The organism is Klebsiella sp. OBRC7 (assembly GCF_000293135.1).
Taxonomy (GTDB): domain Bacteria; phylum Pseudomonadota; class Gammaproteobacteria; order Enterobacterales; family Enterobacteriaceae; genus Klebsiella; species Klebsiella michiganensis.
On the sequence record NZ_ALNJ01000093.1, the window covers coordinates 1 to 56,356 of the forward strand.

General features: G+C 60.1%; 52 protein-coding genes and 1 pseudogene (1 of these 53 cut by a window edge). 11 read left to right on the forward strand and 42 right to left on the reverse strand.

All coding sequences use genetic code 11. The annotated features are described in order from the left end of the window. Positions 1-125: 125 nt before the first annotated feature. The 3 genes from HMPREF1144_RS19345 to HMPREF1144_RS33365 all read right to left on the reverse strand — a co-directional run bounded on the left by HMPREF1144_RS19345 (position 126) and on the right by HMPREF1144_RS33365 (position 2,738). A complete protein-coding gene (locus HMPREF1144_RS19345) occupies positions 126-1,097 on the reverse strand; it encodes an IS110 family transposase (protein ID WP_009651684.1) in 972 nt (323 codons plus the stop codon). A gap of 235 nt (positions 1,098-1,332) precedes the next feature. Continuing rightward, entirely contained in the window at positions 1,333-2,484 is a 1,152-nt protein-coding gene (locus HMPREF1144_RS19350) for a M20 aminoacylase family protein (protein ID WP_009653762.1), read from the reverse strand. A gap of 80 nt (positions 2,485-2,564) precedes the next feature. Further along, complete coding sequence (locus tag HMPREF1144_RS33365) at positions 2,565-2,738, reverse strand: hypothetical protein (protein WP_009653723.1); 174 nt, start codon at positions 2,736-2,738, stop codon at positions 2,565-2,567. A gap of 28 nt (positions 2,739-2,766) precedes the next feature. Between HMPREF1144_RS33365 and HMPREF1144_RS19355 the strand changes: the two genes are divergently transcribed. After that, a complete protein-coding gene (locus HMPREF1144_RS19355) occupies positions 2,767-3,972 on the forward strand; it encodes an MFS transporter (protein ID WP_009653726.1) in 1,206 nt (401 codons plus the stop codon). Positions 3,973-4,072: 100 nt separating this feature from the next. Here the strand turns inward: HMPREF1144_RS19355 and HMPREF1144_RS19360 are convergent, their stop codons facing one another. From HMPREF1144_RS19360 to HMPREF1144_RS19395, 8 genes are all read right to left on the reverse strand, one after another. Then, positions 4,073-4,795 (reverse strand): amino acid ABC transporter ATP-binding protein, encoded by a 723-nt coding sequence (locus HMPREF1144_RS19360; RefSeq protein WP_004851660.1) that lies wholly within the window; start codon positions 4,793-4,795, stop codon positions 4,073-4,075. Further along, positions 4,779-5,546 (reverse strand): amino acid ABC transporter permease, encoded by a 768-nt coding sequence (locus HMPREF1144_RS19365; RefSeq protein WP_004102832.1) that lies wholly within the window; start codon positions 5,544-5,546, stop codon positions 4,779-4,781. Before HMPREF1144_RS19365 ends, HMPREF1144_RS19360 begins: the two co-directional genes overlap by 17 nt. Positions 5,547-5,611: 65 nt before the next feature. After that, positions 5,612-6,379 (reverse strand): basic amino acid ABC transporter substrate-binding protein, encoded by a 768-nt coding sequence (locus HMPREF1144_RS19370; RefSeq protein ID WP_004851663.1) that lies wholly within the window; start codon positions 6,377-6,379, stop codon positions 5,612-5,614. Positions 6,380-6,474: 95 nt separating this feature from the next. Further along, positions 6,475-7,374 carry a MurR/RpiR family transcriptional regulator gene (locus tag HMPREF1144_RS19375; protein WP_009653759.1) on the reverse strand — a complete coding sequence of 300 codons (900 nt, stop codon included), beginning with the start codon at positions 7,372-7,374 and terminating at the stop codon, positions 6,475-6,477. Further along, entirely contained in the window at positions 7,371-8,318 is a 948-nt protein-coding gene (locus tag HMPREF1144_RS19380) for an ABC transporter substrate-binding protein (RefSeq protein WP_004851667.1), read from the reverse strand. Before HMPREF1144_RS19380 ends, HMPREF1144_RS19375 begins: the two co-directional genes overlap by 4 nt. Positions 8,319-8,334: 16 nt before the next feature. Next, entirely contained in the window at positions 8,335-9,387 is a 1,053-nt protein-coding gene (locus tag HMPREF1144_RS19385) for a FecCD family ABC transporter permease (protein WP_009653732.1), read from the reverse strand. Next, complete coding sequence (locus HMPREF1144_RS19390) at positions 9,384-10,409, reverse strand: FecCD family ABC transporter permease (protein ID WP_004851672.1); 1,026 nt, start codon at positions 10,407-10,409, stop codon at positions 9,384-9,386. The genes HMPREF1144_RS19385 and HMPREF1144_RS19390 overlap by 4 nt, the downstream gene beginning before the upstream one ends. Beyond that, entirely contained in the window at positions 10,406-11,227 is an 822-nt protein-coding gene (locus HMPREF1144_RS19395) for an ABC transporter ATP-binding protein (protein WP_009653743.1), read from the reverse strand. The genes HMPREF1144_RS19390 and HMPREF1144_RS19395 overlap by 4 nt, the downstream gene beginning before the upstream one ends. 506 nt (positions 11,228-11,733) lie before the next feature. Between HMPREF1144_RS19395 and HMPREF1144_RS19400 the strand changes: the two genes are divergently transcribed. Beyond that, complete coding sequence (locus tag HMPREF1144_RS19400) at positions 11,734-13,806, forward strand: TonB-dependent siderophore receptor (RefSeq protein WP_085954995.1); 2,073 nt, start codon at positions 11,734-11,736, stop codon at positions 13,804-13,806. Between the two features lie 138 nt (positions 13,807-13,944). On the opposite strand, the gene HMPREF1144_RS19405 is transcribed toward HMPREF1144_RS19400, so the two are convergent. From HMPREF1144_RS19405 to HMPREF1144_RS19435, 7 genes and pseudogenes are all read right to left on the reverse strand, one after another. Then, on the reverse strand, positions 13,945-14,733 hold the full coding sequence (locus tag HMPREF1144_RS19405; protein ID WP_009653735.1) for an ABC transporter ATP-binding protein: 789 nt from the start codon (positions 14,731-14,733) through the stop codon (positions 13,945-13,947). After that, positions 14,727-15,722 carry an ABC transporter permease gene (locus HMPREF1144_RS19410; RefSeq protein WP_004851679.1) on the reverse strand — a complete coding sequence of 332 codons (996 nt, stop codon included), beginning with the start codon at positions 15,720-15,722 and terminating at the stop codon, positions 14,727-14,729. Before HMPREF1144_RS19410 ends, HMPREF1144_RS19405 begins: the two co-directional genes overlap by 7 nt. After that, positions 15,703-16,731, reverse strand: coding sequence for an ABC transporter substrate-binding protein (locus tag HMPREF1144_RS19415; protein WP_004851681.1), 1,029 nt, complete (start codon positions 16,729-16,731; stop codon positions 15,703-15,705). Before HMPREF1144_RS19415 ends, HMPREF1144_RS19410 begins: the two co-directional genes overlap by 20 nt. Then, positions 16,728-17,702, reverse strand: a complete 975-nt coding sequence (locus HMPREF1144_RS19420) for an ABC transporter substrate-binding protein (RefSeq protein ID WP_009653769.1) — start codon at positions 17,700-17,702, stop codon at positions 16,728-16,730. The genes HMPREF1144_RS19415 and HMPREF1144_RS19420 overlap by 4 nt, the downstream gene beginning before the upstream one ends. Positions 17,703-17,713: 11 nt before the next feature. Further along, the gene (locus HMPREF1144_RS19425) at positions 17,714-18,802 is read right to left on the reverse strand and encodes an acyl-CoA dehydrogenase family protein (RefSeq protein ID WP_052544855.1); all 1,089 of its coding nucleotides are present in this window, start codon (positions 18,800-18,802) and stop codon (positions 17,714-17,716) included. Positions 18,803-18,836: 34 nt separating this feature from the next. Then, a pseudogene (locus tag HMPREF1144_RS19430) lies at positions 18,837-19,942 on the reverse strand (LLM class flavin-dependent oxidoreductase). A 145-nt stretch (positions 19,943-20,087) separates the two neighbouring features. After that, positions 20,088-20,981, reverse strand: a complete 894-nt coding sequence (locus tag HMPREF1144_RS19435) for a LysR family transcriptional regulator (protein WP_009653764.1) — start codon at positions 20,979-20,981, stop codon at positions 20,088-20,090. Positions 20,982-21,294: 313 nt separating this feature from the next. Between HMPREF1144_RS19435 and HMPREF1144_RS19440 the strand changes: the two genes are divergently transcribed. Together HMPREF1144_RS19440 and HMPREF1144_RS19445 are read left to right on the forward strand one after the other, a co-directional pair. Continuing rightward, entirely contained in the window at positions 21,295-21,891 is a 597-nt protein-coding gene (locus HMPREF1144_RS19440) for a cysteine dioxygenase (protein ID WP_009653734.1), read from the forward strand. Between the two features lies 1 nt (position 21,892). Further along, a complete protein-coding gene (locus HMPREF1144_RS19445) occupies positions 21,893-23,473 on the forward strand; it encodes a rhodanese homology domain-containing protein (RefSeq protein ID WP_009653752.1) in 1,581 nt (526 codons plus the stop codon). 80 nt (positions 23,474-23,553) lie between these two features. Here the strand turns inward: HMPREF1144_RS19445 and HMPREF1144_RS19450 are convergent, their stop codons facing one another. The 9 genes from HMPREF1144_RS19450 to HMPREF1144_RS19490 form a co-directional block, all read right to left on the reverse strand. Then, entirely contained in the window at positions 23,554-24,957 is a 1,404-nt protein-coding gene (locus tag HMPREF1144_RS19450) for a DUF1996 domain-containing protein (RefSeq protein ID WP_009653747.1), read from the reverse strand. A gap of 70 nt (positions 24,958-25,027) precedes the next feature. Further along, entirely contained in the window at positions 25,028-25,762 is a 735-nt protein-coding gene (locus tag HMPREF1144_RS19455) for a polyphenol oxidase family protein (protein ID WP_009653763.1), read from the reverse strand. 141 nt (positions 25,763-25,903) lie between these two features. Beyond that, the gene (mhpT, locus tag HMPREF1144_RS19460) at positions 25,904-27,100 is read right to left on the reverse strand and encodes a 3-(3-hydroxy-phenyl)propionate transporter MhpT (RefSeq protein WP_004851698.1); all 1,197 of its coding nucleotides are present in this window, start codon (positions 27,098-27,100) and stop codon (positions 25,904-25,906) included. A gap of 74 nt (positions 27,101-27,174) precedes the next feature. Next, positions 27,175-28,191, reverse strand: a complete 1,017-nt coding sequence (gene mhpE, locus HMPREF1144_RS19465) for a 4-hydroxy-2-oxovalerate aldolase (RefSeq protein WP_009653719.1) — start codon at positions 28,189-28,191, stop codon at positions 27,175-27,177. Next, on the reverse strand, positions 28,188-29,138 hold the full coding sequence (gene mhpF, locus HMPREF1144_RS19470; RefSeq protein ID WP_009653756.1) for an acetaldehyde dehydrogenase: 951 nt from the start codon (positions 29,136-29,138) through the stop codon (positions 28,188-28,190). Before mhpF ends, mhpE begins: the two co-directional genes overlap by 4 nt. Continuing rightward, positions 29,131-29,937, reverse strand: coding sequence for a 2-keto-4-pentenoate hydratase (mhpD, locus tag HMPREF1144_RS19475; RefSeq protein WP_004851704.1), 807 nt, complete (start codon positions 29,935-29,937; stop codon positions 29,131-29,133). Before mhpD ends, mhpF begins: the two co-directional genes overlap by 8 nt. A gap of 9 nt (positions 29,938-29,946) precedes the next feature. Then, positions 29,947-30,813, reverse strand: a complete 867-nt coding sequence (mhpC, locus tag HMPREF1144_RS19480; protein WP_042928089.1) for a 2-hydroxy-6-oxonona-2,4-dienedioate hydrolase — start codon at positions 30,811-30,813, stop codon at positions 29,947-29,949. A gap of 17 nt (positions 30,814-30,830) precedes the next feature. After that, positions 30,831-31,775, reverse strand: a complete 945-nt coding sequence (gene mhpB / locus HMPREF1144_RS19485; RefSeq protein WP_004851708.1) for a 2,3-dihydroxyphenylpropionate/2,3-dihydroxicinnamic acid 1,2-dioxygenase — start codon at positions 31,773-31,775, stop codon at positions 30,831-30,833. A gap of 1 nt (position 31,776) precedes the next feature. Further along, positions 31,777-33,441: a bifunctional 3-(3-hydroxy-phenyl)propionate/3-hydroxycinnamic acid hydroxylase gene (locus HMPREF1144_RS19490; RefSeq protein ID WP_042928091.1), complete on the reverse strand. Its 1,665-nt coding sequence runs from the start codon at positions 33,439-33,441 to the stop codon at positions 31,777-31,779. Between the two features lie 190 nt (positions 33,442-33,631). On the opposite strand from HMPREF1144_RS19490, the gene HMPREF1144_RS19495 reads away from it, so the two are divergent. The 4 genes from HMPREF1144_RS19495 (at position 33,632) to HMPREF1144_RS19510 (ending at position 37,340) form a co-directional block, all read left to right on the forward strand. Beyond that, positions 33,632-34,438: a DNA-binding transcriptional regulator gene (locus HMPREF1144_RS19495; protein WP_004851713.1), complete on the forward strand. Its 807-nt coding sequence runs from the start codon at positions 33,632-33,634 to the stop codon at positions 34,436-34,438. 97 nt (positions 34,439-34,535) lie between these two features. Further along, the gene (locus tag HMPREF1144_RS19500) at positions 34,536-35,594 is read left to right on the forward strand and encodes an ABC transporter substrate-binding protein (protein ID WP_009653771.1); all 1,059 of its coding nucleotides are present in this window, start codon (positions 34,536-34,538) and stop codon (positions 35,592-35,594) included. After that, complete coding sequence (locus tag HMPREF1144_RS19505) at positions 35,587-36,591, forward strand: FecCD family ABC transporter permease (protein ID WP_009653753.1); 1,005 nt, start codon at positions 35,587-35,589, stop codon at positions 36,589-36,591. Before HMPREF1144_RS19500 ends, HMPREF1144_RS19505 begins: the two co-directional genes overlap by 8 nt. Then, entirely contained in the window at positions 36,591-37,340 is a 750-nt protein-coding gene (locus HMPREF1144_RS19510) for an ABC transporter ATP-binding protein (RefSeq protein ID WP_009653731.1), read from the forward strand. The genes HMPREF1144_RS19505 and HMPREF1144_RS19510 overlap by 1 nt, the downstream gene beginning before the upstream one ends. Here the strand turns inward: HMPREF1144_RS19510 and HMPREF1144_RS19515 are convergent. The 4 genes from HMPREF1144_RS19515 to HMPREF1144_RS19530 all read right to left on the reverse strand — a co-directional run bounded on the left by HMPREF1144_RS19515 (position 37,324) and on the right by HMPREF1144_RS19530 (position 42,244). Then, entirely contained in the window at positions 37,324-38,064 is a 741-nt protein-coding gene (locus HMPREF1144_RS19515; RefSeq protein ID WP_009653717.1) for a substrate-binding domain-containing protein, read from the reverse strand. The genes HMPREF1144_RS19510 and HMPREF1144_RS19515 overlap by 17 nt on opposite strands. A gap of 59 nt (positions 38,065-38,123) precedes the next feature. Further along, positions 38,124-38,960: a shikimate dehydrogenase family protein gene (locus tag HMPREF1144_RS19520; protein WP_009653772.1), complete on the reverse strand. Its 837-nt coding sequence runs from the start codon at positions 38,958-38,960 to the stop codon at positions 38,124-38,126. A gap of 31 nt (positions 38,961-38,991) precedes the next feature. Continuing rightward, positions 38,992-40,311 (reverse strand): MFS transporter, encoded by a 1,320-nt coding sequence (locus HMPREF1144_RS19525; RefSeq protein ID WP_004851724.1) that lies wholly within the window; start codon positions 40,309-40,311, stop codon positions 38,992-38,994. Positions 40,312-40,387: 76 nt separating this feature from the next. Continuing rightward, positions 40,388-42,244 (reverse strand): bifunctional sugar phosphate isomerase/epimerase/4-hydroxyphenylpyruvate dioxygenase family protein, encoded by a 1,857-nt coding sequence (locus tag HMPREF1144_RS19530; protein WP_009653718.1) that lies wholly within the window; start codon positions 42,242-42,244, stop codon positions 40,388-40,390. Positions 42,245-42,370: 126 nt separating this feature from the next. On the opposite strand from HMPREF1144_RS19530, the gene HMPREF1144_RS19535 reads away from it, so the two are divergent. Then, entirely contained in the window at positions 42,371-43,009 is a 639-nt protein-coding gene (locus HMPREF1144_RS19535) for a TetR/AcrR family transcriptional regulator (RefSeq protein ID WP_004851727.1), read from the forward strand. Positions 43,010-43,035: 26 nt separating this feature from the next. Here HMPREF1144_RS19535 and fumD read toward each other — a convergent pair whose 3' ends face one another. Beyond that, complete coding sequence (fumD, locus tag HMPREF1144_RS19540; protein WP_004851729.1) at positions 43,036-43,248, reverse strand: fumarate hydratase FumD; 213 nt, start codon at positions 43,246-43,248, stop codon at positions 43,036-43,038. 509 nt (positions 43,249-43,757) lie between these two features. Here fumD and pykF point away from each other — a divergent pair. Together pykF and lpp are read left to right on the forward strand one after the other, a co-directional pair. After that, complete coding sequence (pykF, locus tag HMPREF1144_RS19545; protein ID WP_004119183.1) at positions 43,758-45,170, forward strand: pyruvate kinase PykF; 1,413 nt, start codon at positions 43,758-43,760, stop codon at positions 45,168-45,170. A gap of 311 nt (positions 45,171-45,481) precedes the next feature. Beyond that, on the forward strand, positions 45,482-45,718 hold the full coding sequence (lpp, locus tag HMPREF1144_RS19550; RefSeq protein ID WP_003029373.1) for a murein lipoprotein Lpp: 237 nt from the start codon (positions 45,482-45,484) through the stop codon (positions 45,716-45,718). Positions 45,719-45,782: 64 nt separating this feature from the next. On the opposite strand, the gene ldtE is transcribed toward lpp, so the two are convergent. The 10 genes from ldtE to HMPREF1144_RS19600 all read right to left on the reverse strand — a co-directional run. Then, a complete protein-coding gene (gene ldtE / locus HMPREF1144_RS19555) occupies positions 45,783-46,769 on the reverse strand; it encodes a L,D-transpeptidase LdtE (RefSeq protein ID WP_009653739.1) in 987 nt (328 codons plus the stop codon). Between the two features lie 101 nt (positions 46,770-46,870). Then, positions 46,871-47,287: a cysteine desulfuration protein SufE gene (gene sufE, locus HMPREF1144_RS19560; RefSeq protein ID WP_004851737.1), complete on the reverse strand. Its 417-nt coding sequence runs from the start codon at positions 47,285-47,287 to the stop codon at positions 46,871-46,873. 11 nt (positions 47,288-47,298) lie between these two features. Further along, entirely contained in the window at positions 47,299-48,519 is a 1,221-nt protein-coding gene (gene sufS / locus HMPREF1144_RS19565) for a cysteine desulfurase SufS (protein WP_009653727.1), read from the reverse strand. Next, the gene (sufD, locus tag HMPREF1144_RS19570; RefSeq protein WP_004851741.1) at positions 48,516-49,790 is read right to left on the reverse strand and encodes a Fe-S cluster assembly protein SufD; all 1,275 of its coding nucleotides are present in this window, start codon (positions 49,788-49,790) and stop codon (positions 48,516-48,518) included. Before sufD ends, sufS begins: the two co-directional genes overlap by 4 nt. Next, positions 49,765-50,511, reverse strand: coding sequence for a Fe-S cluster assembly ATPase SufC (gene sufC / locus HMPREF1144_RS19575; RefSeq protein WP_004851743.1), 747 nt, complete (start codon positions 50,509-50,511; stop codon positions 49,765-49,767). Before sufC ends, sufD begins: the two co-directional genes overlap by 26 nt. 16 nt (positions 50,512-50,527) lie before the next feature. Further along, entirely contained in the window at positions 50,528-52,015 is a 1,488-nt protein-coding gene (gene sufB / locus HMPREF1144_RS19580) for a Fe-S cluster assembly protein SufB (protein ID WP_009653714.1), read from the reverse strand. Between the two features lie 2 nt (positions 52,016-52,017). Further along, positions 52,018-52,395, reverse strand: coding sequence for a Fe-S cluster assembly scaffold SufA (sufA, locus tag HMPREF1144_RS19585; protein ID WP_004119171.1), 378 nt, complete (start codon positions 52,393-52,395; stop codon positions 52,018-52,020). A gap of 444 nt (positions 52,396-52,839) precedes the next feature. Further along, complete coding sequence (locus HMPREF1144_RS19590; RefSeq protein WP_009653715.1) at positions 52,840-53,352, reverse strand: fimbrial protein; 513 nt, start codon at positions 53,350-53,352, stop codon at positions 52,840-52,842. Positions 53,353-53,363: 11 nt separating this feature from the next. After that, on the reverse strand, positions 53,364-54,311 hold the full coding sequence (locus HMPREF1144_RS19595) for a fimbrial protein (RefSeq protein ID WP_009653729.1): 948 nt from the start codon (positions 54,309-54,311) through the stop codon (positions 53,364-53,366). A 2-nt stretch (positions 54,312-54,313) separates the two neighbouring features. Next, positions 54,314-56,356, reverse strand: the 3' portion of a protein-coding gene (locus tag HMPREF1144_RS19600; protein WP_042928093.1) for a fimbria/pilus outer membrane usher protein. The gene runs 495 nt beyond the window's last position; only the last 2,043 of its 2,538 coding nucleotides appear in the window; the start codon falls outside the window, past its right edge; it ends in the stop codon at positions 54,314-54,316.

The window sequence follows — 56,356 nt, forward strand, 5'->3', positions numbered from 1 at the left end:
GTAGATACTGTGAACGCCTGCAACTCTTTTAACTACTGTCACCTTTTCCGGCTCCCGGATGACAGGCACAACAACGACAGCGCCATCCGGTGCTGTCGTTTAATCCGGCACTCTTTCTTACGCTATCAACAACCATGCTGTGACGCATCGAACGCCTTTCCTGACTTCAGTACACCGTACGCCACCTGCGCCAGCTTTCGCATCATCGCCCCTATGATGACTTTTGCCCGCTTTCCGCTCTCTTCCAGCCTTTTCCTGAACGCTTTTCCCCACGCCGTATGGTACAGCGCCGATAATGCCGGCATGTATAACGCCTTGCGCAGTTGAACCGGCCCCGCTTTGCTCATCCGGCTCGCCCGCATCACGCTGCTGCCCGACTCATGCTGCACCGGCGTCAGTCCCGCATACGCCGCGAACTGCCGCGCTGTACCGAACTTCAGCTTCAGGCCCGTATACGCCAGCAGAACCGCCGCTGTTTTCTCCCCGATGCCCGGGATACTGTTCAGCAGCTTCCGCCGTCGTTTCATATCCGGGTCGTTATCCGTCAGGTCTTTTATCTGTTTTTCGATACGCGTCAGCTCCGCGCTCAGACATCCCAGCAGGATATCAATGCTGGCCAGTTGAACCTCCGGCGCGGTTTCCCGCCGGTTTTTCTCCTGCGTCTGCATCTCTGTCAGCGCCTGATGCCTTAACACCAGGGCTTTCAGTGCCCGCTCTGTCGGATGAGGGGCCTCCCAGGCTGACGGGCGTTTTTCCCGGCAGAAGTGAGCCAGCATACGGGCGTCCACTTTGTCAGTTTTACTGCGCAACCCCTCACTCTGTGCGAAAGCTTTACTGAGGGCGGGGTTGATGATGGACACGGTATACCCGGCATCACTCAGATGCGCGGCCGCGTCTTCCATGTAGGTGCTGGTGGACTCCATGCAGACATGGGCACGGTTCACGTCATGGCCGCGAAGCCAGCGGACCAGCGCTTCGTGTCCGGAGAGGGTATTATCAAATTTTTTACAACGATGCCGGCCATCAGGGCGAAGAATGTCGACATCCAGTTTAGCTTTGGCGACATCAATACCGATGAAGTGGAGTTCATTTTCCATAGTGAAACCAACCTTGCAAATACGGGTTACCGGTGAAAGCCGGTCCATGATACTGTCCGGTTTATCACATGAGAAAGAACGGCGGTCCGGTGCAAAGGATCTACGGAACAGGCGCGAAAGCCTAAGCCCGGACACGGCATCCGGACCGCCATCAGAGAGAACTGGCCGGTTCTTTCTGATGGAGTAATCATACAAGCCCGGACAGATGCGCAGCATCGCCTCCGGGATCGATCTCTTACGCCAACAGTTTCTCCACCAGCGCCGTCCACAGCGCCACGCCGTGCGGGATCAGCGCATCGTTAAAATCATATCCGGCGTTATGCAGCGGCTTTGACGCCGTCTCGCCATCGGTGCCAATCCAGAAATAGGCGCCCGGGCAGGCCTCCAGCATGCAGGCAAAATCTTCCGAGGCCATGGAGGGATTGCCGTTCCAGCTCACCGCCGATTCCCCCAGCAGCGCGATCGCCACCTCGCGAACCTTTTGCGCTTCAGCCGGGTGGTTGGTGGTGACGGGATAACCGGGATACCAGGCGATTTTGCCTTCCACGTCTGATACCTGCGGCTGGGCGGCGACATAGCTTTCAATCAGCCCCCTGACCCGCTCACGCACCTGGTTATTCAGACAGCGGAAGGTTCCGCGCAGCACCACTTTATCCGGCAGCACGTTGATCGCCTCCCCGCCTGAAATCTGGGTAATGCTTACCACCGTGGATTCCTGCGGCGACAGGCGGCGCGACGGAATGGTTTGCAGCGCCATAATCAGCTGCGCCGCGGCGACAATCGGGTCCGCCCCGCGCTCCGGCATCGCCGCATGACAGCTCTTGCCGGTCAGGGTGATTTCAAACGCATCGAGAGAGGCCATCATCGCCCCGCTGCCGATCGCCACCTGGCCCAGCGGCATACCCGGCCAGTTGTGCAGCGCGTAAATGGCATCCATCGGGAAGCGCGCAAACAGCCCCTCTTCCACCATCTTACGCGCGCCGCCCAGGTTCTCCTCAGCGGGCTGGAAAACAAAGTGAACGGTACCGCGAAAGCGGCGGGTTTGCGCCAGATGCGCCGCTGCCGCCAGCAGCATCGCGCTATGGCCGTCGTGGCCGCAGGCGTGCATCACGCCCGGATTGCGCGATTTATAGTCGACATCGCTCTGCTCGGCGATCGGCAGCGCATCCATATCGGCCCGCAGGCCAATTACCGGACCCGGGCCGTTCTCCAGCGTCGCGACCACGCCGGTACCCGCCAGCCCGCGATGCACCTGAAGGCCAAATGAAGCGAGCAGTTCAGCGACCCGGCGGGAGGTTTCCTGTTCCTGATACCCCAGCTCAGGGCAAGCATGAAAATCACGTCGCCAGCGCATGGCCTCGGCGATCAGTGAAGAGGATACTGCCATGTCATACTCCTTTCCTGCACAGCATCAGCGCTGAACGAGTGTGTTATTCAATAAAATGGGGCTACAGGTAGTCCGCCAGCCTATTGGTTATATCCTTTCGCCTGCTCGCTGACAACTGCCGCCAAACCCTGCATCAACGCGCCTTTGCGCGGCATCCCGCCTGCACTGCATTTTTTTGTAGTCATATCAACGGTGACATAAGGCGTGCGATTAATTATTATGCAGCTATACTGGCGTTTTGCCGAATAATTCACTCTACAGACCTCCTTAACCGGAAATAAAATGTTCAACCCAGAGCAGAATCGTCTTGCCCCCACGCTGGCGATGATCATGGCGGCTTCATTAGTGGGATTTATCACCGGATACACGGTACCCTTAATCAGTCTGGAGCTGGCGCAGCAGCAGATTGATACCGTTTACGTCGGCCTGCTGGCCGCGCTACCGCCAGCGGGGATGATGATCTCCTCCTTCCTCTCGCCCGCGCTGTGCCGGCGCTTTGAGATGGGGCTTCTGCTCTCCGTCAGCCTGGTGGCGCTGGCGGCGGCAACCATCGCCTCCTGCCTGTCGTTTGATATGGTTCATCTCCTGCTGCCGCGGCTGGTTACCGGCCTGGCGTCGGGGGTGATTATCGTCATTGGCGAAAGCTGGATCACCGGCGGCGCGGCGGGGAAAAACCGGGCAACCCTGACCGGCATTTATGCCTCCGCCTTTACCGGCTGTCAGCTGGCGGGACCGCTGCTGATCTCCGCCGGAGAAGCGTATCAATCATGGACTTTGCTGCTCGTCGGGCTGGTGACCCTCGCCTGCCTGCTGATGCTCCGCCATTTGCCCTCCGGCAGCCGCGAACGGCTGGCGGAACGCGCCAGCTGGCGCAGCCTCGGCGCCTTTTTGCCGGTACTGGCTTCCGGCGTATTCTGCTTCGCCTTTTTCGATGCCAGCATACTGGCGCTGCTGCCGCTTTACGGTATGGATAAAGGGCTGAGTGAAGTGACGGCGGTACTGCTGGTCACGGTGGTATTAACCGGCGATGCGCTATTCCAGGCGCCGCTGGGCTGGATTGCCGACCGCTTCGGTATCCGCCGCGTACATCTGACCTGCGCGGTGGTCTTCTGCCTCGCCCTGCTGGCCTTACCATTCCTGCTGGCGTCGCATATCCACCTGATTGTCGGCTGCCTGCTTCTCGGCGCCGCGGCGGGGGCGCTCTATACCCTGTCGCTGGTCCGCGCCGGGAAGACCTTCTCCGGGCAGAAGCTGATTATGATCAACGCCCTGCTGGGATTCTTTTGGTCCGCGGGGAGCGTGGCCGGGCCGGTGGTCAGCGGATTGCTGATCAGCGTCGCGGGGTATGATGGTCTGCTGATGACGCTGTTTGTCAGCGGCGCGCTGTTCCTGCTGATTCAGTGCCTGGGTAAAAGCGAAAAAGCGCTGCTGGCGGACGAACGCGAGCGCGAAGAAGAGATGGATGATATTAGCGAGGCGGCGCGGTAACGCTTAAGGGCAGTCACGGTTCGGCAGAACGAAAGCGCCCTCATCGTCCGCGCAAGGTCTTCTCCCCGGCAGCGCAGTCGCGCGCCGGGGTCGTTATTAATTACAGCACTTTACTTAAAAACGCGGCGGTGCGCGGGTTAGTCGGCGCGCTAAAGATCTGCGCCGGTTTCCCCTCTTCCTGAATGATGCCCTGGTCGATAAAGATAACCCGGTCGGCCACTTCGCGGGCAAAGCCCATCTCGTGGGTTACGATTACCATGGTCATCCCTTCGCTGGCGAGGTTTTTCATCACCTCCAGCACGTCGCCCACCAGCTCAGGATCGAGCGCCGAAGTGGGCTCATCAAACAGCATAATCGATGGCTTCATCGCCAGCGCGCGCGCGATGGCCACCCGCTGCTGCTGGCCGCCGGAAAGGCTGGAGGGCCAGGCGTCGCGCTTGTCGCTCAGCCCGACCTTCGCCAGTAGCTCTTCCGCCAGACGCACCGCCTCCGCGCGCGCCGTGCCACGCAGGCTCATCGGGGCCATAATCAGGTTTTCCAGCACCGTTTTGTGCGGGAACAGATTGAAGCGCTGAAAGACCATGCCGACGCTTTCCCGCATCTTATTCAGATCGGTGGCGCGATCGTGGGCAGCAAAGCCGTTCACCTCAACCTCGCCTTCGCTGACGGTTTCCAGCGCGTTCATGCAGCGCAGAAAGGTGCTTTTCCCGGAACCGGACGGGCCGATAATACACACGACTTCCTGCGGCTTAATATCGCAGCTGATGCCGCGCAGAACGTGGCTGTCGCCGAAGCGCTTGTGTAAATTACGAATGTGAATCACTTTTGCCAAACCTCTTTTCCAGACGGTTAACCAGCTGCGCCAGCAGGAAAGTAATAACCCAGTAAACCAGGGAGATGGTCAGGTAGGGTTCCCAGTAGGTGGCGTAGGCGCCGGAAACGGTGCGCGCGGCGTAGGCCAGATCCGCCAGACCGATGGCCGACGCCAGCGAGGAGTCCTTAACGATGGCGATAGCGTTATTGCCCAGCGGCGGCAGAATGCGGCGAAACGCCTGCGGCAGAATCACCTGACGCATGGTTTTCCACCACGGCATACCCAGCGCGCGGGAAGCTTCCATCTGCCCCTTATCGATCGACTGGATCCCGGCGCGGAAGATCTCCGACACGTAGGCCCCGGCATTCAGCGTAATCGCCACGATACAGGAGAGAAACGCGCCGTAGTTTGAGCGCAGCTCGCGAGCGAAATCAGCGCTCATCATGCCGCTGGTCACCAGCAAACCGTCGCGGGGGTTGATAAACAGCGGCACCAGCGCGAAGTGCACCACCATAATTTGCACGAACAGCGGCGTGCCGCGAAACGCGCTGACGTAAAAGCGAACCGGAAACTGCACCAGGTAACGCAGAACGTATTTCCATACCCCATGCTCGGCTTTCGCCATGCGTCCCAGCCCGAGGGTCAGCCCCCACAGGGTGCCGAGGATCACGCAGATAATGGTACATTTAATGGTCATCAGGGCACCGTCCATAAACAGCGGACCGTACTCCTCAATGATCTCCCAACGGAATCCCGTCATAGCCCTTCCCTAAAAAATACGGCTATCGCCAGAGTCGATAGCCGTGATGAAAATAAAAATGCGAATTATTGCGCTGGCAGCGTCGGGACGTTCTCGTCGAACCAGGTTTTATAGATTTTGGCGTAGGTGCCGTCAGCGATGATTTTCTGTAAACCGGCGTTGATCTTCGCCTGCAGCTCGCTGTTGCCTTTCGCCACCGCGATGCCGAAATACTGGCGCTCAAATTTGGCATCCGGCACCAGCTTGAACTGCTTCTCCGGGTGCTGCTTGATGTAGTATTTCACTACGCCGACGTCGCCAACCGCCGCGCTCACGCCGTCTTCAAACAGCTCCTGCAGCATCAGCGGAGTATTATCAAAACGCTTGATCGCGGTACTGTTCTTGCCCAGCACGTCGGAAACCACGATATCGCCGGTGCTGGAGTTCACCACGCCGACTTTCTCGTTTTTCAGCGCCTCAAGGGAGGAGACCTTTGAATCCGCCGGCACGACGATGGACTGTTCGGCCGGGAAATAAGGGGCGGAGAAATCCACCATCTGCTTACGCTTATCGGTGATGGTGATCCCGGAGATAATAATGTCGCGGTCGCCGGTGTTGAGGGTGGCGAAGATCCCTTCCCACGGCGTATTGACCAGTTTGATATCAAAGCCTTCCGCTTTGGCGATCGCTTTGATGATATCGATATCAAAACCTTCCAGCTGTTTCTGGCTGTTCTCGAACTCAAACGGGCGATAGGTTCCGCCAGATCCCACCACGTAAGTTTGCTGAGCCGCGTGGGCGGTGCCGATCATCGCCGCCACCAGGCAGCATGCTTTCATCCACTTCTTAACCATAACAACTCCGTTTTATGCATTAATTTTGCATAAAAATACACACTGTCAGCATGGCATGCAACCGGAAACCTTCCCGACGGTAAATTATCTGCCGTTTAGCTTCGTTTACCGCCGGATTTCCCGATGGCCCGATGCAATTCATTGATCCGCTTCATCGATTTCACCGTTTTTTGCGGCGCGGTGGAGGCGACCGACAGCACGATCATCTCCAGGCAAACCAGCACCGTCCCGTGCAGCGGCACCCGCCCATTATCGCCGCCGCGCGGCACCTCAATCACCACCTGCGCCTCCTGGCTAAAGCGGGAGTCCAGCGCCTGGGTGAGTAAAATCGTCGGGATCCCCAGACGGCGGGCCTCGCGCAGGGTCGTCATCCCCTCCCGGTGCGGCGACTTCTGCCCCATCATAATCAGCACGTCGCCGCGCTGCAGGCCGATCAGCTGCTCGGCGAGGCTAAACCCGGTGCGGTTCATCACGTACGAAGGCAGGCCGATGCGGCTCAGCAGCCTGGCGGTATACTCCGCCAGAATGCCCGAGGCGCCGATCCCAAAAATCCCCACCTGGCGCGCGTCGGTCAGCAGCGCCACCGCCTGGGCCACCGCGGCGCGGTTGTCGGGGCGCGCAAGCACTTCGCAGGCCCGCTGATGCCCTTCCAGCACGAAATCGATGCTCGAATTAACGTCGCTGGATAAGGCGCTCACCGTGGAGATCATTTTTTCCGACGAGGTCGCCGACGGGCCGAACCAGCGCTCCATGGTCTGCTTCAGCTCCCGCAGTCCGGCAAAGCCGAGCGCCTGGATGGCGCGCACCACCGTGGCGTCCGAGGTGTTGGTCGCGCTCGCGATTTCCATGGCCGTGCGCTCCAGCACCGCTTCCCGGTTTTCGTTGATATAGCTCACCACCGCCAGCAGACGCGGAGACAGCTGATGCGCGCGGGCGCGAAAACGTTCGCCGAACAGGTCAACCCGCCCCTTCTCTCTTTTGACCACCGTTTTCATTTCAGCCCCTCGGGCAAAGGACGACCGGCAATGTGCGACTGTACCTGGGCGACCATCAGCGACAGCGCGGCGTAGGAGTTAGAGATAACCTCCTCGCGCGGCAGCAGTATATAGCGCCCGGTACGGCAGGCGCGCATAAAGTCGCACCAGCCCGGCATCACGCCCTCCATCGCCCGCAGCTCATCCTGCGGCCTGCCGCCGGTATCGGAGCGCCAGGTGGCAAACACAAAATCGGCATCCAACTCCGGTAGCTGCTCGGCGCTGACGTCAATACGCTGGCCATCGGGGATGTTGTCAATCAGCGGCGGGAAGCGGAATCCGGCATCGCGCAGCACGCGTCCCAGCGCATGATAGGCGTGATGCACTGTCACCTTGCCGTTGTTGGCCTGAATCACCGAGACTACGATGTTTTGCGTATCCACCATTGCCTTTAGCTGGGCTATCTGCGCCTGATAGCGGCGTTCGAGGATTAAGAGCCGCGGCTGGGTGCCGGTGAGCTGCGCCAGCTTGCGGTAGATGCGCGGCGCGCTGCCCTGCAGGTGGTCGATGCTGACCGTTGGCGCAATCTTCTCCAGCTGCTCCACCGAAACGTGGCGGCTGGGCTCGGTAATAATCAGGTCCGGTTTCGCGGCGGCCACCGCTTCGAGATCGATATCCGCCGTGCCGATAAACCGAATTGCGCTGTTATCGAAATCAACCCCGGTCAGCTGTGCGCTGGCGCGTAAAAAGTGGCTGCCGTCCGGACGCGTCCTCCCGTGGCTGGCCACCGGCGGGACGCCAAGCTCGATCAGCGGGATGGTGATATCCAGATCGTGCATCGACACAATGCGCTGCGGGTGCAGCGGAACGGTCACCGTACGACCCAAATCATCGGTGAAGGTTTGCGTATCGGCGGCCGAGGCGACGCCCGCCAGCAGCACCAGCAGAGAAACGAACCAACGCATAGCGATCCTTATTGATTTACAGGGCGTCACGACGACGCCAGAGCAGAACGATAAAAAACGGACAGCCGACCAGCGCGATGACGATCCCAGCGGGGATCTGCAGCGGCGCGAACGCCAGTCGGCCAATGGTATCGGTGGCTAACACCAGCAGCGCGCCAATTAACGCGCTGCCGCAGAGCAGCGCCACCTGGCCGCCGCGCAGCAGAAACCGCGCCATATGCGGCGCCATCAGGCCAACGAAGCCGAGGCTTCCGACGCAGGAAACGCTGGCGGAGGTCAGCAGCACCGGCGCGAAAAAGCGCAGCAGGGTTAGCTGCTGCAGGCGTACGCCGAGACCGATAGCCGTGCGGTCGCCGAGCAGCGCCGCATCGGCGGCCCTGGCGGTCAAAAAAAGGATCAGCGCCCCGGGCAGCGCCCAGCAGAAGGCGACGGCCAACAGCGGCCAGGTCGCCGCGTGCAGGCTGCCCGCCAGCCAGATCATCGCCGTTTGAACATCGCGCACGTCGGCGGTGGTCATAAAAATGCCCACCGCCGCCGCCAGCGTCCACGACACGCCGATGCCGATGAGAATAAAGCGCGGGCGCGAACAGTCGCGGGCCAGCGCCAGAACCAGCAGCGCCACCAGCACGCCGCCGAGCATTCCCGCCAGCGGCCGCCAGACCAGGCCCACCGCCGGGAAGAACAGCACCAGCGCCAGAACGACAATACTGGCCCCCTCCTTCACCCCGATAAGCCCGGGATCCGCCAGGCCGTTGCGGGTAATGCTCTGCATCGCCGCGCCGGCCAGACCGAGCATCGCCCCGCACAGCAGCGCCATAAACAGCCGCGGCAGGCGGATATCAAAGAGGATAAATCGCTGCTGTTCGTCCACGATGTCCGCCCCCCGCAGCGCACGGAACAGGGTACCGGAGGGCATCGGGAAGCTGCCGCGGGTCAGGCCAAACAGCGCCAGCAGCACGATGACGAGCAGCGCGACAGCGGCGATTTTTACCGCCGCAGGGCGCAGCAGAATGTGCCAGCGGCCGCAGGTCAGCGGCCGAAAGCCGGCGCGACGGACGGCGCTTTTCATTTAAAAAACCTCGCGGCGATAAAAATAAATACCGGCGCCCCCACCAGCGCGGTCATCGCGCCGGTTGCCAGCTCCTGGGGCGCAACCAGGGTACGAGCGGCGATATCCGCCAGCAGCAGCACCAGAGCGCCAACCGGAGCGGCCAGCGGCAGCGCCAGGCGAATATCTTCGCTAATCAGCCGGCGCACCGCGTGGGGGACCACCAGCCCGACAAAGCCGATCGGCCCGGCCACCGCCACCGCCGAGCCGCACAATAGCGCAATGGCGGTCAGCCCCAGCAGGCGGGTCTGAACAATCTTTACCCCCAGCCCCAGCGCGACCTTATCGCCCAGCGCCAGCACGTTAAGACGCGGCGCGATGACCAGCGCGATCGTCACTCCCGCCAGCGCCGGGAGCAGCGCAGCGCGCAGCGTTTGCCAGTTCAGCCCGGCAAGATCGCCCGCCAGCCAGGTGCGCATCGCCAGCAGCGTTTGTTCATCGAGGATCAGAATCGCCGCGGTGACCGCCGAGGCAAAGGCCGACAGCGCCACCCCGCACAGGGTAATGCGCAGCGGCGTGACGCCGCCCCGCCCGGACGACGACAGCAGCATCACGCCGCCAAACAGCAGCGCCGCGCCGCAGGCGGCGGTGAGCGGTCTGGCTAACGCCACGCCGCCGAGGCTGACTCCCAGCGCCGATGTCGCCACTACCGCCAGCGAAGCGCCGGCGTTAAGGCCGAGAATATGCGGCTCGCCCAGCGGGTTGCGGATCACGGTTTGCAGCAGCAGCCCCGCCACGCCGAGCGCCCCGCCGGTGAGCAGCGCCGCCGCGAGACGTACCAGGCGTAAATCGACAATAATTCGGTGGTCAAAATTGCGCGGATCGTAATGGAGCAGCGCCTGCAGCACCGTTGGCGGCGCAATCCAGCGCGCGCCGAGCCCGAGATGCACCAGCGAGCCGCCCAGCAGCAGCAGGCTCAGCAGTACCAGCGCCAGCCGGGGGCGGGATTGTCGGCGCGGCAGCAGCAGCGCGGAGGCGCTCATAACGCTTTCTCCTCACGGGCGCGGAACGGCATAAAAAAGGGCTTACCGGTCTGCGGGTTGAGCGACATCTGCACGTCCACGTCAAAGACGGTTTTGATCAGCTCCGGCGTACAGATTTCCTGTTCATTAATCACCCCGGCGATCTGCCCTTTTTTAAGAAACACCAGCAGGTCGGCGTAGTTCACCGCGAAGTTCAGATCGTGCAGGACGGTGACCACCGTGCGGCCGTGATCGCGGGTTAAGGTTTGCAGCAGTTCAAGGATGTCGACCTGATAGCGCAGATCGAGCCAGGTGGTGGGCTCATCCAGCAGAATCGTCGCCGTTTGCTGGGCGAGAGCCATCGCGATCCAGCAGCGCTGACGCTGGCCGCCGGAGAGGCTATCAACCGCCAGGTGGGCAAACTCTGCGGTACCGGTGAGCCGCAGCGCCTCTTCTACCGCCCGTTCATCGGCCTCGGACCATTGTCGCATCAGCCCCTGCCAGGGGTAGCGCCCGCGCGAAACCAGTTCAAAGACCGTCAGCCCTTCCGGGGTCAGCGGCGATTGCGGCAGAATCCCCAGCCGCCGGGACACCTCCCGGGTCGGCATCTGGTGAATCACCTCGCCGTCCAGGCGTACGCAGCCCCCCAGCGGCTTGAGCATCCGGGCGATAGTCGACAGCAGCGTCGATTTCCCCGAGCCGTTGGCGCCGGCCAGTACCGTCATTTTCCCGTGGGGGATGGTCAGATGAATATTGTCGACAATTAGCGTCTGGCCATATCCGGCCGACAGGGAATCAAGGACGATCCCCTGCTCTGCAGGCAACACCCGCTGTGGCATAACTCGCTCCCGCGCCGCAACGGCGTGGCGCCTGGCCCGCTCGTTCCGCACTCAAACAAAAATAAATCTCATTCTCTTTTGATCATGCGGTGGATGAATGTAGTAGTCAATACCCTATGATGGCGCCGGCCGCGCGGGTTTACTACTAAAACCTGCACAACATAAAACGCCTTTAATAATCAATTAAAACAATAAGATATGTAATTTTCACCCAGCCCATTCCTCTCTAATTGATTGATTATTTGTTTCGTCAGTTTTTTATCTTACATAACATTTACTACTACATGCCTTCATGATTGAATGATTCTCAATTACATATCTGGCGCGCGTTGCGGCGTAAAAAACAGCCAGGTTTATTTTTCAGGGCAATGATTTTATTGGCTTTACCTCTCCGCAAAGGCGAGGTTCGTTCACGAGACACAAAAATGATTCCACTCAATGTCCCTTATTCGGCATTAAAAGGGCGTGCGCTTTTTTCACTGATTTTTTTCACCTCACCGGGATTATTGGCAGCGGTTAATAGCGCCGATAAAACAAAGAAAACCGCTGACGAGACCATAACGGTCGTGGCCGACGGCACTCGGCAACGCGCCACCCAGGGATATCAGCCGGTCAATACCTCGACCGCCACGCTGACGACTATGCCGATGCTGGATATTCCGCAGGTGGTCAATACCGTCAGCGAGCAGGTGCTCGAGGATCAGCATGCGACGAACCTCGACGAAGCGCTGTATAACGTCGCCAACGTGGTACAAACCAATACCCTCGGCGGGACCCAGGACGCCTTCACCCGCCGCGGCTTCGGCGCTAACCGCGATGGTTCAATCATGACCAACGGCCTGCGCACCGTGCTGCCGCGCAGCTTCACCGCCGCCACCGAGCGCGTCGAAGTGCTCAAAGGCCCGGCCTCAACGCTGTACGGTATTCTCGACCCCGGCGGATTAATCAACGTGGTGACCAAACGCCCGGAGCGCAGCTTCGGCGGCTCCGTCTCCGCCACCTCCACCAGCTTTGGCGGCGGTACCGGCCAGTTTGACGTCACCGGCCCCATCGACGGGACGCCGCTGGCATATCGGGTAATTGGCGAATATCAGCATGAAGATTACTGGCGTAATTTCGGCAAACAGAAGAGCAGCTTTATTAACCCCTCCCTGACCTGGTTCGGCGAGCGGGCGACGGTGAACGTCTCATATTCGCACCGTGACTACAGTGCCCCATTCGATCGCGGCACCATCTTCGATCTGAACACCGGCCATGCGGTGAACGTCGATCGCAAAACGCGTTTTGATGAACCGTTTAATATTACCGACGGTTATTCCGATCTCGCGCAGCTGAATGCCGAATACCGTCTCAGCGACGCCTGGACCGCCCGCTTCGACTACAGCTACAGCCAGGATCATTACAACGACGATCAGGCCCGGGTAATGGCCTACGACTCGGCGACCGGCAACCTGACCCGCCGCGTCGATGCCACCCACGGCTCCACCCAGAAAATGCACACTACGCGGGCGGATTTACAGGGTAACGTGGTCATTGGCGGTTTCTACAACGAGATCCTCACCGGCCTGGCCTATGAGAATTACGATTTGCTGCGCACCGATATGATCCGCTGTAAGAACGTCAAGGGTTTCAATATCTATAATCCGGTCTACGGTACTGTTGGCAAATGCTCCAGCGTTTCGGCATCCGACAGCGACCAGCGTATTCAGCAGGAGAGCTACGCGGGCTACCTCCAGGACGCGCTCTATCTTACCGATAAGTGGATTGCCGTCGCCGGGGTGCGCTATCAGTATTACACCCAGTACGCCGGCAAGGGCCGCCCGTTTAACGTCAATACCGACAGCAGCGACCAGAAATGGACGCCGAAAGCGGGCCTGGTGTATAAGCTGACGCCGTCCGTCTCCCTGTTCGGTAACGTGGCGCAGTCGTTTATGCCGCAGTCCTCCATCGCCAGCTATATTGGCAATCTGCCGCCGGAAGAGTCCACGGCGTACGAGCTGGGCGCGAAGTTCGATCTGTTCAACGGCGTCACCGCCAATATCGCGCTGTTTGATATTGATAAGCGCAACGTCCTCTACACGGAATCCGTGGGCGATGAGACGGTGGCAAAAACCGCCGGTAAAGTGCGCTCCCGCGGCGTCGAAGTGGACGTGGCCGGGTCGCTGACCGATAACCTCAGCGTTATCGCCAGCTATGGCTATACCGATGCGAAGGTCACCGACGATCCGGATTACAAAGGCAAACCGCTGCCGAACGTGCCGAAACACAACGGTTCGCTGTTCCTGAGCTACGACATTCACAATGTCTACGACAGCAATACGCTGACGGTGGGGGGCGGCGGTCGCGCGGTGAGCAAACGTTCCGGCACCAACGGCGCGGATTATTATCTGCAGGGCTATGCGGTGGCGGATGTGTTTGCGGCCTATAAGATGAAGCTGCAATATCCGGTGACGCTACAGGTTAACGTGAAAAATCTGTTTGATAAGACCTACTACACCTCCTCCATCGGCACCAACAACCTCGGTAACCAGATCGGCGACCCGCGGGAAGTGCAGTTTACGGTGAAGATGGATTTTTAAGCCTTATCCCAGTCCCGGATCGCGGCGCCTTACCCGGGCTAGCACACTGTAGCCCGGGCAAGGCGCGGTCCTACCGCGCCAACCCCGGGAATCCCCGCCAAACGGTCAGAATCAGCACGCTCCGGATAACGCCTTCTCTTACCAGTCCTCACCCTGGCCAAGAATGCGCAAAATATCCTGCCGATGCTGTAGCAGTAGCGGATTGTCGCGATGGCGGGGATACGCCAGCGGAAGCGCAAACTCGGCGATAATCCGCCCCGGTCGCGGCGACATGATTAACACCCGATCGCATAACAGCAGCGCCTCTTCAATATCGTGGGTGACCAGCAGGCTGGTATAGCCCTGCTGCTGCCACAGAGCGATCAGCTCCCGCTGCATGCTGATGCGGGTAAGGGAATCGAGCTTGCCCAGCGGCTCGTCGAGCAGCAGCAGACGCGGCTCATTCAGCAGCGCCCGGGCCAGCGCCGCACGCTGCGCCATCCCGCCGGAAAGCTGGCGCGGCCACGCTTCGCTAAACGCCTGCAGCCCCATTCGCGAAATCAGCGCATCGGCCTTTGGCTCAAGCCCCTTTTTCCCCTGCGCCTGCGGTCCCAGCAGCACGTTTTGCCGTACCGTCAGCCACGGATAAAGAGTCGGATCCTGAAACACCAGTATCCGTTCGGGCCCCGGTCCGCCCATCGCCGCCTCATCAATCTGAATTTGCCCGGCCTGCTGCGGCTCCAGTCCCGCCAGCAGCCGCAGCAGAGTGGATTTACCGCAGCCCGAAGGACCGAGCAGCGCGACGCTCTCTCCGGGCCGCAGCTGCAGGCTGATATTCTCCAGCACCGGCACCGTCTGTTTGCCAAGGCTAAAAGCGTGATGCAGATGGCTTATCGACACCGCCGCGCCGGTCGATGCCGCCTGAGAAGTGACGTTCGCGGTTACCATTGCATCCCTCCCCGCTGCCAGCTCAGCAGCCGGTCGCGGACCATAAACAGCCCGCTAATCAGGCCGGAGCAGAGTAGCGCCATCACCAGCAGCGCCGCGTACATATTGGGATAGGCCGCCCAGCCCTGCGCCCACTGGAGATAAAAACCGATACCGGATTTCACGCCGACCATTTCGGCGACGATTAGCACCGAAAACGATGCGCCCAGCCCCATAAACAGGCCGACAAAGACGTTCGGCAGCGCGGCGGGGATCGCCACGCGCAGGATCAGAAAGCGCTGGCTGGCGCCCAGGGTTCGCGCCACGTCATACCACGCCTTATCGATACCGATAACCCCGGACCAGGTCAGCACGGTCACCGGGAACCAGGTGCTGAGCGCGATCAGAAACACGCTGGCGCCGAAGCTGGAGGGGAAGATAAACAGGCACAGCGGCAGCAGCGCGGTGGACGGCACCGGCCCCAGCAGACGCAACACCGGATGCACCCAGTAGCCGATCCGCTGGGACCAGCCGATCGCCAGCCCGCTGATAAAACCGCAGCTGGTGCCCAGCAGCACCCCGAGCCCGAGCAGCCCCAGCGAATGCAGAAGGCTATCGAGCAGGCGCGGCCAGTCATCGTGCAGCACCTCAATCAGCGCCTGCGGCGGCGCGAAAAACGGCACCGGCAGAAACGCCGTCTTGGCCGTCAGTCCCTCCCACAGCGTAAAAAGCAGCGGCAGCAGCGCCAGCCACTTTCCGGCATGCTGCAGGCGAGTCCCCCGCTGCCGCCAGTAGCGGTAGCTCAGCGCCAGCAGCAACAGCCCGCCGCCAAGGGTGAGCTGCGCCAGCGCCCACCCTTCGCTAAACGGCCAGCGCCGCCCGGCATCGGGCCAGGCCAGGGTAAACAGGCCGCCCAGCAGCCATAGCGCGGCGGCAAGCCAGCCTTCTCTCCACAGCGGCCTGCCGCTTGCCGGGCGCGTCAGCACCCGTTCAGGCGAAAACGTTGACATAAATGCTCTCCGCAAACTGATGGGGATCGGTTCCCGGTTTAATGACCTGCACCCGCTGAAGATCCACGGCGTACTGGGTCAGCTCTTTGACAAACGCCTCGCCCACCGCATGATGGCCGTGCCCCTGGCCGTGGAGAATGCCGCTGACCTCCGCCTCATTGGTATTCAGCGCATGGGCGAGGAAGGATTGCGCCACGCTCTCCGGGTGCGCCGCGGCATAGCTGTGCGCCTCAAGAATCGCCTGGGTGAGCGCGGCGGCGGCCGGTTTATGATCGCGCGCCAGGCTACCGCTGACCCCCAGTACGCAGCAGCTCAGCCTGGCATAGTCGCCGGTCATATTGCTGGCGATAAGCTGATATTTACCGGTATCCAGCAGACGATAGCTAAAGGGTTCGCTGCCGCTGATGGCGGCAATTTCGCGTTTATCCAGCGCCACGCTGAGTAAATCTGCCGGATAGACTTTCCACTGCACATCGCTTATCGGATCGATGCCGTGGCGCTTAAGCAAGATGGCGAAGAAGTTTTTATCCGGCCCGGCCATATCGGTGACGCCGATGGTTTGCCCCTTCAGGCTCTCCAGGCCGCCGAACGGCGAGTTTTTCGCCGTCAGCAGGTTCAGGCAGCCGCCGTGGGTTCCGGCGGTGAGCTTCACGTCGAAGCCCTGCTCCAGCGCCTTCAGCCAGCGCAGCGCCATCCCGACGCCGGCGTCGGCCTTGCCGGTGGCAATCGCCTCCAGCAGCACGTCCGTCGAGTTGCCGAAGTTAACGAACTCCACGTCGAGATTGTATTTACTGAAGATCTTCTGCTGCTCCGCGACGGCAACCGGCGCCAGGCACACCGCGCTTTTGTTAATCGCCAGCTTGATTTTGTACGGCTGCGCCAGGCGCAGGGCCGGGTGTTCCTCACCGCTCGCCATGGCCGCCATATCGTGAGCCCAAAGGGGCAGAGAGGCCCCGGCCAGCGCAAGGCTGCCGGTCAAGCGTAAGAAACGACGGCGAGATGTCATCATGGCGACACCTCCGCATGGGCCTGCGCGGCAGGCACGCTAAAGCCGTTATCAAACGTCGGCGTCACGTCCAGCTTTGCGCGGATCAGCCCGTTGGCGAGGTAAAAGTCCGCCGTCGACTGCTGCTGAGCGACCGTCTTCGCGTCCAGACGCAGCCACTGCGACTGGCGATTGGCAAACTGCGCGCGGGCGATATCCGCCGGGAAACGAATAATTTCCCCCAGCGTTTTACCGTAGCTATCGAGATTGGCGTAGGCCCAGCGCTCGGCGCCGGCCAGGCGATTGAGGTAATCCTGCAGCGCCGCGCGCTTCTGCGGATCCTTAAGGGCATCATCGGTTGCCGCCAGGAAAGTGTTACCCGGCAGCAGCCCTTTGCCGCTGACCAGAATCTGCCCCTCGGCGGTCTTCACCAGCTGCGTGGTGTATGGCTCCCAGGTCGCCCAGGCGTCCACCGAACCGTTGAGCAGCGCCACTTTGGCGTCCACCGGACCGAGAAACACCCACTGCACCTCTTTCGGCGAAATTCCCGCCTGCTCCAGCGCTTTCAGCGCCACAAAGTGGCCAATCGACCCTTTACCGGTAGCGATGCGTTTGCCTTTTAAATCCGCGGCGCTTTTCAACGCGCTGCCGGGCGAGACCAGCACCGCGGTGCCGGCCGGGTTGCTTTTATCGACGGCGATGGCTTTAACCGGCGCGCCGTTAGCCAGCGCGAACAGCAGCGGCGCATCGCCGATAATCCCCGCATCCACCGCCCCGGCGTTAAGCGCTTCCGCCAGCGGCGCGGCGGCCGGAAACTCGGCCCATTTAATCTCGTAAGGGAGATCCTGCAGGGCGTTGGCGGCCTCCAGCTGCGAACGCATGCCGCCTTTTTGATCGGCAATTCGCAGGGTGATTCGCTCCTGAGCCGCCGCATAGCCGCTCAGGGCCAGCAGCATAACCACCCCGGCTAAACTGGTAACATTAAGACTGCGCATATGAATTATCCTTATTTTTGAAAAGCGTGTTTGCCGGCCGCCAGCCACGCGCTGTCGCTCTGCGGGGTATGTACCCGCCCGCACAGCACGTTGCGATAGTGGCGTTCCAGAGGATTTTGCCGACTCAGGCCATGGTTGCCGGTCATCTCCAGCGCCAGGTTCACCGCCTGAATGGCGTTGTCGGTAATCGTGACTTTCGCGAGATTCGCCTCAATGGCGGAAAAGCCCAGCTGCGCGGCCTTTTCCAGCAGAGTGCGATTGACCAGTAGCCAGCCGTCAATCTGGCCGACTTTTTCCTGCACCCGCGGCAGGCTGGAAAGCGGTTGCCCAAGGCTGCCCGGAATACGCGTACCCAGCCACGTTACCAGCCAGTCGCGGGCGGCCCGCGCGATGCTGTCGTAAATCGCCGCCAGCAGCGCCGTATGGCGGTTGGCAAACAGACGAAACTGGTCCGCATCCGGCGCGGGAGGCGCATCGGCAGGCCACACGTCCACCGCGTGCTCTGCGGCCACCCGGACGTTGTTCAGCACCACTTCGTGGCTGCCGGTTGCCCGCATTCCAGCGTGATCCCAGCTGTTCACCACGGTAACGCCCTCACTGTCGCGGGGCACCAGCCAGGTGCCGACCAGCGGCGGAGCGTCGTCGCTGCGGCCCCAGATGGCCAGCCAGCTCAGCCCCTCAATACCGGTGGTATAGATTTTATGGCCGTTAATCTGCCACCCTTCCGCGCGGCGGGTCGCCACGGTTTGCGGCAGGCCCCCTCGCGCCGGGGAGCCCAGTTCCGGCTCTACGCGCAGGCTGTTGATCAAGCCTCCCCGCTCGACGGCATCGTGAAAAACCCGCTGGCGCAGCGGCTCGGACCAGTTCTCGTTTTCCGCCAGCCGCAGATGGTGCAGGTACTGCATGCAGACGATCAGCGCCGTCGCCGGTTCGCCCCAGGCGATGGCGGCGATGGCCTGCTGAAGCCTGGGAAGTTCGGCACCTTCCCCGCCGTACTGCTGCGGCACGGCGAGGCTTAAAAAACCGCGCTGGCGCAGACGGTCAATATTGTCGCGGGGAAAGTCGCCGCTGGCGTCGAGACTGGCCGCCTGCTCCGCCATCAGCTGGCGAACCTCCCTCAACCGCCGCGCCCAGTCATCGCTTGTCTGACCGATCACGAGGCGCGCTCCGCCACGGCGCGCAGGGCGGCTTTTTCGCGGGCGATCGGCAGCAGCGCTTTACCGTACTCCTGAGCATCGTTGAGCGGGTCAAATCCGCGGATCAGGAAGTTGCGCACGCCGAGGTCGTAGTAATCGAGCAGCGCGTCGGCGACCTGTTCCGGGGTGCCCACCAGCGCGGTGGAATTGTGGCCGCCGCCTACCAGCTGCGCGATCCCGGTCCACAGGCGTTTATCCACCACCTTACCCTGCGCCGCCGTCGCCCGCAGACGCTGCGCCCCGACGCTGTCGGGCTTGGCTTTGAAACCGCCTCCGCTCTGCGCCGACCCGCTCGGTGGCGACGTGCAGGATATGCTCGGCTTTCTCCCAGGCCTCGGCTTCGGTCGCGGCGATAATCGGCCGGAACGAGACGCTGAAGTCGATTTCGCGCTGATGTTTCGCCGCCTCGGCCCGCACGCGCTGGATGGTTTCCGCGGTTTGCGCCAGCGACTCTCCCCACAGGGCGAAGACGTTGGCGTGCTTGCCGGCCACGGCGATGGCCGCTTCCGACGAACCGCCGAAATAGAGAGGGATATGCGGTTTTTGCAGCGGGCGAATGGCCGACCACGCCTGCTCCGCCTGATAAAAGTCATTGGCGATATCCACCGGCTGTTCGGCGGTCCATACCTTGCGGACGGTCTCAAGGAAGGCATCGGTACGCGCATAGCGCTGGTCGTGATCGAGGTAATCACCGTCGCGGCGCTGCTCGGCGTCATTGCCGCCGCTGATGATATGTACCGCCAGGCGGCCGCCCAGCAGGTGTTCAAGGGTGGCGAACTTACGCGCAGCGAGGGTCGGCGAGACAAAACCGGGACGATGGGCCAGCAGGAAACTGATATGTTGCGTCGACAGCCCCGCCAGCGCGGTCACCAGGAATCCGTCGGGTTGATCGGACCAGTGGCCCACCAGCAGGCGGTCAAACCCGGCGGCCTCGTGGGTTTGCGCGAAACGCACGATGTAATCGCGGTCAAAAATCGGGCCGACCGGGGCGATGGTTTCCGACGACAGGCGGTGGCCGATCATGCCGAGAAATTGAATGCTCATGCAGAACTCCTTGTAGAAGGATAATGAGTGGGCCGCCGCGGCGGCGCGTTTTCATTACCCTATACACGGGCTCTTAATGAACAAAATGCATTTTTATCATATCTTAATATGCGAGATAAGCATTTATAAAAATTATATATACGTTTCAGCCAGATACGTTTAGCTGCTGAACGACTTTGCCGGCGAAAAAAGTCAGCGGCTGGCTCAGATTAGCCAGACTCTGCGCGTGAACCAGCCACAGATGCACCTCGGGCTGGAAATCCACCAGCGTCAATACCGTCACCTCATCGCGCCACGGGCTGGCGGCCAGCGCGGCGCGCGGCACCAGGCCAAGCCCCAGCCCCTGCGCCACGAGGCTGATTTGCAGCTGGGCGCCCGCGGTCTCGACATTCAGCGCCAGACGCAGCCCCTGGGACTGCAGCTCGCGGATCAGCCCGGCCCGCAGGCCGCAGCCGTCGGAATTGAGCACCCAGCCTTTTTCCGCGCAGTCGCGCAGCGCCCCGGCGTGAAGACGCCAGCTTTTAGCCGCAATCACCACAATATCCAGCGGGCACAGCAGGCGCCCGCCGTAGCCCTCAGCAAAGCGTTGCTGTTCCGGCCCCATCGCCAGCACGCCGTCCAGCTCGACGCTTTCAAGGCGCTTTTGCAGCAGCCCGCTCCAGCCGCAGGTCACCTGCGGTCGCAGGGCGGGAAACTGCTGGCGCAGCGCGCTCAGCGCCGGCTGCAGGGCTATTTCCGCCACGCTCTGTGGTACCCCAAGACGCAAGATACCGTGCGGTTCGGCCTCGGGGTCGAGCAGGCCGTACAGCTTTTTGGTCTCCCGCTTGATGCTCAGGCACTGCTCGTAAACCCGATGCCCGGCGGCGGTCAGGGTGAGCGGCCGGGTCTGACGCTCCAGCAGCGTTACGTTGAGGGTTTGCTCTAGCCGCTGAAGTCGGCGGGTTATCGCCGATTGGGTAATACCGAGATATTCCGCCGCCTGGTTAAGCGAGGAGAACTGCACGGTGGCCAGCAGTGCGTCAATGTCGTCGATGCGCATAGCGTCCTTAAAGCCTGGCCCATCAGAGCTATTTTGCTTGCCATTTTGAACCTGGGCAGTGCTCAGACAAAACTCATAGAGTTTTGAACGCCTTCAGGGCGGCCCGAAGGGGGAGCGTAGCGAATAATCCTCACGTACTACGTGTACGCTCCGGTTCTTCCGCGCTGGCCGTGTTCAAACTGTCTACGCCAATGACGCTTGATGGGTAGGCTATCAATGTTATTTTTGCATATTAATATATGCGGAAATTGCATTTTAATTATATTAACGCCTTTGCTAGCGTAAAGACCAGTCCCGACAACAGGAAGCGAACATGACCGCACCGCGAGTGGAAAAATTACGCCAGTTTATTCAAGACCTTGATGCCCTGCATCGCGAATTTGCCGATGAACAGCCCCTGCTCGACGCCGTGGCCCAGCGCCTGGCCACGCTGGTAAAAAAAGATGACTGGCTGCCGGAAGAGTACACCCTGCCGCATCCCCACCACTATCAGCAGTACCTGCTGCATGCCGATTCCGGACAGCGATTCTCCATCGTCAGCTTCGTCTGGGGGCCGGGGCAATCGACGCCGATTCACGATCATCGGGTGTGGGGCGCCATCGGCATGCTGCGCGGCGCGGAGGAGAATCAGCGCTACCGCCTGGACGATCGCGGCCAGCCGGTGGTCAGCGGCGTTGCCGAACGCCTCTCCCCCGGCGAAGTGGAAAAAGTCTCTTCCCGCGACGGCGATATTCACCGGGTGAGCAACGCCCTCGCGGATAGCGTCTCGATCAGTATTCACGTTTACGGCGGCAATATCGGCGGCGTCAGGCGAGCGGTTTATACCCCGGAAGGCCTCGTCAAACCTTTTGTCTCCGGTTACTCCAATCGCCACTTGCCCAATATCTGGGATCTCTCAAAGGATAATTAATATGCCCACCTGTTCTTATCGCCCGGCCGCCCAGCTGCGCCAGGCGCTGCTTGACGGCGCGGAGCTGGCGCTGATCGACGTTCGCGAAGAGGCCGACTTTGCCCGCAGCCATCCGCTGTTTGCCGCTAATCTGCCGCTCAGCAAGCTGGAGCTGGATATTTTTCGGCGCGTGCCGCGCCTGACGACGCCGATTACCGTCTATGACGGCGGCGAAGGTCTGGCGGAGCGGGCCGTCGAGCGCCTGCAGAGCTGGGGTTATCAGGATGTCGCACTGCTGGAAGGCGGCCTCTCGGGGTGGCAACGCAGCGGCGGGGAGTTGTTTCAGGACGTGAATTCGCCGAGTAAAGCGTTCGGCGAGCTGGTAGAGAGCGAGCGGCATACCCCCTCGCTGAGCGCCGGGGAAGTGAAGGCGCTGCTCGAGGGTCAACAGGAGGTGGTGGTCGTCGACGCGCGCCGTTTCGATGAGTATCACACCATGACTATTCCCGGCAGCATCAGCGTGCCCGGCGGGGAGCTGGCGCTGCGCATCGAGGGCCTGATTCCGTCACCGCAGACGACGGTGATCGTCAACTGCGCGGGGCGCACGCGCAGTATTATCGGTACGCAGTCGCTGCGCAACGCCGGTTTGCCCAATCCGGTCTACGCGCTGCGCAACGGCACCATCGGCTGGACCTTAGCCGGACTTGACCTTGAGCGCGGCCAGCAGCGGCGTTATGACGCCGATTTTCGCGCCTCATCCGAACGCGCGGCAGCGGTGAGGCAGCTGGCGGAGCGCGCCGGCGTCGCCTTTATAGACAGCCCAACCCTTCAGCGCTGGCTGCGGCAGCCCGCCCGCACCACTTACCTGTTCGACGTTCGCAGCCCGGAGGAGTACGCCGCAGGCCATCTGCCGCTGAGCGTTAGCGCGCCCGGCGGGCAGCTGGTGCAGGAGACCGACCATTTCGCCAGCGTGCACGGGGCGCGGATTGTGCTGATTGCCGATGACGCGATACGCGCACCGATAACGGCGTCCTGGCTGGCGCAGATGGGGTGGGAAGTGGCGGTATTACGCGATGCGCGCGCGGAAGACTTTAGCGAGCGCGGTACCCCCGCGGCCAAAGTACCGCCGGGGTCGCAGGCGGAGGAGATTTCGCCACAGCAGTTAGCGGAACAGCTGCGGGTACCCGGCACCGTGGTGCTGGACTTTACCACCAGCGCCAACTATGTCGCCCGGCATATCCCGGGCGCTTACTGGCTGGTGCGTTCGCAGCTGCGCCAGGCGCTGGAGGTGATCCCGCAAGGAGAACGTTACGTTGTCACCTGTGGCAACAGCCTGCTGGCCCGCTACGCGGTGCCGGAGGTAGCGGCTTTAACCGGTAAACCGGTGCAGCTGCTGAGCGGCGGCACCCTGGCGTGGATTGATGCCGGACAGGCGCTGGAGCATGGCGAGACGCATCTGGCGACGCCGCGCAGCGATCGCTATCAGCGCCCGTATGAAGGTACCGATAACTCACCCGCGGCAATGCAGGCCTACCTCGACTGGGAGTTCGGCCTAGTTGAACAGCTGAAGCGCGATGGCACGCACGGGTTTAAAGTATTGTGATGTCCCCCGCTCGCGCTGCGCTTAGCGGGGCTACGGGCTCACCGCCGTCTGCGAACCCGTCGCCCTGGGAAGGGCCGCAATCAGATCTCCGGGGTATTTTTAAAGCCCATCAGCATCAGCATCGGCTCCTGCTGCGAGCGCGCCGGGTCGAAATGATAGCGATTGCCCTGACGGTCGCCGCCGATATACCACGAGATCTCGGTTTTGCCTTCCGCCAGCGCCTTGCGCACCGCTTTATCAACATCCACCATCCGGTATTCGCGTTTGGAATTGAGGTACAGCGACGCCTCCGAGCTGTAGTTGCAGGGCGGGCGATGATTCCAGGTCACGCTGTTCGCGCTCCAGTCGTTGCTCGCCGGATAGAAAAAGATCTGATCCGCGCCGTTGGTTTCCACTTTTCCGCCGTAGATCCGCAGCTGATATTTAAACAGCGAAGCGTCCTGACCCTGCGGCAGCGGCGGAATAGGAAATTTCACCAGCGTCATGGTTTCCGGGTTGTGCGTACGCCCGCCGTTTTGCCAGTTATCGCTCACCACCAGGTTTTCCGGTGCGGCGTGGGCAACCGTCGGTGCGGTGCTGTCCACCAGCGCATTCTCCTTCACCGTCGTGAAGCGATACGGCACCGCGCTGCCGCAGTCGATCCCCCTGTTCATGCAGCGCTCGGTCATATAGTGCGCCCCTTCCACCGTCCAGCCGTTCATAAAATCCGCGTGCGCCGTATAGATACTGCCCCAGCGATCTTCGCGCTTCTCACCGTCCATGATCGGATCCAGGGAGAGCTGAATCTTCGCGGTATCCAGGGATGTAATCTGCGGCAGAACGTAGGCCACATTCATATTCACCGTCGGGATTTTCACCGGATAGTCGCTCGGACAGGCGCCGTTGACGTCGTATGCCGCGTTACTGTGTCCGTGAGCCGGTTTGAGGTTGACCCCATCCCAGCAGTTGGGGAACTGAATACCGATATTAAACTGTACCGCATCGCCACCTTTACGCAGCCCGCAGACTTCGCCGGCCTTTTTGCTGTAGCCTTTGCCGTTAGCGCACAAAAAGGTGATGCGCGAGCTGGGCGCCGAACCGTGGTGATCGCCCGCCAGCAGTTCGAGACCCGCCGGGAACGGGTGCAGCGGATACTGTTCCACTTTGCTGGTCTGATAGTAGGTTTTTTGATACGCCGGCGTTACCACCTGACCATCCGGCAGCTTCATCGACGGCACCCAGTAGGCGGAACCGTCGGCCTTGTTATCGCAGGTGGTTTCCGGCTGATCGCGCAGGGTCTGATAGGTGGAAACCGCATCGGTATGGGTATTACCAAAAAAATCGTGCCACATGGCCTGATTCGGTTTGCCGAACATCATAATGGCGTCATCGCCCAGGGTATGGTGATAAGCGCAGACCACGTGAGCCTGCGGGCCAGCATGAGCGGAAAAAGCGCTGGCGGCCAGCAGCGGTGCGAAACATACGGCGAACGGGTTCAATTTCATTGTGCAATCCTCCTTGTTTGAAGGAGTGCAGAGATAGCAAACGACCGCCGATGTTACACATCATCAAACATCATTTCGTCTCATCAGGTTCGCGCATGATCCATGAATACTGAAATGACTTCGGCGCCGGGAAATGCGTGCGTCGACGAAACGACCCCAGCCGCTGCGGCGTGCAGTAGGTGCAGCTCCCCAGCCACTCCATGTTTTCCTCCGGCACGCCCGCGCTGCGCAGCAGGAGGTGAGCAAAAGCCCGCAGATCGAACCACGCATTGTCGCCCGCGGTCGCTTTCGCCTGCTCCCCCTCCGACGCCGCCTGATGGGACAGGAAGAGCTGCTCCCGATGGCGTTTTGCCAGTTCGCCGGCGGGCATCGCCAGCAGCGCCTGGTAGAAGTCGCCGGTGACTTCATAACAGCAGGGGTGAATATGCGGCCCGCTCACCACCACCAGATCTTGCGGGTCGACGTGATAACGCTGAAACAACGCGAGGCTATTGTCGATAATCCCGCAGGCAGCGCCGCGCCAGCCTGCGTGCACGCTGCAGACATAGCGCCCATCGCGCGACGCCATCAGCAGCGGCAGACAGTCGGCGGTCACCACGCCCATCTTTTGCCCGCTGACGGCGGTAAACATCGCATCGGCGTGGGGGCGCTCCGCCTGCGGCGCCCGATACTCATGTACGATATTGCTGTGAACCAGTTTAACCGGCGCCATTTCGCTATAGGGAAAGGCGGCGGTTTCATGAACGTCGAGAAAGGCGTAGCGGATACCGGGGATATCGCTCAGTAAGCGGGATGTAAAAGACATGATGCTCGAAAGAATCAATGGATGATGATTTAACCTATGCCAAAGTAGAGAGATGCGCAAGGCGGATTCCCGGCCTACCAGTCCGGTAGCCCGGGCAAGGCGCGGCTTTACCGCGCCGCCCCCGGGAATCAGCGAAAATGCTCAGGCCAGCGCCGTGCGTTTTTGTCGGCTCATCAGCCAGAACACCGCCGCGCCCGCCAGCAGAATGCCGGGAGCGGACGCGGCCATCACCCCGACGGTGCCGGTGCCCAGCGCCAGCATTTTGCCCGCCAGCAGCGGGCCGCTCATCGCGCCGAGACGGCCAATCGCCACCGCCGTCCCTACGCCGGTGGCGCGGATTTCGGTGCGATAGAACAGCGGAGCCAGCGCGTAAAGCACGCTCTGGCCGCCGGTGGCAAACAGTCCGGCGATAAAGCCGGAGAAGAGCATTGCGGTCAGCGAGGACGCGGTCCCCAGCGCCAGCAGCGACGCCAGCATGCCGGTATAGATCAGCAGCGACATCCACAGCGGGCTGAGCTTATCCATCAGCGCCCCCAGCAGCAGCGTGCCGCAGGCGGCGCCAAACTGCAGGACAAACATCACTCCCGCCGCCTCGCTGGGGCTGAACCCCTGGCCGACTAACAGCATCGGCAGCCAGTTGATCAGCATATAGACCACCAGCAGCGTGAAAAAATAGCACAGCCACAGCAGCAACGTGGCGGTAGCGTTGCCCGGCGCGAGGAGCGTGCGCAGCGGCACGCCCCGCGCGCTGCGCTGAAACACCGGCGATTCCGGCAGCCAGCGCAGCAACAGCGGCACCAGCAGCAGCGGAACGATACCGCCCACCCAGAACACCGTTTGCCAGGCGGCGGCGAGGCCGAAAAAGCCCAGCGCCGCCGCCAGCGCCGCGCCAATGGGCACGCCGCAATACATCAGGCTGACCGCCCTGCCGCGAAAACGGGGGCCGGCGGCCTCGGAGGTTAAGGCAATCAGATTCGGCAGCGCCGCGCCCAGGCCGACGCCGGTCAGCAGCCGGGCCAGCAGCAGCGTGGGATAATTCCACGCCAGCGCGGTAGCGATTGAGAACAGGCCAAAGAGCAGCACCGAGCCCAGCAGAATTCGCTTGCGGCCATAGCGATCCGCCAGCATGCCGCCCACCAGCGCGCCGGGCAGCAGGCCGAGGATCCCGGCGCTGAAAATCCAGCCCATCTGCATTTTATCCAGCGCGAACGCCTGCGCCATGCCGACGGCGGCGATGCCTGCCGCCTGCAGATCCAGCCCTTCCATCAGGGCCACCATAAAACAGAGCCCGACGGTTAACATCAGGCGCGAATTGCTTGCAGTCGTTGTTTGGGTCATAGGGTACCTTTGCGATATCCGGACAAGCGGAGCAGGTGAATGGCGGCTGATACGTTGCCAGCCGCGCGTTGCTTTTATTTGCTGCGGTTAAGCAGATCCAGCGCGACGTCGACGATCATATCCTCCTGACCGCCCACCATCCGCCGCTTGCCGAGCTCGACGAGGATATCCACCGCGCTCAGGCCATAGCGCCCGGCGGCCGCTTCGCTGTGGCGCAGAAAGCTGGAGTAAACCCCGGCATAGCCCAGCGCCAGCGTTTCGCGGTCAACCCGCACCGGGCGATCCTGCAGCGGACGCACCAGCTCATCGGCGGCGTTCATCAGAGCATACAGATCGGTACCGTGATTCCAGCCGAGCTTATCGGCGGCGGCGATAAACACCTCCAGCGGCGCGTTGCCCGCCCCGGCCCCCATCCCCGCCAGGCTGGCATCGATACGGTCGCAGCCCTCTTCTACCGCGGCGATGGAGTTGGCCACGCCGAGACTGAGGTTATGATGCGCGTGCATCCCGGTGGCGGTTTCCGGCTTCAGCACCGCCTTGAGGGCGCGGAAGCGATCGCGAATATCGTTCATGTTCATCGCCCCGCCGGAATCCACCACGTAAATACAGGTGGCGCCGTAGGATTCCATCTTCAGCGCCTGCTGCGCCAGCTGTTCCGGGGAGGTCATATGGCTCATCATCAGGAAGCCGACGGTGTCCATGCCCAGCTCGCGGGCGAAAGCGATATGCTGCGCGGAAACATCCGCCTCGGTGCAGTGGGTCGCCACGCGCACCACCCGCGCCCCGGCCTGATACGCGTTTTTCAGTTCGTGCAGCGTGCCAATGCCGGGTAGGAGTAAAGTGGCGATCTTCGCCTGGCTGACCGACTCCGCCGCCGCTTCAATCCACTGCAGGTCGCTGTACGCGCCGAAGCCGTAGTTAAAGCTGGAACCCTGCAGGCCGTCGCCGTGGGCCACCTCTATCGAATCGACGCCCGCGCAATCCAGCGCCCGGGCAATCTGGCGCACATTGTCGAGCGAGTATTGATGACGAATCGCGTGCATCCCGTCGCGCAGGGTCACGTCTGAGATATAGAGTTTTTTGCCGTTCATGCTGCTTCTCCCGCCGCGTCGTTCATCGCCTGGGCCATTTTTTCCGCCGTCGCCAGTGCCGCCGACGTCATAATATCGAGGTTACCCGCGTAGGCTGGCAAATAGTGCGCCGCCCCTTCGACCTCGAGATAAACCGCCGTTTTCAGGCCCGAGAAGCGGCCGACGCCCGGCAGGTTTACCGGTTCATCTTCCGGGATGACCTCAAACTGCACCTGCTGCTTCAGGCGATATCCCGGCACGTAGGCCTGCACCGCCGCCGCCATCTCGGCGATCGACGCGGCAATCGCCTGCTGCGATGCCGCTTCGCTCAGGACATAAACGGTATCGCGCATCATCAGCGGCGGCTCCGCCGGATTCAGCACGATAATCGCTTTGCCTTTCGCCGCGCCGCCCACTTTCTCAATGGCCTGCGAGGTGGTTTCGGTAAATTCATCAATGTTAGCGCGCGTCCCCGGCCCGGCGGATTTGCTGGCAATCGAGGCGATGATTTCCGCGTAGTGGACCTTCGCCACCCGGGAGACCGCCGCCACCATCGGGATAGTGGCCTGGCCGCCGCAGGTCACCATATTGACGTTGCCCTCGGCAAGGTTGGCCTCGAGGTTAACCACCGGCACGCAGTACGGGCCGATGGCCGCCGGGGTCAGGTCAATAACGCGGATCCCCGGTTTAGCTTCCCGCAACGCGGCATCGTTTTTTACGTGCGCCCCGGCGCTGGTGGCGTCAAAAACAAAATCGATATCGGCGAATTCGGCCATCCGCATCAGGCCGCCAACGCCCTCGTGCGTGGTGGCGACGCCCATGCGCCGGGCGCGGGCAAGGCCGTCTGATTCCGGGTCAATGCCGACCATTACCGCCATCTCCAGATGCTGCCCGTGGCGCAGTATTTTGATCATTAAATCGGTGCCGATATTGCCAGAGCCGATAATGGCGACTTTACGTTTACTCATCACTCTCTTCCTCTTTGGCGACAAAGGTCGCCGCCACTGAACCTAAACCGTCGATATGGGCGGCAAAACGATCGCCGGCGGTAATCGCCACCATCGGGCCTAACGCCCCGGTCAGCACGATATCCCCTGCCCGCAGCGGCTCGCCGAGGCTGGCCATTTTGCGCGCCAGCCACACCGCCGCGTTCAGCGGATGGCCAAGACATTCGCTGCCGCGCCCGCTGGAGACCTCTTCCTCGTTACGGGTCATGCGCATCGCGCAGTTTTTCAGATCCAGCCCATCCGGGCGCCGCGCCGGGCTACCCAGCACGTAAACGCCGCAGGAGGCGTTATCGGCGACCGTATCGACAAAGCCAATCGACCAGTCGCGAATACGGCTGCCGACCACCTCCAGCGCGGGAAGCACCCAGTCGATAGCGGCGTACAGTTCATCAAAGGTGGTATCGGCATGCGGCAGATCGCGTTTCAGCACCAGGGCGATTTCGGCCTCCACTTTCGGCTGCAGCACCCGGGAGAACGGCACGTCGGCGTTATCGCCGTAGCACATGTCGGCAAACAAGGTGCCGAAGTCCGGCTGGTCAACGCCCAGCTGCTGCTGCACTTTAGGATGGGTCAGCCCCACTTTACGTCCCGCCACCCGGCGGCCGTTCGCCACGTGGTGCTGCACGTTCATCCGCTGGATGGCGTAGGCCGCTTCCGCGTTGTCAACGCCGAGGGCATCGCGCAGCGGTTCAATCGCCTGGCCGCGGCTTTCCGCCTCACGCAGACGCTGCGCCAGTTGTTCAAGAGATAAGGTTGTCATCAGCACTCCTCAGGTACGCGCCAGAAAATCGAGCACCAGCTGGTTAAAGCTCTCCGCGTGCTCCCACTGCGCCCAGTGGCCGCAGTCGCGATAGATATGCAGTTCGGAACCGTTAATACCCGCCAGCAGGCGCAGCCCGGCGTCCATCGGTACAAAGCGATCGTTACGCCCCCAGACGATCAGGGTCTGCGCGCGGATTTCGCCGAGACGCGGGCTAAAATCCGGGAACTGCTTCGGGTTGGCTTCCAGGCTTTTGACGAAATTATCCAGATGCTCCCGGCGCGACAGCATATTATTGAGGCGCGCTTCAAACAGCGCGTCGGTCAGATCGCGGGTATCGAAGACAAAGATGTTCATCATCTTTTTCAGGTTTTCGATGGTCGGCTCACGGTACAGGCCGTTCAGCAGCTTGATGCCTTCCGTCGGCATCGGCGTAAACAGGCTCATGCCGCCAGTTCCGCCGCCCATCAGCACCAGTTTGCCGACGCGCTCCGGCCAGCTGAGGGTAAAGGCCACCGCGCTGTGTCCGCCCATCGAATTGCCCAGCAGATGCACTTTGCTGATATCCAGCTGGTCAATCACGCTTTTCAGCACCCTGGCGTTCAGGTCGGAACGGGAGCCGCGGTTGACGATAGAATCGCTTTTTCCCCAGCCGGGACAGTCCAGCAGAATGACCCGGTAGCCCGCCTCGACCAGCGGGTCGATATTGCGGCTAAAGTTGGCCCAGCCGGTAGCCCCGGGACCGGAGCCGTGCAGCAGGACCACGGTTTCGTCGCCCTGGCCGCAGTCATTAAAATGGATGCGTAATGTTTCTCCGCCCTCTTCCACGTTGAGGAAACGGCTGGTGGCGGCTTCGGTTTGCGGTTGGTAGCTCATCATATTCTCCCGTTAATTCAGTTCTGCGCGGCGGCGCTCAGCGAGCCAAATCCGGCAATCCACTCGGGGATTGGTCGGTAATAGCGGCCTTCGCAGCGCCAGCGGCCAAATGCGGATAGCGCGGCAAAGGCGGCCACCCAGGTTTTAATTTCGTGCGTCGATTTCCCGGCCATTGCCGACAGCTCTTCGTTACTGACGGCATCCAGCTCCGCCAGCCGCCCCTGCTCCAGCAGGCTCATAAAGCGGGTATCCCAGACGGGGTTGAGCGGATAGAGCGAGTTCTGGTCCTCAATAAACTGCTTCGCCGCGCTGATAACCCGCTGCTGGCGCAGTTCACGCTCGTCCGGCGGCAGCTGCCTGCCGCTGCCCAGCAGCCGGTCGCGCATATGGGCATCGGCCTTCGCCAGCTCCGGTACCGGCGGCTGATGCGACAGGCCGCCGGAGCCAAGGATTAATACCCGTTTATTGAGGGTGGTCAGGAAGCGGCCAATGGCTTCGCCCAGCATGCGCGTGCGCTGAAAGCCCGGCAGCGGCGACGCCACGCCGTTGATAAACACCGGCAGAACCGGCAGGGTATCCAGCCCGCCGAGCAGGAACTCCAGCGGTTGCGCAAAGCCGTGATCCACCTGCATGCAGTAGGAGACCGCCAGATCGATGCCCTCCTTCATCACCGCGTGGGCGCAGGCCTCCGCCAGCGCCGTCGGCACCGGCAGGACGCCGCTGGCGCTGCTGAAGTCGCCGATAGCGGTCGCCCCGATGCCTAAACAGAACGGCGGCATCACATCGTAGAAAAAGCCGTTGTAGTGATCGGGAGCAAACAGCACCACCAGCTCCGGGTCGAAGGCGGCAATGCGCGCCCGCGCGTCGGCGATGGTGCCGTTCACTTCGTCCAGCACCGCCTGTTCCGGGTCAACGTAGCCCACCAGCGGGGTATGAGAGAGGCAATGAAGATATGCGTTCATATCAGGCCACCTGTTCAATCGTTGTTGCCGCCTGCGTGGAAGCCAGCTGCATCTTGCTCGCCAGCGCGTCGAGCTTTTTGCTCAGGGTTTGCGGGATGGCCACGGTGGCGACGAAGCGGTCCGGACGCACCACGGCAATGGCGGTATCGTGCTGCGCGAACCAGCTTTTCAGGCGGTTTTGCGTATCGCCGACGCGGATAACGCCGGGCACGTTGTCCTGATCGCAATGAATCTGCACCTCCGGCACCACCTGGATAAAGCGCACACCGACCGCACGCCAGCGGGCTATTTGTTCATCGTTGAGCCCCCACTGCGGATTACAGCCCCAGGCGATAATGGCGAATCTGGCGCCAATCACCTCATCGAGCAGCGTCACCTGCCCGTTTTCCAGCGTCACTTTCGGCTGGATAAACATTTTGCCGACCGGGGACGTCTTGCTTTCGCCTTCCGTCAGCAGCGCGCCGTCGCGATACTGCGGCATCGGCTTGAAACGCATTTCAAGGAAGTAGCGTTTAACCGGCGGCAGATAGTTGAGCAGCCACGAAACGCCGTCGCGCACCGCGCCGTGCCAGCGTTTCGGCGGCGCCAGGACGTTGCCGGCGGTGACCGACAGGTCGATCATCGCTTTGGCGTGATCGCGCCGCTCCTGCTGGTAGCTGTCCAGCAGCGCCTCTCCGGCTTTGCCGTTCACCACCAGCGCCAGCTTCCAGGCCAGGTTAAAGGCGTCGCGCATACCGCTGTTGTAGCCCTGTCCTTGCCACACCGGCATGATGTGCGCCGCGTCGCCCGCCAGCAGTACGCGATCGACGCGAAAGCGTTCGGCGATGCGCGCGTTGTGGGTGTAGACGCGCTGGCGAATCAGCTCGACGTTATCCGGGTCCGGCAGCACCTTGCTCAATAGCTGGCGCATCTTGTGCGGCTCGCTGAGCTGGGCTTCGGTTTCACCGGGCATGACCATAAATTCGAAACGCCGTACGCCGTGCGGCAGCGCGGCGGAGACGTACGGGCGCACCGGGTCGCAGCACAGGTAGACGTGCGGCGTCGCCAGCGGATCGTTGGCGATATCAATAACAATCCATTGATTCGGCGCGGTTTTGCCTTCGAATGGAATATTCAGCGCGCGACGAATGAAGCTGGCTCCGCCGTCGCAGGCCACCAGCCAGTCGGCGCGCACGGTTTCCCGCTCGCCGTTGCTGCCTTTAACGTTCAGGGTGACACCGTCACTATTCTGGCTAAAGGCCTCTACTTCGCGGGAAAACAGGCAGCGGACGTGGGGGAAACGGCTGAGGCCGTCGTACAGCACCGCGTCCACCTGCGGCTGAATAAACGCATTGCGGCGCGACCAGCCAAACTCGTCGGTCATCGGCTGAATATCGGCAAAGCAGCGCCCTTTCGGGGTGAGAAAGCGCATCGCGTGCCACGGCGTAGTATGCGGCAGCACGTTGTCGACCAGCCCCACCGCCTGCATCGCCCGCAGCGCCTCATCGTCGATACCGATGGCGCGGGGATAATCGATCAGCGACTCGAGCTTCTCAATCAGCACGACGCTGACGCCCATCTGACCGAGGTAGTTGGCGATGGTCAGGCCAACCGGACCGGCGCCGGCAATAGCGACCTGCGCGCTGTGCTGTACCGCGGGTTGAATATCAGGATTGGATGTTGTCATTTTCAAAACCTCACGCTTCGGACAAATTGCCGTCACCGCACAACCTTCAGCAGGGCAATTTGTTAACTAAATGTGAATTTATTTTTATTGTGAGGTCAGTATAGGGTCGGTGATTTGCGCTACAATCAAAACATTACCGGATGTGCACCAGGTGCACATGATTGTTTAAAATGATTTTTATTGAGGACGCATGAACGAAAACGCTTCGGCAGATTACAAAACGGTGCGCGGATTGAGCCGCGGATTATTGTTATTAAATTTGTTAAACAAATTCGACGGAGGCGCGACGGTCGGCACCCTGGCCGAGTTTAGCGGCCTGCATCGCACGACCGTCAGGCGGCTGCTGGAAACGCTACAGGACGAAGGTTACGTGCGCCGCAGCCGCTCCGATGACAGCTTTCGCCTGACGATTAAAGTGCGTCAGTTAAGTGAAGGATTTCGTGACGAACATTGGATTTCTGCCCTCGCCACGCCGCTGCTTGGCGAACTGCTGCGCGAGGTTTTATGGCCGACCGACATCACCACCCTGGACGTCGATGCGATGGTGGTGCGCGAAACCACCCACCGCTTCAGCCGCCTCTCCTTCCACCGGGCGATGGTCGGCCGCCGCCTGCCGCTGCTGCTGACCGCTTCGGGATTAACCTGGCTGGCCTTCGCGCCGGAACACGAACGAAGCCCGATTGTTGAGATGCTGGCCGCCCGGCCGGAAGCAGAGTATCAGCTGGCGCGCGAGCCGGAAAAACTGGCCGCCATCCTCGAACGCACCCGGCAAAACGGCTACGGCGAAAACTTTCGCGGCTGGCAGCAGGAGGAGAAAATCGCTTCCATTGCCGTCCCCATTCGCCGCCAGCAGCGGGTTATCGGCTGCCTGAACCTGGTCTATATGGCCAAAGCCATGACCATCGACCAGGCGGCGCAAAAGTACCTCGCCTCGCTGCAGAAGGTCGCTACCCGCATAGAAGAACGGATGTCCGATGAAGAGGTGTTTTACCAATAACTTTGTCCATACGGGGTAAATCGCCCGTCAGCCATTGCACCCGTCTTCGTTATATATTTTAATATACAGCGATTCTTCCTTTGCCGCTGAGCCCATCATGTCCAGACATCCGCGCGTTTTCTTTGCTATGGCGCTGTTAAGCACCAGCCTGTTTGCCGGTGAGGCCTTTGCCGACCGCACCCTCACCGACCAGTTGGGTCGGGAAGTCACCCTCCCCGACCACGTCACCCGCGCCGTGGTGCTCCAGCATCAGACCTTAAACCTGCTGGTGCAGCTTAACGCCGCTGATGACGTCGTCGGCGTCATGAGCAGCTGGAAAAAGCAGCTTGGCCCGCAGTTTGCGCGCTTTATGCCGGCTATTGAGACACTACCGATGCCGGGCGATCTGACGCAGGTCAATATCGAGAGCCTGCTGGCGCTGCATCCCCAGGTGGTGTTCGTTGCCAACTACGCGCCGCAGGCGATGATCCAGCAGATCCAGGGCGCCGGGATCCCGGTGGTGGCGGTCTCTCTGCGCCAGGATGCCGCGGGTGAGAAAAACAAAATGAACCCGACGATGGCCGATGAAGATCAGGCCTATAACGAGGGGCTGAAACAGGGGATCCGCCTGATTGGCGAAGTGGTCGGGCGTCAGGCTCAGGCCGAAGCGCTGATTCAATACACCTTCAGCGCGCGCAGGCTGGCTAACGCGCCGGTTGCCGATATCCCGCAAAACGAGCGGGTGCGGGTATATATGGCCAATCCGGACCTCAACACTTACGGCTCGGGCAAATATACCGGCCTGATGATGAAGCACGCCGGGGCGCTGAACGTTGCCGCCGCCAGCGTAAAGGGCGCGCGCCAGGTCTCGCTGGAGCAGGTGCTGCAGTGGGATCCGCAGGTGATTTTCGTGCAGGACCGCTACCCGGAGGTGGTCAAACAGATACAAAACGACCCGCAGTGGCAGAGCATTGACGCGGTCAAAAATCACCGCGTGTGGCTGATGCCGGAATACGCCAAGGCCTGGGGCTACCCGATGCCGGAGGCGCTGGCGATCGGCGAGCTGTGGATGGCGAAAAAACTCTACCCCTCACGCTATAACAGCGTCGATGTCGAAGCGAAGGCGCGGGAGTACTATCAGCGTTTCTACCGCGTGAAGTGGACGCCGGATGCGTAGTCATCGTCATCCGGCCCTGCTGCAATGTACCCTCGCGCTGGTGACGATCGTGATTGCAATCGCTTCACTCTGCCTCGGGCAGTATCCGTTAAGCCTGGCGGAAGTTTTTCGCCAGCTGGCGCATCTTTCCCCCCTCGACGGCGCCGCCGGCCAGGTAGTGTGGTCGGTGCGGCTGCCGAGGATCGTGATGGCGCTGCTGGCCGGCGGCGCGCTGGGGCTGTGCGGGGCCACCTTACAGGGCGTGTTCCAGAACCCGCTGGTGGACCCGCATATCATCGGCGTCACCTCCGGTTCCGCCTTCGGCGGGACGCTGGCGATTCTGCTGGGGCTGAACGCCGCGCTGATGATGGCCTCGACCTTTCTCTTCGGCCTTGCCGCGCTGATGCTGGTCTATCTGATAGCCGCGCTGCAGGGGCGCGAAAGCACCCTGGTGCTGATCCTCTCAGGCATTATCCTCAGCGGCTTTTTTGCCGCCCTGGTAAGCATGATGCAGTACCTAGCCGATAGCGAAGAGACGCTGCCGAATATTGTTTTCTGGCTACTCGGCAGCTTCGCCACCGCCAGCTGGCACAAAGTCCTGCTGATGGCGCTACCGGTAGCCTGCGCCGCGATGGTGCTGTTTAAGCTCCGCTGGCGGATTAACCTGCTGGCGCTGGAGGAGAAAGATGCCCGCGGTCTGGGGGTTGCGGTGACCGGGCTGCGTCGCGGGGTGCTGGTGTGCTGCGCGGTGCTGGTCGCCGCTCAGGTGGCGGTCAGCGGCAGCATCGCGTGGGTCGGGCTGGTGATCCCGCATCTGGCGCGGCTGATGGCCGGCGCCGACCACCGGCGTCTTCTGCCTACCGCCTTCTGGCTCGGCGGCGGTTTTATGATCGTCGTCGATGACCTCGCCCGCACGCTGATCCAGGCCGAAATCCCCATTGGAATCATCACCGCGCTTCTTGGCGCACCGCTGTTCACCTGGCTGCTGGTGCAGTCGCGACGCACAGGCGCGCGCTGATGACCCTTTCCCTACAGTTAAGCCACCTGCTCTACGGCCATAGCCGACCGCTGTTCGCCCCTCTGAACCTGCAGTGCCGTTCCGGCGATATCTGGGCGGTGCTCGGCGCTAACGGCCGCGGCAAAAGCACTCTGCTCGATACCCTGACCGGGGTACTGACGCCGATCGGCGGTGGGTTTACCTGCGCGGGCGGTCTCGCCATCGTGCCGCAGCATTTTCGCCCGGCTTTTGGCTGGCAGGTGCGCGACGTGGTGCTGATGGGGCGGGCGCGCCACGTTAATCTGTTCGCTCAGCCGACAGCGGAAGACGAACATGAGGTTCAGAAGGCGCTGGCGCAGCTGGGGATCGCAGCGCTGGCCGACAAGGCGTTTTGCGCGCTGTCCGGCGGCCAGCAGCAGCTGGTGCTTATCGCCAGGGCGCTGGTGGGCGCCAGCCAGAATATCCTGCTGGATGAACCCTGCTCGGCGCTGGATCTGGCCAACCAGCAGCTGGTGCTGCAGCTCATCAGCGACCTGGCCCATCGCCAGAAGCGGACGGTGCTGTTTACCACGCACGATCCGACCCACGCCCTGCAGGTGGCGAACCAGACCTTGCTGCTGCTGCCCGACGGTGAATGGCTGGCGGGAGAATCAGCCGCCGTGCTGACGGAAGCGAATCTTCAGCGCGCGTATGGTTTAGCGGTACGCAAAGTCCATCCCCCCGGGTCGGCGCTGCCGCTGCTGGCCCCGCAGTTTACGATTCGTCGTTGATAGGCAAAAAACCGGCGTTTTTCAGTAAGCGCTGCCCCTCCGCGCCGAGGATAAAGCGGCACAGCCGCTGCGCCCCGGCGCTCTGTTCAATCTGCGCCAGCAGGTAGTCGCAGCGAACATTCCACGATGGCGGAATAAGCAGGGTATGCAGGTCGTCGTAAGCCGCCATCTGCGCGGCGTAGTGCGCATAGCCGATAAACAGATCGGTTAAGTTTTCACGGATCAGCCACGCCCCGGCGATTTCTCCCGCCGGCACCGGCAGCGAGTCTCGGCCGCCTACCAGCGGCCGCGCGCGCGCCATCATGGCGGCGCCGACGCCGGGACAGCGCTCTTCAATGTGGGAGAAAAGCTGCCAGGTGTAGTCGCCTGAAGGGTCGCAGCCCGGCGTTGAGGTTGCCAGGCGTAGGTCCGGGTCGCGGAGCAGCGCCAGCCACTCCCGCGTCTCGGTTGTTGCGCCGCGGCGGGCGGTCAGCATCAGCTGATTCCGGGCGAACAGATAGCACGCCCCGGCCAGCCTGGCCTGACGCAGCGCCTGCGGATGTTGGCTATTGGCCGAGGCGAACACCGAGCACGGCTCTCCGCCCTCAATGCGCTCGCGCAGCAGCCCTGCCGGACCAAAATGGACCTCGACCGGGATGCCGGTCTGTTGCTGAAAGCGCGCCAGCAGCGGAATGAAAGCGCTTTTCAGGCTTCCCGCCGCCAGCAGCGTTAGGGAGGGAGTCATAAGAATCATCGCTATATAGCAAAAAATATAACGCTATGATAACGCAGGTTCAGGTCATTTCAGTAGCGAATTTCCGCCAGTTCGCGCAGCTGTTCCGGCGTTGCCACCGGCAGGTTAAAGAAGCGCAGATAGGCCGGGATCATTTCAAACAGCATGTCGGTGCCGCGCTGAATGGGGCAGCCCGCCGCCCGCGCCGCCTGCAGTAGCGGAGTAAATTCCTGGGCCATAACCACTTCGCCAACAAAAGTGCCCGGCGCCAGGCGCTGCGGGTCCAGCGGCAGCGGATCGCCCTCTTTCATCCCCAGCGGCGTAGCGTTGACCACCAGATCGTGCCCCTGCGGGTCGCGCTGCATCAGAGTGATATCCAGCCGAGGATAGTGCTCGAGCAGACGTCCGGACAGCGCTTCCGCCGTCTGCGGGCGGACGTCGTACAGCGTCAGGGCGCTGACGCCCGCTGCCGCCAACGATGCGGCAATGGCCGAGCCGACGCCGCCGCTGCCCACCACCAGCGCCCGCGCCCCTCGCGTCTGGAAACCTTTACGCGTGATACCGAGGACAAAGCCTTCGCCGTCAAACATATCGCCGCTCAGCGTGCCGTCGGCTTCGGGACGAATCGCGTTACAGGCGCCCGCTATCGCCGCCGTTGGGCTAAGATGCTGCACCAGCCCGCAGGTGGCGATTTTGTGCGGCATGGTGACCAGCGCGCCAATAATATTGGTCATCTTAAACAGCATTGGCACAAAGGCGGCGTAATCCTCAGGCTTGACGCCCATCGGCACCACTTTGGCGTCAACCTGCTGATGAGCCAACCACGGGTTGTAAATCATCGGCGCTTTAAACTTCGCGGTCGGATAGCCAAGATGCGCTATCAGCCGCGTATTTCCACTAATCACCATTCCCTGCTCCTTTAACAACGACTGCATCACGTTACTGCGAAAGTTCGATACGCTTGACATCGCCCAGGATAAAGACATAAGCCGCCACGCCCAGCAGGGCTGCGCCGCCGATATAAATCAGCGCGTAAAAGAAGTTGCCGGAGGCGGCAACAATGAAACCGATAATCAGCGGCGTCAGGATCCCGGCGAGGTTAGCGCAGAAGTTAAACAGGCCACCGGTCAGACCGCCAAGGCCTTTCGGCGCGATGTCGGAGATCAACGTCCAGCCCAGCCCGACCATCCCCTGACCAAAAAAGGCGAACGACATCACCAGAATCACCGCCAGATCGCTGGTCAGCCAGTTGGCGGAGATAATGGTGCTCGCCATCAGCAGACCGGCAATGATCGGCAGCTTACGCCCGAGGTTCGCCGAGCCGGTGGCCTTCAGCAGCTTATCGGAGACCCAGCCGCCGAACATCACGCCGCCCGCCGCCGCCAGAAACGGCATGATGGCGAAGAAGCCGACCTTAATCCACGGCATATGGCGTTCGGTGGCCAGATAGGTTGGAAACCAGGTCAGGAAGAAGACCAGCACCGTATTACCGGCAAACTGCCCGATACTGGCGCCGAGAATCTGCCGTTTCGCCAGCAGCTGGCGGATCAGCGGCCAGCTAAAGGCGGTATGCTGCTCTGCACCGGTGGACATTCCGCCGCCGTTGACGATGTGCTCGCGCTCCAGCTGATTGAGGTGTTTATCCTCATGCGGCTCGCGATAGCAGCGCCACCACACCAGCGCGAACATCACGCCGGCGGCGCCGACGCTAATAAACAGCGCGCGCCAGCCAAAGCTGCCCATTATCCAGAACAGCAGCGGCGCAAAACAGGCCAGCCCGAGATATTCGCCGACGGTATAGACCGCCGTCGCCTTCGCGCGCTCCTGCTGCGGGAACCAGGCACTCACCACCCGGCTGTTCACCGGGAAACAGGGGGCTTCGCTGACGCCGAGGCCAAAACGGCACAGCAGCAGGGTTTTCAGGCCGACCGCCAGGCCGTGGAACATGGTGAATAGCGACCACAGGGTCAGCGCCAGAAAATAGGTGACTTTATTACCGAAGCGGTCAAGGAAGATGCCGCCGGGGATCTGCGCCAGCGCGTAGGTCCAGGCAAAGGCGGAGAATACGATGCCCATCATCGCGGCATCAATACCCAGCTCTGCGGTCAGCTGCGGCGCGGCAATCCCCAGCACCGTGCGGTCGAGATAGTTGATCATGGTGCCGACCGCCAGCAGCGCAAGGATACCGATACGCCGCCGGGAAGGCCGCGCGCCGGACGCGGCGGCGGCCGTCGTGTGATTATGGCTATAAGAGTTCATAGTCGTTTCCTGTCATAGGGTACAGCCGGATGTTGTTATTGTGTTTGCGACGTTGGGTTGTGAACCATTTGCTACATTACTCGGTGTACTGCATTGCTGACAAGCGTACAGCTGCATTTACAGCACCATAAAGTGCGTAACCGTTGCGCCGCTCGGTCAATTCAAAGAAAAAGCGTCCGGCAGAAAACGGGCGGGTATAAAGGTGCAGGAATTCACCGCCGCTTCCATCACGATCGTAAAGAATTTGATAATTCTTCAGCAGGTTGACCTGAACATCCTCGCCAAAACGGGCCAACAGATCTTCATAGTAGTTCGCCGGGATCGGCAGCGCGTTGACCGCAACCGGAGCCAGGCTGGCGAGCGTGGAGGGTAAATCGTGGCAGGCAAACGCCGCGTGCTGTAAACCTGCTCCCTGATAACAGGCTACCGAACGGGCAATTTGCGTGGCGCGGCTTTGCGAAATATTGAGCGCGAGACGAATGTCGCCCTGCGGACTGCGCACCGCCAGGCTACGCACCAGCCCGTAAGGATCGGGCAGGGTCTGCTCATGTTCGAGCGTAAAGCCGAATACCGTGCGGAAAAAGATAATCCAGTTATCGCGGCTGTCCGCCTCCATGCCGAGGGCCAGATGATCGATACCCCGATAATCGTCGCGCGGCGTGACGTTCGCGCGCAGATGAAAATCGCGGGTGTAGATATCGTCCCCCATCTCAATCAGATAAATAAGGCTGCCGTCCGGGGCGCAAACCGCCGGGATGGGGCTTTCGTTCGGCCCGGCATCGCCCTGCCAGGTGGCGTAGCCTAAGGCGCGTGCCCGTTCCACGATCGCCGCGCTCTGGCTGACGCGCAACGCCATGGCGCAGAGGGAAATCCCGTGACGCTGGTGAAAATGATCGGCCCAGCTATGCGGCTGGGCGTTGACCACCACCCTCGCCCCGCCGTTGCGCCAGAGGGCGACGCGTTTTGAGCGATGCGTCCCCTCTTCGGCAAAGCCGAGCTGCGTCAGCCTGTGTCCGAGTTCGCCCGCCTGCGCCGGCGTGGCGGCAAACTCGATAAACTCCAGACCGGCGTAGAGGGGCAGTTCCGCGGGGGAAAAGAGCGGCGCCCGGCTTTCCGGCAGCCGCTGACGGACCTGCTCTTCCAGCCACAGCAGCGAGCGATAGCCATCTTTCGCCGTCGCGCCGTTGGGCGATGCGCGGAAGCTGTCGTTAAAGATCTCCAGCGACCAGGGGCCGCAGTAGCCGCGGCGGGTAAGATCGCAGGCAAACTCCACCAGCGGCAGCTGCCCCTGGCCGGGAAAACAGCGGAAGTGACGGCTCCATTCGAGGATATCCATTTTCATCAGCGGCGCGTCGGCCATCTGTACAAAGGTGATTTTTTCCAGCGGCACGTCCGCCAGCTGCGCCAGCGTATCGCCGCGCGCCAGCACGTGGAAACTGTCGAGCACGATGCCCAGCGCCGGGCTATCGACGCTTTTGACCCGCGCCCACGCCTGATGCCAGCGGTTGACGTGGGTGCCCCAGGCCAGCGCCTCGTAGCCAATCGTGATGCGTTCCTGCTCCGCCAGCGCAGCAAGGGCGCGTAAGTCGGCGACCTGCAGCTCGACGTCAGCGGAACAGTCCGGCTGAACGTTGCTGCACAGCAGCAGGGTGTCGCAGCCCAGCTCGTGCATAAGCGCAAATTTGCGCCTGGCGCGTTCCATGTTGGCGGCGAACTGGGCGCGGCTGGCGCCTTCAAAATCACGAAATGGTTGAAAAAGCGTGATTTTTAGCCCTAAATCTGCCGCCAGGTGGCGGATATCGGCCGGCGTACCGGTATAATAGAGCAGATCGTTTTCGAAGATTTCGACGCCCTGATAGCCCGCCGCTGCGATGGCATGGAGCTTTTCGGGTAAGGTACCGGAGATCGAGACGGTGGCGATGGAACGCAACATAGAGTCCTCGGGTCATTAGCTGACTTAGTGACCTGAATATGTATCATTTGGTTCAAATACGCCATGATTGGTTGCAAAATTGTGATCAATATGTGTATTTTTTGCATCTCAAGAAAAGGAGCCGTTATGTCCGTCGTTGCTCATGATGAAGCGCAGTCTCTGAAAGAGCGAATCTTCGCCGCCGCCATTACCGTTTTCGCCGAGCATGGACTGTCGGGCGCGCGGATGGAGCAAATCGCCACCGAAGCGCAGACCACCAAACGCATGGTGGTCTACTACTTCAAGACCAAAGAGCTGCTTTATCAGGCCGTGCTGCAGCACGTCTACGCGAAGATCCGCGAAACCGAGCAGCAGCTCGGGCTGGAAAACGTACCGCCGGTAGAGGCGCTGGTACAGCTGGTGAAGTGGAGCGTGCGCTATCACGCCACGCACGCTGACTATATGCGGGTGATCTGTATGGAAAACATGCAGCGCGGGAAATGGCTGAAAAGTTCAGGTCAGCTGAAACCGCTGAACCGCACCGCCCTGTCGATCCTGGAAGATATTCTTCAGCGCGGGCAGCAGCAAGGGGTGTTTCAGGCCGGGCTGGAAGCGCGCGATGTGCATCGATTAATCAGCAGCTTTAGCTTCTACCAGGTATCAAACTTTTATACGTTCAGCAGCCTCTACCTGGACGATCCGATGCCGGCTATTGATGATGAAGCGATGGTCGCCCACCACTGCGATATTGCCGTCAAGGCGGTTATTCGCTTTGTCATTTCCTGAAGCGCGCGGGAAGCGCCCGGCGGCGGCTAGTTTCCGGAAAGCGCATGGACCACCTTCTCCATCGCTTCCTGCGTCAGCGCGGAACGTTTGATTTTCGGGTTCGCCAGGGCGGTGCGCACCACGCCGGCGATAACGATATGCTTTGGTTCCTGGCCCAGGTCGCGCATCTCCAGCACGACTTTGCCCACCACGCGGCACATTTCCTGATACAGCGCCTCATCTTTGGCTGTGTTTCCCATTCTATTTCACTCTCAATTTTTCATTATCAATCAAATCATTATTGATATATTTCCTGAGTAAATCAAACCAGCTCCGCGTTTGCGCCTCAGAGACCGCTTTTCCCTGGCAAACTTGTGAATAAACCCGCGTTTCCGCCCTCTTTATCTTGTCAGGTGATGAAAAAATGTGTTGCGCATAAGCGTAGGATTAGTTTGCATTTTGTTAAGTATATAACTATAGAAATGAAACATGGTTTTCATTTTCTTTTTTGGATTTGGCAACGTATAATGCCCAACAAATTCTTATTGAATGGTTTCAGCGCATTGGATTGCATGACTAAACGCATAACACGTTGCCTCTTTTCATGGGCTGAACCGCCAGCACACATTCTTCTGCACGCTCTTTTGTTGTCACCTATCCTTAGAGCGTGGCATAGCAACTTTCGTAATACAGGTTTAACTCTGCGGCAGTGCGCCCACGGAGTCAGATTCCCCATCCCTATCCTTCACAACTTAAAGATTAAACTGTCATGAAAAAGACCAAAATTGTTTGCACCATCGGTCCGAAAACCGAATCCGAAGAGATGTTGACCAAAATGCTGGACGCGGGCATGAACGTTATGCGTCTGAACTTCTCTCACGGTGACTACGCGGAACACGGTCAGCGCATCCAGAACCTGCGCAATGTGATGAGTAAAACCGGTAAGAAAGCGGCAATCCTTCTGGATACCAAAGGTCCGGAAATCCGTACCATTAAGCTGGAAGGCGGCAACGACGTTTCTCTGAAAGCGGGCCAGACCTTTACCTTCACCACCGACAAATCCGTCGTCGGTAATAACGAAATCGTTGCGGTGACCTATGAAGGTTTCACCAGCGATCTGAGCGTCGGCAACACCGTACTGGTTGACGATGGTCTGATCGGTATGGAAGTCACCGCTATCGAAGGTAACAAAGTTGTTTGTAAAGTGCTGAACAACGGCGACCTTGGCGAGAACAAAGGCGTTAACCTGCCGGGCGTGTCTATCGCTCTGCCGGCGCTGGCCGAAAAAGACAAGCAGGACCTGATCTTCGGTTGCGAACAGGGCGTTGACTTTGTTGCGGCCTCCTTTATCCGTAAGCGTTCTGACGTCGTTGAAATCCGCGAGCACCTGAAAGCCCACGGCGGCGAGAAGATCCAGATCATCTCCAAAATTGAAAACCAGGAAGGCCTGAACAACTTCGACGAGATCCTCGAAGCCTCTGACGGCATCATGGTTGCGCGTGGCGACCTGGGCGTTGAAATCCCGGTTGAAGAAGTGATCTTCGCGCAGAAGATGATGATCGAAAAATGTATCCGCGCGCGTAAAGTCGTTATCACCGCGACTCAGATGCTGGATTCTATGATCAAAAACCCGCGTCCGACCCGTGCAGAAGCAGGCGACGTGGCTAACGCCATCCTCGACGGCACCGACGCCGTTATGCTGTCCGGCGAATCCGCAAAAGGTAAATACCCGCTGGAAGCGGTCACCATCATGGCGACCATCTGCGAGCGTACCGACCGCGTGATGACCAGCCGTCTTGAATACAACAACGACAACCGTAAGCTGCGCATCACCGAAGCGGTTTGCCGCGGTGCGGTTGAAACGGCTGAAAAACTGGAAGCGCCGCTGATTGTTGTGGCAACCCAGGGCGGTAAATCCGCGCGCGCCGTACGTAAATACTTCCCGGATGCCACCATCCTGGCGCTGACCACCAATGAAACGACCGCGCGTCAGCTGGTGCTGAGCAAAGGCGTTGTGGCGCAGCTGGTTGAAGATATCTCTTCTACCGATGCCTTCTATATCCAGGGTAAAGAGCTGGCGCTGCAGAGCGGCCTGGCGCGCAAAGGCGACGTGGTTGTTATGGTCTCCGGCGCGTTAGTCCCGAGCGGAACCACCAATACCGCTTCCGTGCACGTGCTGTAATAATTTACAGGTTAATTAGTATTTCCTTTAAAAGCGCCTCTCGGGGCGCTTTTTTTTATTCTGGTACTAGCCGCTATTAATAAAAATGCAAATCGGAATTTACTATTTAATGCGAGATTATCTAAGATGAATCCGATGGAAGCGCGCTGTTTTCACTCGCCTTTTTAACGTTACGTGATGATTTCGATGCTTCTTTGAGCGAACGATCAAAAATAAGTGCATTCAGGTAAAAAAATATTCTCATCACAAAAAAGTTTGTGTAATACTTGTAACGCTACATGGAGATTAACTCAATCTAGAGGGTATTAATAATGAATCGTACTAAACTGGTACTGGGCGCGGTAATCCTGGGTTCTACTCTGCTGGCTGGTTGCTCCAGCAATGCTAAAATCGATCAGCTGTCTTCTGACGTTCAGACTCTGAACGCTAAAGTTGACCAGCTGAGCAACGACGTGAACGCAATGCGTTCCGACGTTCAGGCTGCTAAAGATGACGCAGCTCGCGCTAACCAGCGTCTGGACAACGCAGCTACTAAATACCGCAAGTAATAGTATCTGTGTAATAAAAATGGCGCACATTGTGCGCCATTTTTTTTGCCTTACCTTTTCCCGCCTACTGCACCCTTTTCGCTTCATCTACCGGCGTATTATTCTGTACCGACAGGCTCGACGCGGTGCTTCCGCTCGCGGATACCACCACCGGATATCCTGCCCGCCGGGTCAGCGCGCGTTTAAGCTGCGCCTCATCAACCGCTTTATCCCCCGAGAATTGATGAAACTCCGCCGGAAGCGTATAGGCCATGGTCTGCGCATTGCTGGCCTCATCCGGCGTCAACGGGCGATGAACTTCAACATAACGCTTACCGTCCGGCTCCACGGCGAACTTGACCGGCTGGTTGATAATCCGTACCGGCGTCCCGCTTTTCACCTGATTGAATAAAGACTGGATATCCGCCGCGTTCATGCGCATACAGCCTGAGCTGACGCGCAGACCCACGCTGTCCGGCGCGCTGGTGCCATGAATCAGATATTCACCATTACCGTACGCCAGACGGAGCGCATATCGGCCTAGCGGGTTATTCGGCCCTGCGGGCACGACCGGCGGCAGTTTAATCCCCTTCTCCAGCGAACGGGCGCGGATGCCCGCCGTCGGCGTCCAGGTGGGGTTCGGGATTTTCTGCCCTATGCGGGTTGTCATCTCCGGCGTCTCCAGCCCCTGCTGACCAATCCCCAGGGGATAGACCTGCACCTGATTGACGCCCGGCGGGAAGTAGTACAGGCGCAACTCGGCCAGGTTGACGACGATGCCCTCGCGCGGCACGTCCGGCAGCAGCATCTGCGAAGGTATCAGCACCTGAGTACCCGGTTTAGGCTGTACCGGCGCCATAGTATCGTTCGCTTCAAGGATCAGCATCGCCGCCGTATCAAAACGACGGGCAATCGCCTGCAGGTTGCGGTCACCCTCCTGTACCGTCCAGAACTGGTTCTCACCAATCAGACGACTGTTGGCAGGAGGAAGGGGGTAATCAACGGCCCAGGCAGCGTGGGACGCGCTAAGGGCGCTCAGAAGGGCAATGGTGATAAGAGAAGCGCGTTTCATACTGAGATTCCTTCTTTCGCTGATAAAACGCCAGGCCTGTTATGCACGACGGGAGGCTCGCCTCCCGTCGTGCATAACAGAATGAAATCTACTGTTTTATTCTAGCTAAGATTTGCTGCTTTCGCGCGAATTGCGCGGATCATGGCTTCCAGTCCTTGCGACCGCGAGGGGGTAAGGTGCTGCGTCAGGGCCATTTTTTCAAACCACGGACGCACGTCAAACGCGGTGATATCTTTGGCCGTCATCTGGTCATAGAGGATAAACACCACCGCGATAAGGCCTTTGACGATGGCCGCATCGCTGTCACCACGAAGCGCAATCGCGCCGCTCTGCTCCTGCGTCATCACGATCCACACCTGGCTCTGGCAGCCCTGAATGATGTTCTGCGCGGTGTGTTCCTCCGGGCTCAGCGGCGCCAGGCGCTGACCCAGTTCAATAATATAGAGATACTTCTCTTCCCAGTTCGCACAACGGCTAAAGTTGCGCAGCAGTTTGTCTCTGTCCGGTAACGCCGCCATAGTTGCTTCCTTTAGCTTAATAATTTGTGGATCCGCTGTAGCCCCGCCACCAGTCGGTCCACCTCCTCCGTCGTATTGTACATCGCCAGCGATGCCCGACACATGGCCGGCACGCCGTAGAACGCCATCAGCGGCATGGCGCAGTGGTGCCCGGTCCGCACCGCAATACCGTAGTTATCGAGGAAGCTGCCGACATCATAAGCATGATGTTTGCCGAGATTAAAGGCGATCGCTCCCAGGCGATCTGGCGGGCCGTAAAGGGTTAAATCCGCCACGCTCTCCAGCGCCTGCAGCGCGTAGCGCATCAGGGTCTGTTCATATTCCGCGATGTGCGTCAGCCCCAGCGCGCTGACGTAATCCAGCGCCGCGCCCAGCCCGATGATGCCGCCGGTATTCGGCGTTCCCGCCTCGAAGCGCCACGGCGCTTTTGCCCAGGTCGTGCCTTCCGTCAGGCTGACCGTGGCGATCATCGACCCGCCCCCTTCCCACGGCGCCATCTCCTGCAAAATGTCCTGCTTGACGTAGAGCACGCCGATGCCGGTGGGACCGTACAGCTTGTGGGCGGAGAAGGCGTAAAAGTCGCACTCCAGCGCCTGCACATCCACCGGATGGTGCATCACCGCCTGCGCGCCGTCCACCAGCACTTTGGCGCCGTACTGATGGGCCAACGCCGTCAGAGCGGCGATGGGATTTTCGGTTCCCAGCACGTTCGATACCTGGGTAATGGCCAGCAGGCGGGTGCGCTCGTCCAACAGGCCGGGGATCGCATCCAGCTGCAGCGTACCGTCCTGGTTCAGCGGGATCACCCGCAGCTGCGCCCCCACTCTGGCGCACAGCATCTGCCACGGCACGATATTGGCGTGATGCTCCATCGCGCTGACGATGATGTTGTCGCCCGCGCCGACGTTGGCGTTTCCCCAGCTGTTCGCCACGAGGTTAATGCCTTCCGTAGTGCCGCGAACAAACACCAGCTCCTCCGCCGAGCGGGCGTTGAGGAACGTCGCCGCCCGCTGGCGCACCTGCTCCATGCTCGCCGTGGCTTCCGCGCTGAGGGTATGAATGCCGCGATGCACCGCCGCATAGCCGTGGCGGTAAAATTCCGCCTCGGCGTTAATCACCGCTTCCGGCTTCTGCGCGCTGGCGGCGCTGTCGAGATAGGCCAGCGGCTGGCCATTAACCTCGCGATTGAGAAGCGGGAAATCCGCGCGCACGCGTTCCACAGAAAATGTCATGCCTTACCTCCCGGCAAACGCTGGCCAATACGCGCCAGTATCTGCTGCCTGAGCGCCTCATCGTCGATCGCTTCCGTGAGCTCAGCGGCAAAGGCGTAAAGAATCATCTGCTGCGCCGCCTGCTGCGTAATGCCGCGTGAGCGCAGATAAAATAGCTGTTCGTCATCAATACGCCCGATGGTCGCCCCGTGGCTGCACTTCACGTCGTCAGCGTAAATCTCCAGCTGCGGTTTGGTATCCACTTCCGATAAGCGGCCCAGCAGCAGGTTGTTGTTGGTCATCTGGCCATCGGTTTTGATCGCATGCGGCGCGACGTTAATCAGGCCGTTAAACACCGCCCGCCCTTTGTCGTTGACGATGGTTTTATGCAGCTGGCGGCTGTTACAGTACCCGACCTGATGATCGAGCCAGGTGCGACTGTCGCAGACTTCGCCGTTGACCGGCATCGCCAGCGAGTTAATCCGCAGGGTGCTGTTTTCCCCCTTCAACTGCGTGCTGGTGTGGTGGCGCAGCACCGAGCTACCGAGCAGAAAACTGCTGCTGAAAGCGGAGGCGTCGCGCCCGAGCGCCAGGTCGTTATGGGCAAAGTGGTAGCTTTGCGCGTTCTCAAACGCCAGCTTGATATGCTGCAGGTGGGCGTTATCCGCCACGGTCATCGTCAGCCTTGCGCCGGTAAAGTGGCGCTCATCGTTAAGGCTCAGATAGTGTTCGATGATGGTCGCCTGCGCGCCGCTCTCCAGCGCCAGATGGTGGCGATAGTGGGCGGTGTTCATTTCATCGCTTGCCAGCCCACGCGTCAGGTGCATAATCAGCAGCGGTTTATCCGGGTGCTGGTTGCGCCTGACCCGAATATGGGTAACGGTGGTCGCCAGGCTTTCGGTCAAATGCAGAAAGACTTCGGGCTGAACGGCGTCAGGCAGCTGCTGACGCTCGTTATCCACCTGCACTTCATAGCCGCTGGCGGCCAGATCGTCACTCAGGCTCGCGCTAAACTGACCGTCGACAAACACCAGTCGCCATGCCTCTACCGTTAGCGCCAGTTCGTCGCGCCGGGCCGCCGTCAGCGTCTGCGGCTGAGCGGCGACAAAGGTCTGATTCAGTAGCGTGTCCAGCGGGGTATATTTCCAGTTTTCGTGTTTACGCGTTGGCAACCCCAGGCGCAGCAGCTGTTGCAGGTGCTGATGCGCCTGCGGGCTGCGCTGCCCGCTTTGGGACTCAAACAGATGGTGCCACTGCTGCAGCGCGTTACTGCTGTTCGGTAAGCCAGCCATAGCCCTGCTCCTCCAGTTGTTTGACCAGAGTAAAATCGCCGGATTTGACGATTCGCCCCTGGTACAGCACGTGGACGTAATCCGGCTTGATATAATCGAGAATGCGCTGATAGTGGGTGACGATAATAAATGAACGCTTGCCGTCGCGCAGGGAGTTGACGCCGTCAGAGACAATCTTCAGCGCGTCGATATCCAGCCCGGAATCGGACTCATCCAGGATGCACAGCTCCGGTTCCAGCACCGCCATCTGCAGGATATCGTTGCGCTTTTTCTCGCCGCCGGAGAAGCCGACGTTAACCGAGCGGGTCAGCAGATCCTCCGGCATCTTCAGCAGCTTAATTTTGTCTTCCATCAGGTCCTGGAAGTCAAAACGGTCAAGCTGCTCCTGGCCACGATAGCTGCGCACGGCGTTGAGAGCGGTTTGCAGGAAAAACTGATTGCTGACGCCGGGAATTTCCACCGGATACTGGAAGGCCATGAAGATGCCTTCACCGGCGCGATCTTCAGGGGAGAGTTCCAGTAAATCTTTGCCTTTAAACGCCACGCTGCCGCCGGTCACTTCATAGTCTTCACGTCCGGCCAGCGTAGCGGAGAGCGTACTTTTCCCGGATCCGTTCGGGCCCATAATGGCGTGCACTTCACCGGGGCGAACCTCCAGATCCAGCCCGCGCAGGATCGCTTTGTCTTCAACGGCGACCTGCAAATTTTTTATACTTAACATCTTATTTCCTTTGTTATCAGCCGACGCTGTGTTCAAGGCTAATTGCCAGTAATTTTTGCGCTTCTACGGCAAACTCCAGCGGCAGCTCTGAGAAGACGTCTTTACAGAAACCGTTGACGATCATCGAAATCGCATCGTCTTCGCTGATTCCGCGCTGCAGGCAGTAGAAGAGCTGATCTTCGCCGATACGGGAGGTGGTCGCTTCGTGCTCCAGCTGCGCGCTGTTGTTGCGGCATTCCACGTACGGGAAGGTATGCGCCCCGCTGTCCGGGCCAATCAGCATGGAGTCACACTGGGTGAAGTTGCGCGCGTTGGTTGCCGTCGGCATGATTTTGACCAGACCGCGATAGCTGTTCTGGCTATGGCCGGCGGAAATGCCCTTCGAGATAATCGTCGAACGGGTATTTTTGCCGATATGGATCATCTTGGTGCCGGTGTCCGCCTGCTGATGGCCGCTGGTCAGCGCCACCGAGAAGAACTCGCCGATGGAGTTATCCCCGCGCAGAATGCAGCTCGGATACTTCCAGGTGATCGCCGAGCCCGTTTCCGACTGGGTCCACGACATTTTGCTGTTCTCGCCTTCGCACAGGGCGCGCTTGGTGACGAAGTTGAGGATCCCGCCGGTATTGTTGTCGCCGGGGAACCAGTTTTGCACCGTGGAGTACTTCACCTCGGCGTCTTTATGAATAATCACCTCGACCACCGCCGCGTGCAGCTGGTAGCTATCGCGTACCGGCGCCGAACAGCCTTCGATATAGCTCACGTAGCTGCCTTCGTCAGCGACCAGAATGGTGCGTTCGAACTGGCCGGTTTTTTCCGCGTTGATGCGGAAATAGGTCGACAGCTCCATTGGGCAGCGTACGCCTTTGGGCACATAGATAAAGGTGCCGTCGGACGCCACCGCCGCGTTGAGGGCGGCAAAGAAGTTGTCGTTGCCCGGCACCACGGTGCCGAGGTATTTCTTCACCAGTTCCGGGTGATCGTGGATCGCTTCGCCGAAGGAACAGAAAATAATCCCCTGTTCCGCCAGCTTTTCGCGATAGGTGGTCGCCACCGAAACCGAGTCAAAAATGGCGTCGACGGCCACTTCCCGTCCTTCCCGCACCGGCACGCCGAGAAGGTTAAACGCCTCTTCGACTTCGCTGGTCAGAAACGCGCTGGACCCCGTTTGCTGCAGCGCGCCGGGCTCAGAGGCGCAGGTGTCATCGCAGTTGCCGCAGGAGGGCGCTGAATAATAGCTGTAATCCTGATAGTTCAGCTTGTCGTAGTGCGCCTTCAGCCAGTGCGGCTCTTCCATCGCCTGCCAGGCCTTAAACGCGTTCAGTCGAAACTCCAGCATCCATTCTGGCTCATTGCGGCGCGCAGAAATTGCCCTGACCACCTCTTCATTTATGCCTTTCGCCAGCTCATCGGTCCGTAGCCGAGTGAAAAAGCCCTCTTTATAGTTGAGTGGACCGCCGCTCCAGGTTTTGACATCGTCAGTTGCTTCAGTATTACGAGACATAGTTACTCCGCCTGAACGCCAAAACTTTCGCCGCAGCCGCATTCGTGCTGGGCTTTAGGGTTATGAAATTTGAAGATTTGATTTAAGCCTTCGCGAACGTAATCGAGCTCGGTGCCATCGATAAACGGCATCGCCTGCAGCGGCGCCCACAGCTTCGCGCCATCGCGCTCAAATAACAGATCGTCTTTCGCCGGTTCAGCAATTAGCTCGAGAACGTAGCCAAAGCCGGCGCAGCCGCTGGTTTTAACGCCAAGCCGCAGCCCCTGCATATCCGGCTGTTTGCGGACCAGATCGCGAATATGGGCGGCGGCGGCTGGGGTCATGACCAGCCCACGCCAGCTAAAATCTTCGGGATTGAAAGTTCCTGCATGTGAATTCATCGCTCTACCTCATAGGTTGACGCCATCGGGCCATATCGCTATGTTAGTGATAATGATTATCACTTCAACCCATCCAGAGAAGGGGTATTTCCCCATTCAGTGCTTTTTATAAGCATAGACCCTGACAGAAGAGATATCGGAGATGGAATAAATTGTTCAATGCATTGATTAATAATGCATTTCAGTGACAGAAAGGTAGAAATTGCAGGAAAGTTAAAATATGCATCGGAAATACCTATTTTTGAGATAGCGAATTTGCGTTGCGTAGAACCCACCGTGAAGGGCAAAAGAGTCACAATCACATACTGCGGGTAAAAAGGAGAAACGGCGGACGTTATCTTCCCCGGCTATGAGCCAAAAAGACCGCAATAACCACGAACATTAAAAGGGCAGCGCCATGGCGCCGATCAAGGCGCTACCGCGTATCGCTAAACGGATGCCCGTTTAATTGTACTGCAGCGTCATGACCACAACGGCACTCACGCTTCCGGGCGTCGCACCGCCTGACACCGATTTTACCGAGGCCTGCATAGCCAGGGTTGCGGTTCTGTCAGCCGCGATATTGTGGGTGATGCTGGAACCCGTTCCCTTTAGCACACCGCTGCCTGCTTCGCTCATCGCTACCGCCACGTTGGTTGCCGTACCGCTATTCAGATAATAGTCAGGACCGGCAAGCGGATCGGGAGTACCGATGAAGGAGGCCGTTACGCTGCGCGTTCCCGCCGGACAGTTGGTAAACAGCAGGTTAAAGGGAACCGGGTCGGAGGATGACCCGGGTGTGGCCATGTTGGTTGCCTGAATATCGCCCAGATTGACATCGAGGTTGCTGTTTCCCCCATTGAATATACAGGGCGAGGCGACAATATTTCCCGTCACCCCCATCGTCACGCTGTCGGCAGAAAAAACGTTCCAGCACAGTAACGTCAGAATAAGCAATTTTTTATGGCGTATTTTCATTTTTTCACCCGTTACTGGTACGTCAAATTAAGCGTGGCGGTCGCATTTGCCGAGCCTGACTCAACGGAAGTTAAGGTCTGATAATAACGGGCCGTCAACGGCAGCGTTTCTTGCCCGCCCGATGACCGTTTTAATAACAGCGGGCTATTGATGGCCAGCGGCGCGCCATTATATAAAAGCTGCACGCCGACGCCTTTTGCCGTCCCGGCGCTGCCCTGCCCCGTTAATGCCATTACGCTGGGGTTGGCGCTATCGGGATTTTGTACGCCGCTCAGCGAAACGGTGATATTGGTGCCGGCGTTGCAGCTTAACCCCAGATCTTGCGTATTCTGCGCGCCAGCGGGCGTGGTGCCTACCGTCGAGCCGAACGTTGAAGCGGGAATATCGCCAATGATGAAGTTCAACTGAGGCGTAGTGATACTGCAGGCCAGGGCGTTGATTGTCCCATCGGTCAGCGTTGCGGTCAGGCCATCACGATAGACGCCGTCGCTGCCCTGGAGCGTCACCACCCCGATCGTTCCCGGCGTTAATGCGCCTGATGATACCGGCCCGGTGACCACCAGCTGTATGTTGCCGCCGTACCAGTCGACATAAGAGGTCTGTGCGTTATAGGAAAATATATTACTCGGACTTTCAAAATAAGCGTTTGATGAAAAACGAATACCAATACCGCTAATATTAGTGTTGTAAACGTGATTACCGTAGCTGCTCAGCGTCGCATTATTATATCGCATGCTGAAACCCAGCATGAGTGGGTTAGTACAGCCGGAAAGGTAAGAGCCCGTAAATGTCCCGCCCCCCGAAAAAATAACGGTCCCGACCGGTGCGTCACGCGGTACGGTAATCGTTCCCACGGATACAGTGGAGTTCTGCGGGGTAATGGTGGTGCAGGTTCCGGCACGCGCACTATTCCATCCGGCCAATAAGCCGAGCAAAATAACAGAATAAATCAATCTCATGTTTAACGTTCCTGATGACAACTGGCGCTAACTTCTGTTATTCCAGCGTAGGTTGATTGTTTCGGCAGGCTGAAATCAGCACGGCACTGTTGGCTGGACTGGCGGCCCCACGTGACGACGATCGCCCCCTGCTCGCGCATTCCGCTTAAAAAAACCTGGCCGCGATCGCCAACGATAAAGCTGCTCTTATTATCATCCGCAAGCGTCACCACCGCCCCAAACGGCACGAAGCGGTTATTGTCGGTTAAGGTCATCAGGACCCTGCGCCCCACTTTGGAAAGATAATCGGCGCGCACCACCGCGCCTCGCGTCGGGGTAACCGTGTCGGTGTTTATCTCCAGCTCTACGTCCTCAGGCATATTTTGCGGATCGAGCGTCAGGTCATTTTTTCGATAGACGGAAATATTGCTGACTACCGTATATCCCCGGTAGTCCGTGCGCGCGCCGGGTTGGTTGCGAATATTCACGCCGTGTGCGCCGGGGGCTTTTATCAGGGCATTGGTTTCACCGAGCGGTTGGGAAAGCGTGATACCATCGGCGTGGGCGATAACGCCCCCCTGCAGACCATAATTAAGCCGCTCGCTGTTTTTGTCGTAGCTATACCCCGCCGTCACTTCGCCGTACGTCCCTTTATAGTCACCGTTCATATTGCCGGTGTAACCCACACCATCCGTACCGTAACCCTGCTGGACGTTCCAGTTCAGCGAGTTGTTCTCCAGCGCGACCCCGTTCATGCCGATATTATGCGTCGTTCCACCATTCTTGCTGGCGTTCATGCCATAGCTGGCCCACGTTTGCGGGAGGAATTTATCCAACGGTACGCTGACGTTAAACGCCAGCAGCTGGTCGTGGCCGCTGTTATTCGCGCTGTCGTTTGACGTCGCGCTGCCATTTTTGCTGTATGTCCAGGTCAGGCCGTAGCTGATATTGCGCCAGTAGTTGTTGTATCCGACGCTCCAGGAAGCCATCGACCTGGCGGAGTTCCAGTAATCTTCCCTCGCCGCGCTGAGGGTTAGCGATCCCAGTTCGCGGCTCAGCGTCTGGCTCATCGTCAGTTCCGCGCGGTTACGCCTGCGGTCCTGCAGCGCGCTGCTGTCTCCATATGAATCCAGAACTTCCTGCATCCCGTAATAGCCACTGGTGGAATAGCGGTATCCCGCAATGGAAAAGTTGGTCCCGGTATCAATGAAGTTTTTGCTGTATCGCGCTCGCCAGGATTGGCCGCGCGATTTTTCCGTTTTATCCGGCGTTGACCAGGCCTGCGTGACATCCGTGGAGATAGCGCCTAACGCCCCCATATTTTTACCCACGCCGAATGCCAGAGACTGATATTTGCTTGACTCCTGCAGGCCGCCATAGAGGGTAACACCCCGCTGCAGACCATAAATGGCGGTAGCCTGCCCGAAAGGAGTTTTATCCACGCTGCTGTTATATGAACGATACTGCCCGCCGGTGATGGCGTATTTGAATCGGCCTTCCCGCTGCAGTACCGGCAGCGAGGCGTAGGGCAACGTGAAGTGCTGTTCGCTGCCATCGGCTTCTTTAATCGTCACGTCGAGATCGCCTGCCCCACCGGTAGGATACATATCCGTAATTTCAAAGGCGCCCGGCGCAACGTAGCTTTGGTAGATCTGGTAGCCGTTCTGGCGCACCACGACCTGCGCATTGGTTCGGGCGATGCCGCGTACCACGGGCGCATAGCCCTTAAGAGAATCCGGCAGCATATCGTCGTCGGATGCCAGCTGGCCGCCGCGAAAAGGCATACTGTCGAACACGTCGGCAGGCGCGGAGCTGTCGCCAACGGTAAGCTGGGCTTTCAGAGGAATAACGGCCCGCTGCGCGTAGGTATAAACGGTGTCCCATTTATCCTGACCGGAGGACTCCCGTGACCAGGTGGTATAGTTGCGAAAACGCCACGGTCCGATATTGATCCCCGGACGCAGGTTCGCATACTGGCTGTCGCTCCCGGCGCCCTGGCCCGTTTTCGCCCGAGTGTTCGCCCCGCTCAGGCTGTAATTGAGCAATGCCGCTGTAATCCCATCATC

Coding starts and splice junctions, on each gene's coding strand:
- HMPREF1144_RS19345 (WP_009651684.1), bottom strand. CDS start 1,097: ATGGAAAATGAACTCCACTTCATCGGTATTGATGTCGCCAAAGCTAAA.
- HMPREF1144_RS19350 (WP_009653762.1), bottom strand. CDS start 2,484: ATGGCAGTATCCTCTTCACTGATCGCCGAGGCCATGCGCTGGCGACGT.
- HMPREF1144_RS19355 (WP_009653726.1), top strand. CDS start 2,767: ATGTTCAACCCAGAGCAGAATCGTCTTGCCCCCACGCTGGCGATGATC.
- HMPREF1144_RS19365 (WP_004102832.1), bottom strand. CDS start 5,546: ATGACGGGATTCCGTTGGGAGATCATTGAGGAGTACGGTCCGCTGTTT.
- HMPREF1144_RS19370 (WP_004851663.1), bottom strand. CDS start 6,379: ATGGTTAAGAAGTGGATGAAAGCATGCTGCCTGGTGGCGGCGATGATC.
- HMPREF1144_RS19375 (WP_009653759.1), bottom strand. CDS start 7,374: ATGAAAACGGTGGTCAAAAGAGAGAAGGGGCGGGTTGACCTGTTCGGC.
- HMPREF1144_RS19380 (WP_004851667.1), bottom strand. CDS start 8,318: ATGCGTTGGTTCGTTTCTCTGCTGGTGCTGCTGGCGGGCGTCGCCTCG.
- HMPREF1144_RS19385 (WP_009653732.1), bottom strand. CDS start 9,387: ATGAAAAGCGCCGTCCGTCGCGCCGGCTTTCGGCCGCTGACCTGCGGC.
- HMPREF1144_RS19390 (WP_004851672.1), bottom strand. CDS start 10,409: ATGAGCGCCTCCGCGCTGCTGCTGCCGCGCCGACAATCCCGCCCCCGG.
- HMPREF1144_RS19395 (WP_009653743.1), bottom strand. CDS start 11,227: ATGCCACAGCGGGTGTTGCCTGCAGAGCAGGGGATCGTCCTTGATTCC.
- HMPREF1144_RS19405 (WP_009653735.1), bottom strand. CDS start 14,733: ATGGTAACCGCGAACGTCACTTCTCAGGCGGCATCGACCGGCGCGGCG.
- HMPREF1144_RS19410 (WP_004851679.1), bottom strand. CDS start 15,722: ATGTCAACGTTTTCGCCTGAACGGGTGCTGACGCGCCCGGCAAGCGGC.
- HMPREF1144_RS19415 (WP_004851681.1), bottom strand. CDS start 16,731: ATGATGACATCTCGCCGTCGTTTCTTACGCTTGACCGGCAGCCTTGCG.
- HMPREF1144_RS19420 (WP_009653769.1), bottom strand. CDS start 17,702: ATGCGCAGTCTTAATGTTACCAGTTTAGCCGGGGTGGTTATGCTGCTG.
- HMPREF1144_RS19425 (WP_052544855.1), bottom strand. CDS start 18,802: ATGGCGGAGCAGGCGGCCAGTCTCGACGCCAGCGGCGACTTTCCCCGC.
- HMPREF1144_RS19435 (WP_009653764.1), bottom strand. CDS start 20,981: ATGCGCATCGACGACATTGACGCACTGCTGGCCACCGTGCAGTTCTCC.
- HMPREF1144_RS19440 (WP_009653734.1), top strand. CDS start 21,295: ATGACCGCACCGCGAGTGGAAAAATTACGCCAGTTTATTCAAGACCTT.
- HMPREF1144_RS19445 (WP_009653752.1), top strand. CDS start 21,893: ATGCCCACCTGTTCTTATCGCCCGGCCGCCCAGCTGCGCCAGGCGCTG.
- HMPREF1144_RS19450 (WP_009653747.1), bottom strand. CDS start 24,957: ATGAAATTGAACCCGTTCGCCGTATGTTTCGCACCGCTGCTGGCCGCC.
- HMPREF1144_RS19455 (WP_009653763.1), bottom strand. CDS start 25,762: ATGTCTTTTACATCCCGCTTACTGAGCGATATCCCCGGTATCCGCTAC.
- mhpT (WP_004851698.1), bottom strand. CDS start 27,100: ATGACCCAAACAACGACTGCAAGCAATTCGCGCCTGATGTTAACCGTC.
- mhpE (WP_009653719.1), bottom strand. CDS start 28,191: ATGAACGGCAAAAAACTCTATATCTCAGACGTGACCCTGCGCGACGGG.
- mhpF (WP_009653756.1), bottom strand. CDS start 29,138: ATGAGTAAACGTAAAGTCGCCATTATCGGCTCTGGCAATATCGGCACC.
- mhpD (WP_004851704.1), bottom strand. CDS start 29,937: ATGACAACCTTATCTCTTGAACAACTGGCGCAGCGTCTGCGTGAGGCG.
- mhpC (WP_042928089.1), bottom strand. CDS start 30,813: ATGAGCTACCAACCGCAAACCGAAGCCGCCACCAGCCGTTTCCTCAAC.
- mhpB (WP_004851708.1), bottom strand. CDS start 31,775: ATGAACGCATATCTTCATTGCCTCTCTCATACCCCGCTGGTGGGCTAC.
- HMPREF1144_RS19490 (WP_042928091.1), bottom strand. CDS start 33,441: ATGACAACATCCAATCCTGATATTCAACCCGCGGTACAGCACAGCGCG.
- HMPREF1144_RS19495 (WP_004851713.1), top strand. CDS start 33,632: ATGAACGAAAACGCTTCGGCAGATTACAAAACGGTGCGCGGATTGAGC.
- HMPREF1144_RS19500 (WP_009653771.1), top strand. CDS start 34,536: ATGTCCAGACATCCGCGCGTTTTCTTTGCTATGGCGCTGTTAAGCACC.
- HMPREF1144_RS19505 (WP_009653753.1), top strand. CDS start 35,587: ATGCGTAGTCATCGTCATCCGGCCCTGCTGCAATGTACCCTCGCGCTG.
- HMPREF1144_RS19510 (WP_009653731.1), top strand. CDS start 36,591: ATGACCCTTTCCCTACAGTTAAGCCACCTGCTCTACGGCCATAGCCGA.
- HMPREF1144_RS19515 (WP_009653717.1), bottom strand. CDS start 38,064: ATGACTCCCTCCCTAACGCTGCTGGCGGCGGGAAGCCTGAAAAGCGCT.
- HMPREF1144_RS19520 (WP_009653772.1), bottom strand. CDS start 38,960: ATGGTGATTAGTGGAAATACGCGGCTGATAGCGCATCTTGGCTATCCG.
- HMPREF1144_RS19525 (WP_004851724.1), bottom strand. CDS start 40,311: ATGAACTCTTATAGCCATAATCACACGACGGCCGCCGCCGCGTCCGGC.
- HMPREF1144_RS19530 (WP_009653718.1), bottom strand. CDS start 42,244: ATGTTGCGTTCCATCGCCACCGTCTCGATCTCCGGTACCTTACCCGAA.
- HMPREF1144_RS19535 (WP_004851727.1), top strand. CDS start 42,371: ATGTCCGTCGTTGCTCATGATGAAGCGCAGTCTCTGAAAGAGCGAATC.
- fumD (WP_004851729.1), bottom strand. CDS start 43,248: ATGGGAAACACAGCCAAAGATGAGGCGCTGTATCAGGAAATGTGCCGC.
- pykF (WP_004119183.1), top strand. CDS start 43,758: ATGAAAAAGACCAAAATTGTTTGCACCATCGGTCCGAAAACCGAATCC.
- lpp (WP_003029373.1), top strand. CDS start 45,482: ATGAATCGTACTAAACTGGTACTGGGCGCGGTAATCCTGGGTTCTACT.
- ldtE (WP_009653739.1), bottom strand. CDS start 46,769: ATGAAACGCGCTTCTCTTATCACCATTGCCCTTCTGAGCGCCCTTAGC.
- sufE (WP_004851737.1), bottom strand. CDS start 47,287: ATGGCGGCGTTACCGGACAGAGACAAACTGCTGCGCAACTTTAGCCGT.
- sufS (WP_009653727.1), bottom strand. CDS start 48,519: ATGACATTTTCTGTGGAACGCGTGCGCGCGGATTTCCCGCTTCTCAAT.
- sufD (WP_004851741.1), bottom strand. CDS start 49,790: ATGGCTGGCTTACCGAACAGCAGTAACGCGCTGCAGCAGTGGCACCAT.
- sufC (WP_004851743.1), bottom strand. CDS start 50,511: ATGTTAAGTATAAAAAATTTGCAGGTCGCCGTTGAAGACAAAGCGATC.
- sufB (WP_009653714.1), bottom strand. CDS start 52,015: ATGTCTCGTAATACTGAAGCAACTGACGATGTCAAAACCTGGAGCGGC.
- sufA (WP_004119171.1), bottom strand. CDS start 52,395: ATGAATTCACATGCAGGAACTTTCAATCCCGAAGATTTTAGCTGGCGT.
- HMPREF1144_RS19590 (WP_009653715.1), bottom strand. CDS start 53,352: ATGAAAATACGCCATAAAAAATTGCTTATTCTGACGTTACTGTGCTGG.
- HMPREF1144_RS19595 (WP_009653729.1), bottom strand. CDS start 54,311: ATGAGATTGATTTATTCTGTTATTTTGCTCGGCTTATTGGCCGGATGG.